A 57,671-nucleotide genomic window follows, 5' to 3' on the forward strand; every position below is an offset into this window, starting at 1 on the left:
AAGCATGACTTTGGATAAGGCAGGCGTCGAAGAGTTCCGCAACACTCACTTTATCTTTAATATTGTTTACGCACATCTGCGCCCGGAAGATATACGGGCGGTACACAAAGAGAATGTCTCCATCATATGGACACGATTCCCCATAGACCGCGCCCACCTCTATCTCTACCTCAATGCGTACAGCTATACGGGGAAGAAAGAAGGGCTCAACATTCTGCTTCTCAGCGAACCGGTCATCGTACTCCCTGGTCAGTATGATCCCCACCTCTGGGCCCATTTTGATCACGTGATCACCCTGTACAATTCCCTGATAGAGAGCTATCCGGAATTCAGCAAATTTTTCTATCCGCGGTTGGAACGCCACACCCTGGGTCTTGACCCGGACACAGCTGTTACAGAAGATCAAGGGGACCGCAACCGTCTCTATCCGACAGAAGGAAGAATAAACGGCATATGCATGATTAACGGCAATAAACAGTCGATCGTCCCGGGGGAACTCTACTCGAAGAGAATCGAAGCGGCACTCTGGTTTTCGCGCAACTCCAACCTTCCCTTTGATGTGTACGGCACCCCTGGCTTTTTCCTCTCCAACTACAAAGGCTCCGTTGCAGTCGGAAGCCGTCTTGCAACGGTCTCTCGGTACAAATACTACCTTTGTTTTGAAAACACTGACCATCCGGAGCTGGCCATAGGCTATGTGGAAAAAATCCTTGACTGTCTCGAAGCACGAACTGTGCCCATTTATCTGGGCGCGCCCGACATAGAGAGATACATCCCCCAGGGCTGTTTTATCGATTTCAGAAAATTCAAAGATCTGAGAGAGCTTGACACATTTCTTACTACCATGACGGACCGCGAATATGAGGAATATATCCGTCAGATCGATCTTTTTGTGACCACGGGCGGATTAAGGCGATATTCCTGGGACACACTTTATGACCGTCTTGTCAGACTCTTCCTCAAGAGAACAAAAGGAACCGACGAAGACACTTCATGGGAGGAGTCACGCGATTGGGCCCGGGGCACATCGCACCTGTATGACAACAGTCCCCTGTCCGAGGTGCCATCGGAGCCTTTATGGACGTTCTCGGAATTGGCTTACGGCCGATCACCGCTTGTGCGCTATGACGAACAAAAGCCCACATTCGGCGGCGCTCTCTCGCAAGATGAGCGGATTGAGGCAATTACAGAATTGCAGCGGGAGGGCCGATACGAGGAGGCCATAGACGCGTTCGGGTACGTGGGTGGAGGCGGAAATCAAGAACTGCATTACCTGTTTGCTCAGCTTCTTATGCTGGCCGGGCACTACGACGCCGCACAAATCCATCTGCATTCGGTCCTTTCCGCGAACAAAGGCCATACAAAGGCCTATAACGACCTGGGTGCGATCAGTCTCATGAAAGGGGACTTTAAGGAGGCCGTCGAACTTTTTCACAAAGCAATCTCCTGCGACAACAAGAATTATGACGCTCTGGACAATCTCATGAATACCTTGACAAGACTCAATCTCAACGAGTACGCGGCCAATTTCATGACAGACGCGATCAAGGGATCGCCTTTCGATGACGAGTTGAGGACCATTGCCAAACGTTATGGGATTTCCACACATGGGACGGCCGGCAAGGCCGATTCCACCGGCTCCCGGAGTATTCAAGGGACGGCGGATAGGACCTTGCGAGCAGAGCCTAAGCTTAACGACGACGTTATGATCATTGCCGCCCTTGAGCGGGATGGAGAGTATAAGAAGGCCATAGAGACTTTGAAACCGATCCTCGCGGGCGACCAAGATAACGCAGATCTCCATTACCTCCACGCGCGGCTTTTGAACGCTATGGGCCACCAGGAAGCATGGGTAGAGGAGCTTTTGAAGACTGTCGCTTTGAACCCAAATCACTCCAGCGCTTATAATGATCTGGGCTGCTATCATTTCGGTCGTGGCGATCATGAGCAGGCCTATGGGAATTTGAGAACCGCCGTCTTTATGGATCCGCACAATTACGGAGCGCTCAATAACCTCATTCAGTTTCTCCTCTACTTAAGATCGCAGGGAGTAGCGATTGATCCCGTGGGCGTGGTAAAGAGTTTGTTCCCCAAGGGCATAACCGATATCGGTTTGCAGACGTTGCCCCCGGATGCCAAGCGGGCACTGGTCATCCATTGTGAGGAGGCCATACCCTGGTTTCTTTCGGGTATGCTCGATCACTTCCCTTATCTTAAAGGCCACAGCATGTGGTGGGAATCAGTCGAAATGGTGCGACTCCTCAACAAGGGCGGATACATTGTGGATTACGTGGGAGCGTCAAGCCAGGACACCCTCAACGGTAATACGGGCTGGAGCCGGTACCAACTGGTCATAGATGGCGGGACAAACAATCTGGCCAAGTTCGTCCCGGTCAATGGGCAGAAGAGAATCTTCTATTCTACCGGCAAGCACTGGCTGCCTGCCAGTCTCGCGGAAATCCGTCGCGCATCCATGTTTTTCAAACGCCACAACATGCACATGCCCGTAGAGAGGCGCCAGCAGAACAATTTTTCCGATGAATACGCCGACTACCTCACCTACTTCGGCAACCCTTCGCAGCTCGAAGGATACAGCCCCGTTTGCAAAAAAGTGCCTCTCGATATCAGCAGCGTGCATATACCGGCTCCTCGTGAGAGAGACATAAAGACTGCCAGAAACAATTTCATCTGGCTCGGAGGTCACGGGGTAGTCCACAAGGGACTTGACCTCGCTGTGGAGGCCTTCGGTCTCATGCCTGAGATGCAACTTCACGTCTGCGCGAATCTGGACATAGAGACGCGTTTCTTAAGCTGGCTCACTGCCTTTATGAAAACCCACCCCAATATCCTTTATCACGGGGCACAGGACGTGGGTTCTATGCCATTTGAAGAACTGGCGTGGGGCTCAATCGGGACCGTCTACGTGAGCGCAGCGGAGGGCGGACCAGGATCTGTGGCACAACTCCTCCAGTTCGGTATCATTCCTATAGTTACGAGGACAAGCAATGTGAGGGCCGAGAACTTGGGCTACACCATCGAAGAGGTCGAGGACGCCGAGATTATACAGGGGATCGTACGATCCGTCAGGGACATAGGGACAACATCCGATGAAGAACTGCGTAAGCGTTCGCAGGCCGTGCGAGAATTCGCCCTTCTTCATCATACCCGGGAATCTTATTCAAAGAGCTTTGAGAACTTGCTTCTCGAGATCAACGGATAATCATACAAAGGAGATCACTATGAATATAGGTATCATCGGTTACGGCTACTGGGGCCCCAACCTCGTCCGCAATTTCTCGCTTGAACAGGATTGCACGGTTTCCTGCATCGCGGACAGCCGTGCTGAAAGGTTGAAAATAGCAGAGAGGCTATACCCATCGATGAAAACCACCACGAGACCGGAAGATATCCTCATGGATAACGCTATCGAGGCCGTTATTATAGCCACCCCGGTACATACCCATTATCAGCTCGCCAGATCGGCCATGGAGAGAAAGAAACATGTACTTGTCGAAAAACCCATGACCATGTCTCACGCCGAGGCCAAAGAGCTTGTGCAACTGGCCCAAGAACAGGGGATCACTTTGATGGTAGACCATACTTTTCTTTACACCGGAGCCGTGAAAAAGATGAAAGAGATCATCGGACGCGGCGACCTTGGCAACATTCAATACTATGACTCCACGAGGATCAATCTCGGGCTCTTTCAGCACGATATCAACGTGCTTTGGGATCTCGCCCCGCACGATATCGCCATCCTGTTGCACCTGATCGACGAAAAGCCTACGAGCGTCCAGGCAATAGGCGTCACGCACACGAATAACGGTATCGAGAACATAGCCTATCTCACCCTCTATTATCAGAGCGGTATGATAGCCCACTGCAGTTGTTCCTGGTCATCGCCTGTAAAGGTACGCACGACCTACATCGGTGGCACGCAAAAGATGATCGTCTATGACGACATGGAGGGCACCGAAAAGGTGAAGGTCTACGATACGGGCTTTGAAATAAAGACAGACGAAGAGAAGCACAGAACCCTTGTAGATTACCGAACAGGCGACATTTATACGCCTAAGATCGATACCAAAGAAGCCCTGGCCGAGATGGCCCACGACTTCGTTATGGCCGTCAAGCATGAAAAGGAGCCTATTTCAAGCTGGAAAGTAGGTTATGACGTGGTCAACATCCTTGAATCAGCGCAGATATCTATCAAAAGCAACGGCAGCAAGATCACCCTGCTCAACGGTCTCGGAGGCAGGGCGTGAAGGTCATTACCGTTGAGACCGAAAGGCAGTCTATCATCAATGTCTCAGTTGGCAACAATGTAAGGCTCTTTAATTTCGTCAACGCGTACCATTGCTCAATCGACGATAATTCGAAGATAGGCGCCTTCGTGGAGATCCAGAAAAACGCCACGATCGGAAAGAACTGCAAGATATCAAGTCACAGCTTTATATGCGAAGGCGTCCGTATCGACGACAATGTCTTTGTGGGGCACAATGTAACCTTTATCAACGACAAATATCCGAGCGCGGTCAATGACGACGGTACCATGCAGACCGACAACGATTGGGGCGTCATAGGAACTCACGTAAAAAAAGGCGCATCGATCGGGTCTTCGGCCACTATCATATGCGGGGTCGTTATCGGTGAAGATGCGATCGTCGGGGCGGGATCTGTGGTCACAAAGGATGTGGCTCCGAGAACTGTGGTAGCAGGCAATCCAGCGAGATTCATAAGAAGTGTAGACTTAAAACACGCAGCTCATATATAGCTCAGGAGGAACTCGAATGGCCGACAAAATCTCCTTTCTCGATTTGAAACGACAGTACGAAACCATCAAGGACGAAGTGGCTTCAGCCCTTCTTGATGTCTGTTCACGGACAGCCTTCTCCGGAGGGCCCTTCGTAGAAGGCTTTGAAAAACAGTTTGCTGAGTACTGCGGGGCACGGTTCGGGATCGCTGTCAACAGCGGCACCTCCGCGCTTCACCTTGCCATGATCGCACTCGGCATCGGTCCGGGCGACGAGGTTATCGTTCCGGCCGACACCTTTATTGCCACCGCATGGGCGCCATCGTATGTGGGTGCGACGCCGGTCTTTGTGGATTGCACTGCAGACACCTGGAACATCGATCCCGCAAGAATAGAGAAGGCTATCACACCCCGGACAAGGGCGATCATCGGTGTCCACCTCTACGGACAACCCTTCGATATAGACGCAGTACAATCAATAGCCTCAGAGCGTAACCTCTTTCTCATCGAAGATGCAGCTCAGGCGCACGGCGCCCGGTACAAAACAAAACCCGTTGGAACCTTCGGAGAGGTGGCCGGGTTCAGCTGTTACCCGGGAAAGAATCTCGGCGGTTACGGCGAGGGCGGCATCATCACGACTAACAGCTCGGCCTACGCAGAGCATATCCAACGTCTCAGAAACCACGGCAGTTCTGTCCGTTACTATCATGATGAATTGGGCTTCAACATGCGCATGGATGGCTTCCAGGGCGCTGTCCTGAGCGTCAAGCTGAAATATCTCGACAGCTGGAATGCACGCAGGAAAGAGATAGCGAATAAGTACTTTTCAGGGATCACTAATCCGGCTGTGAAGATGCAGTCTCAGCCGGCATGGTCAGACTCCATCTACCATCTTTTTGTGATTACGGCTGAAGACCGGGAGGCCATGATCGGTCATCTGGAAAGAAACGGCATCTTCCCCGGGCTCCACTATCCGGTACCATGTCACCTGCAAAAAGCGTATGCGCATCTTGACTACAAGAAAGGCGATTGCCCCAACGCGGAATATCTTGCTGATCATTGTATCTCCCTTCCCATGTTCGCCGAACTCACAAATGGTGAGGTTGACCGAGTCATTGAGACCGTTAACGCATTCCGTCCATAGAGCGACTCCATCGAGCCGCCTCTAACTATTCTTCATGATGACCAAGGAAGATCTTCTGATTTTTCCCCGTAACGGCAATGGCCTTGAGGCCCTCCACTGCGTAGGCCCCAGACTCCACTTAATCGGTTTTATTGACGACGATGAAAAGAAGCAAGGAACCGACCCCTTGGGTCATAGGGTGCTCACCAGGGACGCCCTCGACGTATATCCCCGGGCCGGAGTTCTTGCAGTCCCGGGAAGTCCCGATTCATACAGGGCGCGCATGGATATTATCCATGGTCTTTGTCCAGATGATCGCCGATTTGTCTCGATAATTCACCCATCCGCGCAGGTTTCTCCGTTTGCTCAAGTCGGCTTTAACACTCTTATCATGGCCGGTGTAGCAATCACCGGCAACGCAGTCATCGGCAATCACGTCATCATCCTTCCTAACACGGTGATACACCACGACTCAGAGATCTCCGACTGGTCAATCATAGGCTCCGGCGTCACCATCGCCGGCTCAGTCACCATCGGTGAAAACTGTTATATCGGGAGTGGAAGCCATATCATGCATGGTCTATCTATCGGCGACAGGACGCTCATCGGTCTCGGTTCCACCGTGATCCGAACAGTCGAGGCAGATCTTAAGGCCGCGGGAAACCCGGCGCGAATAATCGGTTCAACGAATAATGGTCAAGAGAGAGGATTATGAACGATATCGAAAACAGCGTAATATTTGTAACAGGCGGTGCCGGCTTCGTGGGTTCTCACTTGGTTGAGGAACTTCTGCCCTATAAGCCGGCGAAGATCATCATCGTAGATAATCTCTTCCGCGGTTCCATAGACAATATGAACCGCTTTCTCAATGATCCCCGCGTTCAATTCATTGAGGGAGATATCCGTGATACGCGGCTCATGGAGCGTTGTATACCGGGGACCGACTATATATTTCACCTGGCTGCCTTACGGATCAACGCCTGTGCGGCTAACCCTGCAGAAGGCTTCGAAGTCATGGCCGATGCAAGCTTTAAAATCATCGAGGCCGCCCGTAAACACGGCGTCAAGAAGCTCGTCTATTCGTCGAGCGCATCCGTCTACGGCCTGGCCCAGCATTTCCCTACGCCGGAGAGCGACAATCCCTATGACAATAGGACCTTTTATGGCGCGGCCAAGCTCTTCGGCGAGCAGATACTGAGAAGCTATGCCTTTATGTACGGACTGAAATACGTGGCGCTCCGCTATTTTAACGTGTATGGACCGCGAATGGATACTGACGGAAAATATACGGAAGTGATGATCAAGTGGCTTGACTGTATACGGGAAAACAGAAATCCACTCATTTTCGGAGACGGCTCAACAAGCATGGACTTCGTCTATGTAAAGGACGTGGCAAAGGCAAACGTTGCGGCCCTTGTCTCCCAGGTCTTCGACGAGACCTTCAATATCGGATACGGACGTGAGACGAGCCTCAAGCAACTCCTCGAAATCCTCTTGAAAGTGAACAACTCATCCCTTAGGCCTGAGTTCCGCGATGAAAGCACCGTTAATCCCGTGAGCAGGCGCATCGCCGATATTACAAAAGCACGAAGCACCCTCGGTTTTAGCCCTGAGACTGCCCTCGAACCCGGCCTGAAACTCCTCTCGGATTGGTACTTCGAAAGACGCAACGGAGCCAGAGCAGCATGATCCCTGTAGCTAAACCATATTTGACTTCCGATGATGCGCAAAGCGCCTACGATACGATCCTTACCGGCTGGGTGACGCAGGGGCCGAAGGTACAAGAGTTCGAGGAACATTTTGCTGCCTACGTGGGTTCTCGCTACGCCGTCGCCGTTTCGAGCTGTACCACAGCTCTGCATCTAGCTATGCTCGTTGTCGGTGTCGGTCCTGGCGATGAGGTGATCTGTCCATCGTTGAGCTACATAGCGACAAGCAATTCTATTCTTTACACCGGGGCGCGACCCGTATTTGCCGAAGTACTTCCTGTCACGTACAACATAGATGCAGGTTACGCAGAGTCTCTGATTACGTCTCGAACCAAAGCGATTCTCATTGTTCACCAGATGGGTATGCCCGCAGATATCGATGCTTTCAAACGACTCTGTGAAACGTACAAACTCCATCTCGTCGAGGATGCAGCCTGCGCTGTCGGCTCCACTTACAAGGGAAGAAAGATCGGCTGTCATTCGGACCTCGTCTGTTTCTCTTTTCACCCGCGGAAGGTCATCACCACCGGAGACGGGGGTATGATTACAACGTCGCGCAGAGATTATGCGGAACGCTTGCGACGGCTGAGACAACACGGTATGTCAGTGAGCGATCGCGAGCGCCACGCCGCCAATAAGGTGGTCTTTGAGCAGCATCTGGAAGTCGGCTACAACTACCGTATGACCGATATCCAGGCAGCCGTGGGGATAAAACAGCTCGAGAAGCTCGATTGGATAATCACGCAAAGAAGGAGAATAGCCGACCGTTACAACGAGGCCTTTGCAGAGATTGATTGCCTTACGGTCCCGAAGGAAGAGCCCGGCTTATTGAGCAACTATCAGTCCTATTGTCTCTACGTAAAAGAGACCGCCCCTATTTCTCGGAATGATCTTATGGCCTCTCTACTGGAAAAAGGTATTTCCACAAGACGCGGCATTATGACCTCCCATCGGGAACGGGCATATAAGGATATTTGCGCCGGTCTGAGACTTCCCGCTTCAGAAGGCCTGTCCGACCGGAGCATCATCCTGCCCCTCTATGTCGGTATGACAGATGCCGATATCGATCAGGTGGTTCACTCTATCGGGCAGATTATGAAAGGGCACTGTCTACCTACAGAGGCGACCCCAGCTCCTCGCCTAACCCATGAGGGCCACCAGGGTTCGATCCCGAATTGAGCATACCGCGTCAGCCGTAGACAAAAATATCATACACAAAATGCATAAAAAATCATGAATGTGCCTGTTTGCCGTGAGTATCACACTACGAGCAGGTATTGAGAGGACCGATGAAGATACTCTATTGTTTTCCCGAAGCATCAAATCCCAACCATTACGCATATATCAACATTCGCTCTTCGCTGATTGAACAGGGCCATTCCACGGTGGATTTCGATTTTCTCGCCGCAACCGAAACCCTGGGCCAGCAGGGCATGGTCAAGGAATTACGCGCCGTCATCGAACAAGAAAGACCGGACATCTTTCTTCACGGGATCGTGAGCGACGAGCTGCCCGTCTATTTTCTCGACGAGCTGCGCGACCGGGACGATATCCTAAGCATCGCATTTTTCTCGGACGACGACTGGAGAATTTACAATCATTCACTTCACTGGGTCGGCCATTACAACTTTGCAACCACGAACGATATCAATGCGCTGGAAATCTACCGCCGGTTCGGCTTTCATCATGTTTTTCATATGCAGTATGCCGCAAATCCTCGGATATACTATCCGAGAAAGGTGCCAAAGATATATGACGTGACGTTCGTGGGACAGGCGTATCTCGGCAGGCCGCATATTGTCTATGAGCTCATGTCGCAGGGGATTGATGTGCGGGTGTGGGGTGCGGGCTGGGAGAAAATCCCCGAGCTCCAATCCGTAGCAGGCCCCTCCCTCCCCACGGACAAAATGATCGAAACATTCTGCGCCTCTAAGATTGTTCTCGGATTCGCCTGGTGCTCAGTTCCCACCGCAACCGGGCAACTCATGCCTCAGATAAAGGGGCGGACGTTCGAATATCCGGCCTGTGAAGCGTTTCAGATTACTTATGAAGATGACCGTCTCAAGAACTACTTCAATTTGGGAACAGAAATAGCGACCTTCAGAGATGCAAACGACCTTGCCACAAAAATAAGATACTACCTTGACCACGACCAAGAGCGTCAAGATATGGCCCATGCAGCATACAAACGAGTCCTCAAGGATCATACGTGGAAGCAGCGCTGGGACGCCTGCCTGCCCCTCATGGCCAAAGACAACCAGGACCTGCGGAGGGGCAAGACCTGGACCGTACCCGCGCAGTTGCAGCATGTGGAGAGCCCCGAGCGAAAGGACCCCCTCGTTTCCATAGTCTGTTACGTATATAACCGCGAGCGGTTCATTGCAGAGACCATCGAATCGGTGCTCAGTCAGACATACAGAAACATCGAATTTATCATACTCAACGATGGGTCCACGGACAATACGGAACGCATTATCAAAAGATATCTTTCCGATCCAAGAATCAAATATCACTATCAGGAAAACATAGGAAAATCCCTGCTGAAATTTCATGAATTATTCAATCGTTCAGTCGGATTGTCTTCCGGCGCATATGTCTGCGCCATTGGAGCCGACGATATATATCTGCCGGACAGAATAGAAAAACAAGTTCAAGAATTTCGGCGCCACCCGGAACTCGATATCAGCTTTTGTAACGCCCAGATCATCGACCATGCGGGCAATCCGACAGGGAACAATTTCCGTCATCCCAAAGCACTTACATTCAACAGATTCAATCTCCTCCGCCGTCTCTTCACCACGAATTTCATTGCTCATCCGGCGGTTATGATCCGCCGACAGGCCCTCGACGAACACAATGGTTTTGAGACGGGCTATTGTTCCGATTTCCATTTCTGGCTCAAAACCGCGCAGCATTTGAATTTCAAATACATGGATGAGGTGCTCTGGCGCTATAGGGTGCACGATGATGCGGGCACAGCAACGAAAAACAACGATCTCTGCGCCGACCAGACGTATCAAGTCCTCGAGTTCTTCTATAACAAGTACTCTATCGAGGACTTTTACCCGGAAATCTCGGCCTGTTCCCAAAAATCAGAAGCCCTCTTCAGCGCCCATCTTGATCTCGGCATTGATGCGCTTACCGCGCCCTTCGTCTATGCTCATCGTTTCGCCATACGGGAATTTCAAAAAGCCCTGTCAATACGGGAAGACTCCGTGGAGGCGCAAAATAACCTTGCCATAGCAATGGTGGTTGCAGGCGACAGACGTGAGGCCGCGGGCCTCTTCCGCGCCCTCGGTCATGGCGGTGACAATGGATCGGTACGGCACAACATAGATGTATTCGAGGCATCAAGCGCTGAGAACCCCCGCCTTCAAGACTACTGGATACTGGCGGAAGACACAAATAGTTCCGAGCTGAAACGCAATATCCTGCGCTTCGAACTGCGTGACGACCTCTTACCTGGATCAACCCTCACGATATCTGAGAGACCCGATGATACGGCCTCTATGCACCGCCCGACCGTCAAAGGCCTCACATCCATCATCATAGCCACAACCGACCACGCAGACCCTCTCGAAGTTTGTCTTGATGCCCTTGAAAAGCATACCCGCGAGTCGCACGAGATTATCATAGTAGGAAACACGCCGTTCATAGAGTCGATTCGCAGTATGGAAAGACCAGACGACCCGGTGAAAAATCTTATTCTCCTCAGGAGCGAGAACCCCAATTACGTAGGCCTTATAAATCAGGGTATCGGCCGCTCAACAGGCGAGACAATAGTTGTCCTCAGAGCCGGAACCATTGTAACCGATGGCTGGCTCACCGGTATGCTCCACTGCCTCCATCACACATCAAAGCCTGGTCTTGTCGGTCCCCTGACGAATTTTGGATCGCCGCCGCAGCTCGTGCCGCATGCCTGCATGCAAGCTCAGGAGGATGCGTCCCGCTTCGCTTCGGAATTCAAGGGGCGTAACGAACACCGGCGCTCAAGGGTCGGAAATCTGTCCGGCTTCTGTCTCTCTTTCAGAAGGGACCTGATTTCTTCGATCGGCCTTCCCGACGATTCCTTAAGCGAGGGATCTTCCTGGGCCACAGACTACTGCCTGGCCGCCTCCGTTGCCGGATACACAAATATGTTAGCAGCCGACACCTACGTTCATCAAGAGACAAACCACGATACGGGAACAAGCAAAGCCGACCTCGGCAGGAAATGGACAAAAGAGGCTATGCGACCGGACACGAACAAACGCCTCGGGGCGCTGAATGCAATAGAAGAAGCTCGCAAACTTTATGCAAGGGACAGGCTGAAAGACGCGGTGGATGCACTCATGGAAGGGTTAAAACTCTCTTTTCAAGACAAGGATATCTATTTCTGCCTCGCCCGGATGCTGATCGATGCAGGATTGCACGGGGACGCCATTCAGGCTCTCGAATCCATGGCCAAAGAACATAAAGAAGACATCGAGTATCTCGAGCTATTTGGCTATGCCGCCGAAGCGATAGATCGCGACGAGGATGCGGAGGCGTGTGCGAGCAAAATGCTCTCAAAAGATGCAGCCTTAAGCCGGGCCATCAATCTTCAGGGCCTGATCGCGTACAAGAGAAGTCAAAAAAAGGACGCGGAAAACTTTTTCAGGCGAGCTGCGCAAGTCGACCCTGGCAACGGCGATCCATACAGGAACAGGGGGCTCTCCCAATGGTCCGAAGGCGAAAAGGAAGAAGGCTTATCCCTCATGGAAAAAGCATTCATTCTCGCGCCCGACAGCACGGACAACCGGAACTCCTACTATGCCGCCGTGTGCGATACGGGTTCCTATGGCAGGGCCGAGCCCGTTTTCATGGAAGCACAGGCGCTCTATCCTGAGAGCCGCGCAATCACGTTTCTTCTTATCGATTCCCTGGTCAAACAGGAGAAGTTCGGCGAGGCTATAGGCCAAATCGAGGCCGCCATCGTTCGTTTCGGCGCTGAGCAGGGACTCATTTCCGCCGGCCACGAAATCCGAAGGGTCTTAGGCCCTCTCGTCATCAACCCTGAGGACAAAGAGGCGCGAACCCTTTCCGTGTGCATGATCGCAAAGAATGAAGAAGACCACATGGCCCGATGCCTTGAAAGCCTGAAAGGCGTTGCCGGCGAAATCATTGTGGTCGACACCGGTTCCACAGATGAGACGAAACAGATCGCCCAAGTTTTCGGTGCACAGGTCTTCGATGTACCCTGGACAAATGACTTCTCGGAAGCCCGCAACGTCTCCCTGTCTAAAGCAAAAGGACGGTGGATACTCGTGCATGATGCCGACGAAGTCATCTCAACCCAGGACTACAGCAAGCTTTTAGCCATCGTCGACCCGAAGGCGGAAAAGCCTGCGGCATACACGCTCATCACGAGGAACTATACGACAAACTCCTCGCTTCAGGGTTGGACGGCTAACAAAGGGGACTACCCCGACGAAGAAGCCGGCACCGGGTGGTTTCCGAGTCCAAAGGTAAGGCTCTTCACGAATGACCGCCGGGTTCGGTTTGAAAATCCCGTGCATGAGATCCTCGAACCTTCATTACAAAGGGCCGGCGTCAAGATAAAGCCCTGTGATATAGCCGTACATCACTACGGCAGGCTCAATGAAGAGAAGACCATGGCCAAGGCAGAGACCTACTATTTCCTCGGAAAAAAGAAACTCGACGCGACGGGCGGCGACCCGTCAGCCCTCAGGGAGCTCGCCATCCAGGCCGGGGAACTAGGAAGGCATGATGAGGCCTTAGAGCTCTGGAATCGCTACATTGCGTTTCAACCCGAGAGCCACGTGGCTCACTTCAACATGTCCACATGCTATTTCGAAACGGGACGGTTCAAAGAGGCTCTCGATAGCGCCATTAAGGCGCTCACCCTTGACCCTCTGTCCAAGGAGTCCGTCCTCTGCTATGCCTCGGCGTCGCTTTGTGCAGGCTCCATTAAAGACGCAATCTCATCTTTAGAGAAACTTATGGAGAGGATTCCCGATTACCCCCCGGCCAAAGTGGTCCTTGCTGCAGCCTACTGTATGGGTGGTACACAAAGCGAGGGTCAAGACCATCTCAAGGAGATGAGGATGAGAGGATACGACTGTTCCACCGCTCTGTATTCCTTGTCGAAGAAGCTTATCTCGGCGGATAGGATGGAATCTGCCGTCAACCTGCTTGAGAACATGACTCAAGCGGGACAGTCACATCCGCGTACGGCGGAGCTTCTTAATACCTGCCGCTCTCTGGCCGACCTAACAGCGGCGGAGCATCATATGGCAGCGCAGACAAATGTGCGGGGTTGAGCTATGGTGAATGTTGACAGGCCTCTCTGTAAAACCGAATCGGCGCCCGAAGGGCATTCGGCAGGTGCGAAAACCCGGGAAACTGCCGGTTGCGTGGACGAAGCCGAAGATCTCTTCAAGAAGTCCCTTGAGGCCGATCCTACGTCTGTCCCGCTCACACTCGATCTGGGGGATTTCTTCCTCAGACACGGGCGTCTCGATGAAGCCGAGCTCGTCTACCGTTACGCCCTTTCACTCGACCATAGGTCGTGCGCGGTATTGAATAATCTCGGAAATACTATGAAGCAGAAAGGCGATCACGCCGAAGCGGAACGCTTCTACCGCGAGGCACTTACCGTGAATCCCCATCTTCTTGAAACACTCACTAACCTCGGTATCCTCTTTCTCAATCAAAAAAGGTTTGATGAGGCCGAGACATATTTGCGCCGCGCCACTGCGCTCAACCCTCGTTTCGGTTACGCCGCGCGTGAGTTGGGAAACCTTTCCATGGAGCAAGGTCGATACACTGAGGCTGAGGCCCTCTACCGATATGTCTTATCGGTTAACCCCGGGGACCATGACGCCGCCTTCAATCTCTCGTATGTTCTCCTTTTGCACGGCAAATATGAAGAGGGCTGGGACAGATATGAACTGCGTCTCAAAAGGGCCGATTTTCAATACCTTTGTGTTGACGGCAAGCGCCGGTTCGATCCCTCTTCAGCGAGCCAAACCGTGCTCGTCAGGGCTGAACAGGGGCTCGGCGATACCATACAATTCGTCAGGTTCTTATCCGAACTCAAGGGAAACGGCAGACGAATCATCTTCGAGTGCCAGCCACAGCTTGTGGACCTCTTAGGAAGCGTACAAGGGGTCGATACTATTGTCCCGAGAACGGTCGGGCTCAAAGCACCCGACATTGCCTTTGATGAGTACATTCCGCTTCTCAGCCTGCCGGGCGTTTTCAAGATCACGGCCGAAACGATCCCGGCTCACGTGCCTTACGTCGCGGTCGATCAGGGCTTAATAGAGAAATGGAAAATGGCGCTCGGCTCTGAGGCGGGTCGTGAGAGGTTCAAAGTCGGCGTGGCCTGGGCGGGTAATCCCAAGAACACAGGCGACAAATTTCGCTCCCTCACGCTCAAGAGCCTGACGCCTCTCTTCGGGGTAGATGGCGCCATCTTCTACAGCTTGCAGTATGGTATTGCCGTAGCGGAGATTGAAGCGCTTCCGACTTTTGCCAATTTGGTGGACTTTTCCCGGGACTTAAAAGCCTTCGCGGATACGGCCGCCTTTATTATGAACCTCGATCTTGTAATCACCGTGGACAGCGTCATAGCCCATCTGGCTGGTGCGCTGGGTAAGCCGTGCTGGAATCTCATTCCTTATGTACCCGACTGGCGCTGGCTTATAGATCGGTCAGACAGCCCCTGGTATCCTACCATGCGCCTCATCCGACAGAAGAGCCTTAATGACTGGGAAGAAACTTTGCAGGAAGTTACCTCTGAACTTGCTCATATCGTGCTTCGGAATAGACCCGTTACATCTTTCGCCACATCTGAGAGACCAAACACCCCCAAAGAACAATCACCCCTTTTTCATACCCCGCAACACTCCCCTTCATTCTATCCAGACATGCCCGTCCAGGCATAGAATCCCTGATTTATTTCAGCTATTCCACTATTTGACTGGTTGCGCGATCTTTACGCCGGCGAGCCTCTGAGCCCGGCAGCAAGGTTGAGGTTTATGTTGATGACCGCGTTGAGCTTTTCGGGGGTGGGATCTTGCATGATCTCAACTATTCGTTTGTCAATAAAAATGCTCAGGCTCAAAATGTCGGCCTTGAGCTTAACCGGCAAAGGATTGTCCTCTTTGATCAGTTCACTCTGAAACACGGTCCACAGGCGCTGATTAAATGTGAGCGCAGCGTCAAGCCGTCTAAACCGATCCTTCTCGTTCCAGTGAAGTTGACAATCCTTGAGCAGGTGAGCCCCGTTCGTCAGGACCGACGCCTCAAGTTCCCTGCCTGAAGTTGTTGTGGTCTGTATCTTTCTATATGCATTGAGCCCTGGTCCTGGCATGCTCCATTACCTCCTCTTCGTACTCGATGAGTTTTTTTGCCAGCTTGAGGGCTGTGTAGTATCTGCTATACAGGATGTGTTCGCTGATCTCCCCCAGTATGGCCGCTGTACTCGGCGCCGCCTGTACCACATCTTTTACGAGTGACCAGTAGAGATTGTGTTTCTCCACAAGGTCCCTGTCATCGACGTACATAAGTTGAATCATGAAATAGATCCTTTTGCACGGCGTGACCGCGTCCCTCTCGCGGAGAATATCTTTATCTCGCAATACGGGAACGTTGTTCTCTATAATCAAGTCGGCTTTTGAGCCGCCGTTTGCCACTACTGCCCCCCCTATAATGGTCCGTTCCTGGGGCTTTAAGCTGATCTTTAGCGCCATAGCTTCTCTGTCCTCACTTCCTCAACTTGTATATGCCCTGTGTCTCGCCTATGGGAAAGAAAGGCGGAGAGTAAATTTTCGTCGCGTCCTGCGCCTTGTCTGTCTCTCCGAGGGACACGCTGTCTGCGCCATATGTCTGCGTCCCACTCGATTGCCGCTTTTTCACATCCCCGGTTATGCTCATGACCGCGGACTTATCCAGGTTCCCAACCATTTCGATTACCATCTTTCCACCCCCTTTGAGGCAACCGGGGAAGGGGAACTATCCCCTCCCCCGTTATTCATTCTGCCTGCTACTGGAACAATTTCAAAACTGACTGGTTCGACTGGGATGCCAGACTCAATGCAGACGTACTCAGAGACTGCCTGGTCTGGAGGGCCAGCATGTTCGCGCCCTCTTCGTTTGTATCAGCGTTGACCAGAGAGTCAGCGCCCGTCTGGAGGGTGTTGGACACATCGGAAATCCACTGGTTACGAGCGTTCACGATGGCCAGGTTGCTGGACAGGCTCGAAGAGTTGACCCTCAAGCTTGTAAGGGCGTTGTTCATATTGTCGATATCCGCCTGAATCGTTGTCTCCGATGTCCAGGTTGCCGTTGCATTGAGACCAAGTCCCGAAGCCGAGGAGTCAAAACCCACGACTGACAGGGTATGGCTGTTGCCGAAACGAACCGTCATGGTCTCGCTGTTCAACAGGTTCTTCCCGTTGTAGAACGCATCGGACTTCATGGTATTGAGCTGTGCCATCATCGTGTTATACTGGCTGACCTTAGATGCGAGCTCTACACCGCTTCCGATGGATGAAGCTGTTAAGTTGCTGGACAGTGCGGCCGCAAAACCGAGGTCAGTTGCCACCATGGTCATACCCGCCGTGGTCGGGTTGATGGTGATGGTGCTGTTCTGAACTGTAGCGGTCATCTTTGTCCTTGTCTCGGTCGTGAGGTTAATGGCCTGAGCAAGGGATATAGCTGCATCCGATGTGGCGCCGCCAATGTAGAAGTTCGTGGCGCTTGCCGATGCAGCCGTGGTAACTGCCGTAAAGATTGAGTTGCCGATGGCGATGGTCTGACCGCTCGTCATACCGGTAAGGTTGTTGATCGTCAGTGTCTGGTTGTATGCCGCAGAACCAAGTTTACTCATGGCGTCCTGGGCAACACCGATGGCGGAGTTGATCATCGTGGTGATGCTTGTAATTGCGTTATCGGCAGCCTTAATGGTCTGGATCGACTGGGATATGGCGTCTTTGTAATTGAGGAGGTCTGACGAGCGGCTCGTCAGCGACTGGGCTGTAAAATAGCTCACCGCGTTGTCGAGAGCTGAGTTCACTTTCTTGCCATTTGCCAATCTTTCCTGCGTTCTACCCATCAGGGTAACTGTTGACTGGAGGGCCAGAAGGTTCGCCCTCATGCTTGATGTTAAGGTAATATCTGATGACATGGTATCTCTCCTTTTCTAGGGATTTTTTCTCCCGGCGATCTCGCCGGGGGTACTACAATACGCGCTCGCCCACTCTAACGGTTGTTGCTTCACCTCCTTCGTGAGCATCAATTTTATCTTCATGAAGGTATTATCGATCAATGGGCCGAAAACTTAAGAAGAATGGGTAAGCCATGCGTAACCGTAGCGCACATACAAACCGCGCACCGAAGGTCTACCTGGAATCACTTTACCCTTGCATACCGCTTTCACTCCTCAAGGTTTTCCTTGAGTAAAGCGTCATTTCATGACACAATTAGCTCATGGGAAAACTGAAATCCACCCCATCTTTACAACGTATGCTCGATGAAGGGATAAAGCGTCACCAGGCCGGGCGGCTTCAAGACGCGCAAGAGATATATCGGAGCATACTGAACAAACAGCCCGGCCAGCCCGACGCACTTCATCTCATGGGGGTCATCGCGCATCAGATCGGGCGGCACAGGGTTGCGGTAAACCTTATCGGAGAAGCCATTAAATCAAATCCGCAGGCGGCCCCCTTTCACAACAACATCGCTGAGGCCTTCAAGGCACTGGGAAGCCTTGATGAGGCAAGGCTTCATTACGAGAAGGCAATCGCCCTCAAGAAAGATTATTTCGAAGCTTACAACAACCTCGGCGTGGCCCTCCAGGAGAACGGCCATGTAATTGATGCCCTGCCCTATTATGAGAAAGCCCTCGCCTTGAATCCACGGTACGCCGAAGCGCATAACAACCTCGGCGTGTCGCTCAAAGAGCTCGGAAGATTCGACGAGGCTCTTACACATTTCCGCAACGCCGTTGAAATCAATCCTCGTTACGCCGAGGCGTATAATAATATGGGGATTACACTACTGGCAGCCGGTCTCACTGACCAGGCTATCGATCTTTTCAAGAAGGCCATTGAGCTTAAAGCGGACTACGTCGACGCGTACAATAATATGGGTATCGCCATGAAAGACAAGGGACTGTTTGAAGAAGAACTTGACTTGTATCAGAAGGCGCTCTCCATAAAACCCGATTATGCCGATGCGCATTATAATCTCGGCTGCGCTTTGCAGGAACACGGCTATATGGATGAGGCCCTGAAGGCTTTTGAAAACGCTTACACGCTCAAGCCACAGGACACGATCAAGGTAAAGATTGCCACCATGCTCCCGGTAATCCCGAGATCATCGCAGGAAATCATCGAATCGACAAAGCAATTCGGAGATAATATAGATGCCCTTCTGAAAGCCCCTGTCAGCCTCGCTCATCCGGAACAGGAAACGGAAAATACGAACTTCTACCTTGCTTATAACGGTCTTAACGTCAAAGACCTCCAGATCAAGCTTGCGTCCTTCTATGAGCGGGCATGCCCGTCTCTTTTCTACACGGCGCCGCACTGTTCTGCCCGCATGAGGCCACATCATGGCAGGATCAAAATCGGGTTGATCTCACGGTTCTTCAAGAACCACACGGTAGGTCAATACATGATGGGCATTATAGCGGAACTCTCCAGGAAGGATTTTGAGGTCGTGCTCTTTACATTTGCGCACAAACCCGACAGGATCTCTCAATATATGGAGGAAAAAGCAGACAAAGTCATTAAGCTCACCACGAACCTTAACACAGCCCGCGGCCAGATCGCTGACGAGACCCTCGATCTGCTCCTGTATGCCGATATCGGCATGGAACCCTTCACGTATTTTCTCGCTTTTTCCCGGCTTGCCACCGTACAATATGCCTTCTACGGCCATCCGGTCACAACCGGCATCAGAAATGTCGATTACTTTATCTCGCATGAAGACTGCGAGACAGAAGAAAGCGAGAGATACTACAGCGAGAAGCTTCTCCGGCTCACGAGTTCGGTAACATACACGTGCTATCACAGAGCGGAGTTTTCCCTTCCGCTTAAATCCCGCGCTGCTTTTGGTCTTGATGAAACTCACCATATCTATATCTGCCCGCAATCGCTTTTTAAGTTCCATCCCGACTTCGACCTCACTCTCGGTAATATCCTCCGCAATGACCCTGAAGGTATTCTCCTCATCTTTCAGGGGAAAAGTCCTCATTGGACTGAGCTTCTCATTGAGCGTATGCAAAGGACCGCACCTGATGCGGCCGATCGTATCCTTGTCTCTCAACGCAGGCCTTACGACGAGTTCTTGAGCCTTATCGCCCTGGCCGATGTCATGCTCGATACGTTTCACTTTAGCGGCGGCAGCACCACCTTTGACGGCCTCGCCGTGGGCACACCGATCGTGACCCTGCCCGGACAATTCATGAGGGGACGCCAGACGTATAGCCTCTACAAACGAATGGGTGTGATGGACTGCGTTGCGGTCGACCCGGATGACTATACGCGCATCGCCGTGAAACTCGCCACGAACCCAGACTTTCGTGGAGCAATCAAGGAAAAGATTCTCGCACAGAGCCCACTCGTCTTTGATGATGTGACCATGGTCAGGGAGTTAGAGCGGCTGCTCCACACTACCGCTACTTAAGATAGTTGAGGATGTTGACGGAAAGGACCTTGGACATAGTGGCAAGCAGGGCCTGATAGGTATTCATCAGCACGTTGAGTTGCACGGCGAGCTCGTTTTCGTCGGCGCCCGTCAGACTGGTCTGCATGGTTTCAATATTGGCGTCCTTGGTTTTATTGTTGGTGGTCATGGTGGTTGCCTGGGTACCCTGAAACGCTATGACGGCCGCATTCTTGGTGGTCAATGCCCGCGCGCTCTCCACGTTTTGAATGTTTTTTGAAATCCAGGTGGTATCTCCCGCGCTAAAGGCGTCTTTGAAGTTCTTAAGCAGCTCGAAAATATTCAGGTCCTTCACCTGGAACGTATCAGCGGTTGTCAGTGTGTCTGTGCTCGCCGTGGAGAAGGCAAACTTTATACGGTTGTTCGTGGCATTTGCCACCCCCGAACCGTCTACGAACATACCCGCGTCGTAATCGCTCGTATCCGACGACCCGTTGCCCACAACAGAATCTGCCGTGTCAAAGCCAAGAACACCTGCCGCCGTGGAAAGCGGATTGGACCAGTTGAGGGTGACCACGCTGCCGGTGTTGTTTGTAATGGAGAACTTCCGTGTGGTGCTATCGTAATTTACCGAGTAACCCGCGCCGAGCTGACTCGCGATCTGGGTGGCAAGACCCGCTCCGGTGTAAGTGCCATTGGCGAGTGTGACGGCCACTCCGTTACGGTAGAAGGTGTGATTCGTATTATCGATGGTAATATCACCCGCCGTGGTGTCCGCACCCCCGGTGCTCACGGCAATGTCGGCCGACCATGTGGATCCTCCGTCTATGGAATACTCGTATGTGGCTCTCGCGGCCACGGAGCCCGTGGTCGGACCGTCATTTGTGATTTTGATGAGAAAGGACTTTCTCCCTGTATCGAGGTCGCTCACTGCGGTTTGGCTAGATGCGACAACTGCGTTTACGTTATTAAAACCGAGCGTGCTCGCCGAGTTAGCGGTAGACCAGTTGAAGGTAGCATCACTCCCTGTATTGTTGGTTATGGCAAACTTCCTCGTCGTAGTATCAAAACCCACAGAATAATTCGCCCCGAGCTGCGTCTGAATTTGCTGAGCGAGACCACTTCCCGTATATACCCCGGATGCGAGCGTAAGGGTCACGCCGTTTACAACCAGGGCATTGTTCGTACCGTCGATAACGTAGGCGAACTTGTCCGTATCCGAATAGACGTCTCCTGTATAAGCATTTCCAACGCTGCCATAGGCAATCTTCGAGCTGCCATAGAATGCAGATCTTCCCGAAATCCCATACTGCGTTTTCTCTGACTTGTCTACGTAAATCTGCGTCACGTCTTCCGCGCTCTCAGGCGTATTGAAGCTCACAGAGTAGTCGTTATTCAATTGAAACGGCGCCACGTCGGACTGTTTTCCGCCGAAAATGTAGGCCCCGCCGAGTTTAGTATTGCCCACGGTGACGAGCTGTTCGATGATGCCCTTGACCTCTTCGCTCGCGGACTGTCGGACGCTCGCATCGGAAGACTCATAATTGTTTGCAAGCTGTTCCAGGTTGGACAACTGATCGCCGATACTCGAAAAGCATGTGCCGTACATGTTAACCACGAGCGTCTGGCTCTGCAGGTTGGTGGTGAACTGGCCTACGAGACTCCTCTCGGCATCGAGTTGCACATTGGTCGCAAATTTCGTGGGGTCGTCCGACGGTGTGTTCACATTCTTCTGTGAGGAGACCTTTATCTCAAGATCGTTAAGTTGTTTACTGATCCTGGCTATACTTTGTTCGAGCCCCGCATACCTCATGCTGTCAGATATCCTGATCATGCCGCTGTGTTACCTCCGATAGCCAACAGAGTTGAAAACAGTGAGTCTGCGGTGTTCAAGAGCCGGGCCGCGGCCTGGTATGCATACTGGAATTTTATGAGGTTCGTCATCTCTTCATTGATGGAAACCCCTGACAGGCTGTCTCGCTGCGATTGTACGGCACTCAGAATGTTTTGATGGTACTGGTAAAGGTCCTGGGCGTTCTTGGAGAGGTTACCGACGGTGCTCCCGATCGACGCAGCGTAATCCGTGTAGGTCGTATTCTGTCCGCTGATCGTCACTGAAGCGCTCCCCAGGTTGGCAAGCGCCAGCGCAATATCGTTACCTGATGTATTCGACGTCGACGAGGTGGCCGCTATATTTCCCACGTCTGTCTTCACCTCATCGCTGATATCGATGTTACATGCATAATCCGATGTGAGATTCTTGAAGAAATTGATGCCGGTGGTGCCGTTCGCCGTATAGCCCGTGCTGTGGATATTGTTCACCTCGGTCATAAGCGATTGGGCAAGGTCGTTGATTGTGCCGATAAATCCTGCGATCTGGTTGTCTCTCAAGTCGATGTAACTCTTTAGCGAGCCGCCCTGGATATTATTGGTGATGTCAATACTCACCCCGCTCCCACTGTTCCAGACCACGCTGTAGAAGCCGCTCGCACCGGATGCCTGCGCCGAGAGCTCATTAACGTTTCCTCTGTCCACAAGAATCTTGCCGTTCGACGTCATAACGCTCATTCCGCCGTCCTTATCCTCGAAGGACTGGATATTCATTATTCCGGAAAGGTCCTTGATCAACTTGGTTCTCTGGCTTATGAGCGACGCATCATCCTTACCGCCGGCGCCTTCCTCATACATCTTGGTGTTAACCTCGGCCAGGGAATGCAGAATCCCGTTTATGCTCGTGACCTGCTGCGCCACGTTGCTGTTTGCCTCTGCCTGAATGCTTTTCAGCTCACTATACACATTACGAATGCTGCTGCACATATTCGTGCCTTGCATTGCCACATTCGTCCGCGAAGTGGTGTTCAATGGGTCGGTAGACAGCGATTGCCACGAATTAAAGAAACTGGTAATGTTCGAAGTGAGGTTCGTATTGCTGTCGCTCAAGATGCTTTCCAGGCGACTGAAATACTGCTCATAGGTCTTCTGTTCTTCCGTAGCGGCATTTTCCTTCGACAGCGACGACTCAAGGTATTTATCATACTGGGCCATTACTTTCTCTATACTCACACCGTTTCCCATCATGCCAAAATCGGTTTGCACCGAGGGCGCCTCATTGAATACGGCCTCCTCTCGCATGTAGCCGTCCGTGCTGGCGTTGGCTACGTTATTGGAGACCACCTGCATTGCAGTCTGTTGCGCAAAAAGGGCGTTTTGTGCGACGTTTAAGATCGAGGTTATACCCATTTAGATAACCTTTGAGAAAAGTACGGGTCTTTGTTCCGGTTTTTTGCCATACGCAGGAGCAGTATTCAAAAAACCGATAATATGTTCTATGGATGACCGAACATGATCGATTGAAAAGGAAAGCAGTTTCATGTTCTTCTGAAGGGCAATCTTTATTTCCTTCATGGTGTGATGCATTTCTTTTGTCAATGCTTGCCAGGTCTGGCTATCCAATATTTCTTCTTTATCACTCAAGGATTCGAAGAGTTTTTCCTTTTCCATCTTCAGGTATTCGAGTTTTCTTAATATCTCTTCTTTCCTGTTGTTTTCCTGGATGATGCCTTCAAGGGAGAAGGAAATGATCGCATCCCTCTCTCCCTGAAGAACTTTCAAGAACTCTTTCAGGGCTTTCTGCTCTTTCCGTGCAAGTTCTATGACGGGTTTGTCATTCATTACAGCAACTCATCCAAAAGCTGACTTTTCAGCATGCTCTTTGCAACCAGTTCGCCTTTCACATTGTACGTCTGGTTCTGGATCGCCTCTTTCATAGCGTCCACTTTGTCCTGCCTCGCTGCGGGCTCAGCCTTTACCCGTTCTTTCAACTCACTGATTTCCTGTTTCCCGGAGGACAGCTCAACTTTGTCGAAAGCGCCTTGGTTGCCCTTCTTTTCCGTTGCCGGTTCCTTTTGCAGCTTACTCTGTGTAGACTTTACGAGACTATCCAGAAGACCGGTTTGCTTATCATTCTCTATCTTCATAACAGTCCACCTCCTTTTTTACTTACCTGTATTATCGCCGCTTTGTTTTGAAACTTTAGTGTTTTCCTGAGAATTTTCCCTACTATTTCCCCGGTCCGCATAGCGCATAAGCATATCTTTGATGCCGATCCCTTTATCGGCGAGAAAATCAGCCACTTTTTGGTACACGATGGACATATACGTCTCTTCCATGTACCCCTTCTTCTTTGAAAGCTCCGTGGTCTTTTGCAACTCCTTTAGCATAGTAAGCATAAAATACGACTCGAAGCCTTTGCAGACCTTTTCTTTATCCCCCCCGTTTGCGCCGTTACGGGTCACGCCCGATTCACTGAGAACGGAGGCCATCGTAGCATTAATAGTTCGCTTTATTGAGATTTCGCTCATGCCGGCCCCTTCATCATATCACTTCCAGCTCAGCCTGCAAAGCCCCGGAGGCTTTGATCGTTTGCAAAATCGTGATCACATCCCGGGAAGATACCCCGGTGGCATTGAGCGCATTGACCAGCTCCCTGATCGTCACACCGCTCTCCATGAGATAGAATTTCCCTTTCTCTTCTTCGACCTTCATTGTCGTATCCGGAGTGACAACCGTCTGACCTTGCGTGAATGGCAAGGGCTGACTCACCTTCTCGCTCTCCTTAATTTGAACGCTAAGATTACCATGTGCGATAGCCACCGTCGATATCTTCACGTTTTCACCGATAACAACCGTGCCCGTCTTCTCGTCAACGATGATTTTTGCCGCGACATCAGGCGCCACTTCGAGATTTTCAACCGCCGAAAGAAATTTAACCGGATTCGCCTTAAGACTCTGTGGCGTTTCGACAGTCACCGTACCGCCATCCTTAGCAAAAGCCGCTTCTGCAAACACCTCATTGATACGGTCAGCAACCCTCTTTGCGGTGGTAAAGTCGGGCATTTTCAGGGAAAGTGTGGTTGAATCCATTTTGAAATTGCCGTATTCGACCTCCCGTTCTATGGTTGCCCCATTGGCTATTCGTCCTACGGTGGGGTGATTCTTTTGTACTGTCGCCCCCTGACCGCTCGCCAGAAAACCGCCGACAACTACTGGTCCCTGGGCCACTCCATATACCTCTCCGTCAGCCCCTTTGAGCTGGGTGATCAAAAGGACTCCGCCTTCAATGCTCCGCGCGTCGCCGATAGAAGAGACCGTAACGTCTATCCTGTTTCCGATCTTCGCGAAGGGCGGCAGGTTGGCCGTCACGACCACGGCGGCGATATTGTTGACCTTTATTGCCGTGGGGTCAACTCTTACCCCCATATTCTCCAGCATGTTGGCAAGAGATTGGGTCGTAAATATCGTGTTCGCTTTGTCCCCTGTGCCGCGAAGGCCCGTGACCAGACCGTAACCCACAAGCTGATTGGTCCTGACCCCATTTACATATGCAAGGTCCTTTATCCGTGCAGCATATGGGGTGGCCGCCAGGCACACGAGGTAAATACATACAAGAGCGAAAACATGGAATACACGCGCAATAATCCTCGATTTTGTCGCTGCATCGAGGACCAACGTACCGGTCGCACGCTGTGGCTTCCGTTCTTCTGTTCCCCTGGTCTTGAGCCCTGCCTTGGTTTCACAATCGTGAGACACAACCGGGCAAAGCGATCCATCGCCCTCGACAATTATATCTTTGTCCTCTTCGCATTTCCATTCTTCGCTTCCATTCTCACCGGCAGATGTTTCTTTCCCGCTTCGCGCTCCGTAAACGGTGTCGGCTATCGGTCTTCTCTCTTCGCTGTTCCATTCGTTATGTTTCATAGCTCACCTCACCATCAGAACGGCCAGAACATATCAAAAATCCTTGCAAGGAATCCGGGCCTCTGCTTTTCTCCGACAATCCCGATACCCGTATAGATCACTTTCGCATCTGCGATCTGAGTGGAAAGCACAGAATTGTCGTAGGCAATATCTTTCTGTCTCACGATACCCTGCAGCAGGATCTCTTTTTTCTCATTGTTGACGACGATTTCCCTCTTGCCTTCAATCGCCAGGTTTCCACTGGGTAGTACATCGACAACCCTCGCTGTGATCGTCGCGCTCAGCGATCCGGTCCTTGTGGTGGCGCCCGAGCCGGAAAAATCGTTCTGTGTGTTGGCATCGATGAATTTTGAGGGGTTGATGCTCGAGGGAAAGTTATTTGATTCCAATCCCAGGAAATTGTTGATTCCGGCGGTTGTCTGGGAGGTTCTTTTGGTATCAGTGGTCGCCGATTCCGAAGCCTGGGAGACCTCGACAATCTTTACGGTGATGATATCTCCCACGGCCCTTGCCCTGAGATCTCCAAAAATAGTGTTCGTGGTGCTCGCACCTCTCCAGATAGTCCCAGGGGCCTGAGCAGCCGCGGGCTTGGTCTGTTTATAGGTGTTGTCGATCACGAAAGGTTCATCTTTGATCCGTGACTCATGCGGGATATCGCATGCGATCAGTCCGTGGCAAGTCGCAGTCAAGATAAGTATCATTGCGGTTGTCTTCATCATAGTGATCCTCTAAAATTCCACCGTAACGGTGTTGTTTGCCGTCACTCTGCCCTGGACTTCTTTGCCGGATGTTACGTTCTGCACGCGGATGAGATCACCCATCTTGCCTTTGGCCATGGTCTTGCCTTTGGTCTGAACGAGGATGTCTCTGTTCTCAGCAATAAGGTTCACGATCTCGCCCCGCTGGATTATTACAGGATCTTCGAGGAGCTGCGAGGTGATGACCGTATTCATGGATGCATCCTTCTTCAAAGCTCTCCCTATCACATCATCGATTAAAGAGGGATACTCCGTGCCTTTTCCGCTTAAGTATGTTTCCTTCACGGTAATATCGTTCTTCCCGATGATTTCGCCCATCTTTCCATCCTGCTTCAATACGAAAAGTTTTCTTTTGATAAGTACTCTAAAGGGGACATGGAGGCTTCTCAACTTTCCACCCGCGCCTTCGATCTCAACGGCGCAAATACCCTGGCCCTCTGCATCGGGCACTTTGAGAAAACTCATGTTTCCGACTTTCTCTCGGTCTTTCAATTGATTGGCGATACTGACGTTATTGAGTCTTATCTCCACATCCGCATCTTCACCATATAACTGTGCGACAAATTGGACGATCTTCGTCTCAAGCAGCGAATACTCCCGCGCGTGCGCAATCGCAAAAAACAACAAGGATGCGATGAAAAGAAGACCCATAACGTATATCCAGGTTAATCCGTCTGTACGGCCAAATCCATCCTCCAAAACAGCGGGCACCCTATTCGCTATCTTTGAGTTGCGATCCTCTGTCTCCATGCTATTCTATCTCCTCAGATTGTTAGCCATCTGGAGCATCTCGTCCGCAGCCTGGATCGCCTTGGAATTGACTTCATATGCCCTCTGTCCTATGATGAGGTTTATCATTTCCTGCATAATATTTACGTTGGACATTTCAAGATATCCTTGAAGCAGCGTGCCAACCCCATTTTGGCCGGGCACACTTGTCGTCGGGGTACCGCTTGCATCCGTTTCCTGAAACAGGTTCTTTCCAATGGCTTTGAGTCCTGCCGGATTGGCAAAAATGGCAAGCTGGATGTTGCCGATCTGCTGGGGTTGTGTTTGACCCTGGATCTGCGCCGAAACAGTACCGTCCGCTTCAATAGATGTTGTCAGGGTCTTAGCCGGTATGGTGATGTTGGGTACGATGGGGTAGCCGTCGCTTGTGACAATCCGCCCTGTAGAGTCACTCTTCAACGCGCCCGCTCTGGTGTAAGCCGTATCACCTGACGGTAGCGTCACCTGGAGAAATCCGTTTCCCTGAATGGCGACGTCAAGCTCATTTTGAGTATTCTGATAATCACCCTGCTGGAATGCTTTCTGGACGGAAGCCAGCATAGCCCCAAGTCCAATCTGAATACCCGTGGGCACCTGGTTTCCACCTTCTGTTTGTGCCCCCTGGAGTCGCAAGGTCTGATATATGAGGTCCTGAAAATCAGCCCTGCTCCTCTTATAGCCGTTCGTGTTCACGTTGGCAATGTTGTTGGCGATAACGTCAAGGTTTGTCTGTTGAACGTTCATTCCCGTGCCAGCTGTCCATAACGCCCGTATCATTCTTGCCTCCTAAAACTTGCCCAGATCGGTAAGCTTTGTATTCTCATCGTAAACCATCTGGTCTATTTTGGTATAGCACTCGTAAGCCCGCATGGTCTGGATCATCTCGACCATCTCGTGGAAAACGTTGACATTGGAGCTCTCATACGAGCCCTGCCGTATAGAATACCAGTCAGGGGTTGTCTCAGCCGCGTTCTTGTCTGTGTTGACGTACAGGCTTTTGCCCACGGGCTGAAGCGCGTTCTGATTCTTAAAATCCACGACCTTCAGAGTATCTACTTTGTCTTTTCCGAGATAGATTGTCCCGTCCTGACCGATGAGGATGTCTTTGCCGTCCTTGATCGTGATGGTGATCTCTCCGTTCGTGCCCATCACCGGGTCCCCGTTCATCGTCACCAACCTGCCGTCACCTCCCACGGTGAACTGGCCGTTACGGGTGTACGCCGGACCGTCCTGACCCTGGACGACAAAAAACCCTTTGCCGATAATGGCAACGTCGAAAGGCGCTCCGGTGTCAACGAGGGGAGCGTCAGAAAAATCAGTATAGGTGTCATAAAGACTGACATAAGAGTTTTTTAAGGGCTTGGACTCACCCGAGGCACCGGTGGTGGAGACCATATTGAATACCGGCTTAATGGCCTTAAACCCAGCCGTCAGAGAGTTTGCAAGGTTATTTGCAATAATGTCGAGTCTTCTTTCATTGACGTATTTGCCGGCTACGGTCGTATAAAAACTCATGCTATAAGAAGATGCAATCCTCGTGCCATGACGCTACTTGTGGATGTTCCGGCGTTTTCAGCTAATTTAGGCTCTGTGGATGGTTGAAATGTCTCTTAAGAAGCGGAAAAAATTTCCTACGTAGGCAAAATTTTCATATGGTAATATCTATTCTGCTCTCCTGTTCCTTATTCTCCGGAGGGTCCTTGTCGTAATCATTGCGTCTCTCTTCAGCATAGGGTGAGCGAGAACCGTATCCTGCCCTGCCTTTCTTCTTGTTGTCCCTGGCCTGTTTCCTCTTCAATCCCACCGAGTCCTTTGAAACCGAAGATTTGCCATCAGGCGCCCGGACATTTCTCAATAACCCGACCTCGTAGGCTTCGCTCATAGACGTCCCCTCCTTGTAAGTCTAATTCGAGTCGATGTTCTCGATATCCTTCTTCTCCGGCGATGAAAATATCTTCTTGAGCTCAAGCAGAATAAGTAGTCTGTCATCAAGCTTGCCCACGCCTTCAATATACTCGGATTCTATGCCGGCCACCATGGATGGAGGCGGCTCTATGGTATTATCGGGTATGCGTAAAACCTCGGACACGGAATCGACGATGAAACCGAGCACGAGTCCGTCGAGTTCAACCACGATGATCCTTGTTGACTTGTCGTAGGCCTTGTCTTTGAAACCGAGTCTTTTCCGCAAATCCACGATAGGAATTATCTTTCCCCTAAGGTTTATTACCCCTTCGATAAAGGCCGGGGCATTCGGTATCTTGGTGATGCTCATCATCTTATTGATTTCCTGGACTTTGAGAATGTCCACCCCGAATTCCTCGCTACCGAGTTTGAATGTGACGAGCTGCAAAATTCTCCCTTCGTTCATAGATCTTCCTCCTTCAGAAGATTAATCGGAAAATCTTTACGATACTTAAACCCATTCTTGCATAATTATTCCCTTAATTTGTTTCAATGTCAATCCGATAAAGTTAATGGTGCACATGCGAACAACATATCAGGTGATCTATGCTTGAGCATACGGCAACCCGGCAGACAAATGCTTGCCTTGCCGGTGATGACGATGAGAAGAATAAGATATTTGTCGGCAGACAGCCTATACTCAACCGGCAGAAGAAGACCTTTGGGTATGAACTACTGTTCAGAAGAAGTCTGGTTCAGTGCGCCAACGTGACCGACAATGTGAAAGCGACCGCCAATGTCATGGTAAACGCCTTGAACAACATCGGCGTCTCTAAATTGATCGGAAGCAAGAAAGGATTCATCAATGTAGATGCCAGTCTCCTCACGAGCGGCGTAGCCGATCTCTTGCCGAAGAAGATAACGGTCTTTGAAATCCTCGAAACCGTTAAGATCGATCAGACGATACTTGATCTGTGCAAGAACCTGAAGAAGGATGGATACGAAATTGCCCTTGATGATTACGTCCATAACGACGTCTCCGACATACTGAACATCGTCGATTACGTAAAGATAGATGTGATGGCTACGAAACGTGAGACTGTAGCGGAAATGAGTAAGATACTCAAGAAATACAAAATCAAACTCGTGGCCGAGAAGGTCGAAACCAGAGAGGATTTCGAATATTGTTATGACCTCGGTTACGACTATTTTCAGGGATACTTCTTTGCCAAGCCTTCCATCATATCTGCAAAATCAATATCTCCGACTCAGGTGGTGCTTCTCGACCTTTCGAGGCTTTTGGCAAAAGAGGCTGAGTTCTTTGTCCTGGAGAAGATATTCCGCCAGAACCCTGAGCTCCATATCAAGCTCCTTCAGTTCATCAACTCCGCTGCGTTCTACACCCCTCAGAAGATCACTTCCATCCGCCAGTCTATCGCTTTGCTCGGTTATCGCAATCTCCAGAAGTGGGTAACACTCCTTCTTTTTGCGGGCGAAGGATATGATATAACATCAACGCCGCTCTTCGAGAGGGCGGTGCTCAGAGGCAGAATCATGGAGCTCCTTACCGGCGAGATTACTCATGATACGGCGAGTGCTGACAGGGCGTTTATGACTGGAGTGATGTCTCTCATCGATACCCTCCTGCAAACCCCCCTTGAGAACATCCTGAAAGAGCTGAACCTCTCCGAAGAGATAAACGACGCTCTACTCCAGAAAGAGGGATTGCTGGGTAGACTTATAACAATTATCGAGAACCTTGAACAGGAGCACTACGACGAGGTCAAGGATGCCCTGTCGGCTGTGAACATCGATATAGATGAGCTTTTCCGTATTGAAAATAACGCAATCGTTGAATATGAAAACATGGACAAGGGCAATTCGTAACCGGAAAGAAAAAAATATCGACCAGCCACAATCCTCACAACAGCTACAATACTATAGCACAGCGCGGGGGCTTGCTGGCCTCTCTTTGACTTTTGCCCAAGACGCGGCATAACCCCCAGACCGGGGTATTACACCCGTATGCCGACTTACGTCAGTTCATTGCGCTCGCCGCTGATCCGGCAACACTGTGAAGATGACCGTATGCCTTCTTCTGATTATTGTGATAGAGAATCACAGAAGGTATGTCCAGGATAAGGATTACCTTCCCGTCGCCCCTGATCGTGGCGCCGCTTATGCCTTTGATGTTTTTCAGGAATTCCCCGAGCGGTTTTATCACCACTTCTTCCTGTCCCACCACCGAGTGCACCTTAATGCCAATGGTTTTTTCGCCCATGTTGCATATTACCACGTACCCGTCTGTGCTCTCTTCGGCCTGCGTGCTAAAGGTCTTGAGAAGGTCGAGTAGCGGGATAACCGCATTTCTCAAAACCATCACCTCGTTCTTATCGACGGTCTTCACGAGACCCTCTTTCAGCTTCACCAGTTCCGTGACCGTGTTCAACGGGATGGCAAAGAGTTCATTATCTACCTTGACGATCAGCGCTCTCATGATGGCGAGCGTAAGTGGGAGCTTTATGGTGAGTTTGGTCCACTGGCCTTCTTCGGAGTCGATGTAGCACTGACCATTCATCTTCTCGATGTTCGTCTTGACTACATCCATCCCCACGCCTCTTCCCGAGACGGCGCTCACCTTCTGCGCAGTGCTCAGGCCGGGGATGAAAACCAGATTCATCGCCTCTTTAGCCGAAAGGCTTGCGAGTTCAGCTTCGGTCATGAGCCCCTTTTCCTTTACCTTGTCCTTGACCGCCTGAAGATTGATTCCCTTGCCGTCATCGTAAACATCTATGATGACATGGTTGCCTTCGTTATATGCTCTCACCGAAAGTAGGCCTTTTTTGTTCTTGCCTTTCTTCTCGCGTTCATCCGGTACTTCGATACCATGGTCCACGGAATTTCTGATTATGTGTACCATAGGATCAACGAGCGCCTCTATCAGCGATCTATCCAGTTCGGTCTCTTCACCTTCCACTTTCAAATCGATATCTTTCTTGAATTCCGCGCAAAGGTCGCGCACCATCCTCGGGATCTTGTTAAAGACCTTACTGATAGGCACGAGCCTGGCCCTCATGACGGAGAGCTGGAGTTCGTTTGTGATGACCTCGATATAGTTGGTGACATCTCCCAAATTATCGAAAACGGTCTCGCCCGCATCCTCCTTCTTCGCCAGGCTGTTGACGAGGATCAGCCTGTTTTTGCCGAGAACGAGCTCACCGACAAGATTCATCAGCTCATCAAGTTTCTTCACGTCGATGCGGATGGTCTGCTCTTCTTTGCTCGCCGTCTTCTGCTTCGAGAGGATGTTCTTCATCTGCCCCTCGGTAACGAGCTTTTCCTCTACAACGATTTCGCCAATCTTTTTTTCCTTGTCCTTCTCCTGCTTTTTGAGCACACCTTCGAGCTCAGTCTTCGTGAGGATCTTCTCTTCCACGAGGATCTCGCCTAGCATCTTCTTCTCTTCCGGGGGCGCTTCCGCCGTCTTCTTGTTGCCGCTTAGGAGTCCGGCAAGCTTTTCTATGACGCTAGATGCCTTGTGGTTTTCCGATCCATGCGTGCGAATATCTTCGATCATGAGTTTCATCAGGTCGAAGGCTTCAAGCAGTATATCGGCGGTTTCTTGATCGATCTTCATTTCTCCCTTTCGGATCGTCCCGAGTACGTCTTCCCCCTTGTGGGCAAGCTCGGAGAGAAAGTTGAAACCGAGGAAACTCGATGTGCCCTTTATCGTGTGCACCGCACGAAATATGCCATTGATCGTCTCTTCGTCCTGGCTCTGTTCAATGGCAACGATGTCCTGAATGACGTTGTCCATCAACTCGCTTGATTCGACGATGAACTCATCGACAATCTCCTGCATCTCATCTCTTTGCAAAGCCTGATCATCCATGATCTTCCTCCTCGCTCAGAAGGCTTTCAACCTTGTAGAGCAAAAAATTCGGCTGGACCGGTTTGTTGAGAAACATATTCACGCCTGCGTCGAAGGCATCTTTCTTCAACTTGTCATCCTTCGTCGTAGTAAGCATAATCACGGGGGTATCCATATAGTAGTAATTATCTCTTAAATTCTTCACAAATTCAATCCCATCCATATTCGGCATATTGAGGTCAACAATGATGAGATCCACCTGTACGTGGCCGAGCTTCTCCATGGCATCCATTCCGTCTTCAGCCTCAGCAATGATGAAATTCTTCTTTTTCAAGATGTATGCCAACAGTTTTCTTATGGTCGCAGAGTCATCGACGATCAAAATTGTTTTCATAGGCTATCCTTTCTGATAGGCAATAGTCCCCGGAAATACAAGGGGTTTGAAAGCTCGCGAAATATTGTGGAGTGATTCCGCATGGCCGATCGTGAGAAATCCCTTGGGCCTTAATGATTCGTAGAGGTGCTCGATAACCTTCTTCTTAACCTTTTCGTCGAAATAGATGAGGACATTCCGGCAAAATATAATATCCATTTGCTTGTATACCCGATAGGCGTCACTCTCCATCAAGTTCATGAAATCTATCTTCACGTTTCTTTTTACATGTTCATGCAACTTGTACATGCTATTTTCTTCTGCGAAGTATTTCTTTCTGAGTGACTCATCCGTATTGCGTATGCTGTACTGGCTGAAAACAGCGCGCTTCGCGGACTCAAGCACTTTCTGGCTGATATCCGTCGCATAAATCATGTAGGGTATATTCTGTCTTATCGTCTGCATGAGTTCTTCCAGAATAATGGCGAGCGTATACGGTTCTTCCCCGGTCGAGCACGCTGCGCTCCATATCCTGATAGGGTTCAATCCATTTCCATTCAGGTAATTCTTCTGAACAACGATCTTGAAGGCATCGAGCTGAGGTGGGTTCCGGAAGAAGCTCGTTTCGTTCGTCGTTACTACGTCAAAGAGATTGGCTATCTCGTTCTTGGCCTTGTCGCTGCCATACTTGAGACAATAATAGTAGTCTTCGAAAGAGCTTAATCCCAGTTCCCCCAGCCTGTTGGTAAGTCTGCTCTCGAGAAGATAGGCCTTGTTTTCTGCGAAAAATATGCCTGTCTTTTCATACACAAAATCTCGGAGGGTGAAAAATTCTTCCTTCGTCATCATGGTGTGTCTCTAATTGCCCTCGAGTCTTTGCAGCACCGACTCCGCGTTTGATTTTACGTCTTCATTCGAACTCGTTGCAAATGGTCTAATATACTCTATGGCCTTCCTGTCATCCAGGTCGGCCAGAGCTCTTATACACCCTATAGTGATGAGGCCGTTCTCGTCTTTGAGTCCATTAGCGAATACATCGAAGAGTGAGCCATCTTCGAACGCCCCAAGGGCGGAAAGTGCATAATATCTTGTCCACAGGCCTTTGGCCGCGTCGGCGAAAACTTCGACCAGCCGGTCTTTGAACATGCTGAGCTTCTTATCTTTGATGACCTTGAGCACTTCATGGGGTATGTTTTCGTCCATGAGAATCGTTTTCAGAAGGGTCAGGTAATGCCCGTTATCAAGAAAATTGCCGAGGATTCCAATCGCAGCCCTTCTCACGCCTTCGTCGGCGTCCGACGCGAGTTTTTCGATAAAAGGAAAATTCTTCTCGCTGTCTATCAGGCTTGTGGCTGAGAGATATGTTCTCTTGTCTTCGTTCGAGCCATCATAGACGAAGGTTTTAATAAGGTCCATAGCCCGACCGGTGTCAAGACTCAAAAGGGCCTTCAGCGCTTTGGTCCTCACATCGGCAAAACCTCTTTGCGCAATATCTATTATTTCATTCTTCAATTCCTTAAGCGACAGCGCGCCCACCACGTCCACGGCGGACCCTTTTATATGCCCGTCTGTATCCTTTATCGCCTCTCTGATAATCGAGGCACCGTTTCCGACAGAGAGCCCCGGGACACCGGTAACGATTTCTCTTTTCACGTCTGCGGGAGACGACAGAAAAATGTCCAGCAAAAGCGGTTCTTCGAGCTTGATACCGGCGATCTTGCAGGCCTTGACCAGGGGAAAAAGGTACTTCTCGTCCCTTTTCATATAATCAGAAATTGAGTCGGCCCAGACATCGCTCATGGAAACAAAGAGCTCGAGTATGGACCCGAATTCATCGCCGTCGCGTTCCATGCCGCTCAGCACGTCGAGAATGGCTTCACAGGTCTCCGCTTGCCTGAAGTGGGTGAGCATCCGTATGACTTCGAGGGAATATTGCTTCTCGTAACGAACACTGTTCAGCAAGTGTTCGTTCAACTCGTCCCCGATTTTCTCCTTCAGTTTTTCAAAAATTTCTTCGTTCCCCTTTTCGAGGATGATCTTGAGGTATGTGTTTCTCTTCTGTCTGTCCCAGCCCTTCAGCGTCTCAAAGATTTCGTTGAGAATCTCATCGTCGCCGTATTCAAGAAGCACTTCGCAAGCCGCGATGGACAACTCCTCCCCGCTCGTCTTGAAAAACTCGACAAGCTGCGGGATGGCGCTTCTGCTTTTTGTTCTTCCGATACTGTATATGGCTGAGAAAGCAATCCACTCCACGTCCTTCAGGGCCTCGACAAGCGCGGCCACCGCTTCGTCGTCGTCGAAATCGCCAAGCGCCATACAGGCCGCATTCCTTACGTTATCGTCTTCTTCATGGAGCGATCTAATAAGGCTCGGAACAGCGCGCCTGTCTTTGAGGAAGCTGAGGACTTCACAGCCGTAGACCCTGATATCCTCGTTCTCATCATCGAGCATGCCGAGAACACTCTCAAGAGAGACGCTACCTATCTTCTTCAACACGTCGAGAACCGCCATCCTCGTGACTGTGTTCTTTTGTTGGAGGAGCGGGATAATGCCCTCTACCGCTTCTTTACTCGGGGAGGCGATCAAGGCGTTGATGGCCTTCTCTTTCTCGAAATTGTCGCCGTCTCGGATAAGATCAATAAAGCGTGTGAGTTCCTTTTTGCTCATTTTCTTTTTCGGCGTCCCTCGTCCCTCACCCTTCTTTGTTTTCATAACACCCTCATTATCTCTTCAGATATTCTATCTATGGGAAGGACCACGTCGGCGAGATTCGCGCCGATAACCGCCTTGGGCATCCCAAAGACAACACACGTCTCCTCATCCTGAGCGATAATATAGCCGTGTTTTAGTTTCATCTCCTTCATGCCGATCAGGCCGTCGTTACCCATGCCGGTAAGGATGACACCGATGGCCTGTTGTTCGTAGACTGTCGCCGTGGACGACATGAGCAGGTCGACTGAGGGCCGATAGATATACTGCGACCCGTTTACAAACTCTACAACGATCTCTTTTCCTCTTCTTTTGAGAGCAACATGCGTATTGCCGGGCGCTATCAGGGCAACCCCTGGTCTGAGCGGCTCATTTTCCTCAGCTTCCTTAACGTGGATCTGCGAAACGGCGTCAAGCCTCTGCGAAAAAGATTGCGTGAAAAGTTTCGGCATATGCTGGGCGATCACAATAGGAACCGGAAAGTTTTTGTGCAGGCTGGTCAGGATATGCTGGAGAGCCGGCGGTCCCCCTGTAGACGCACCAATAGATAGAACCTCATGCTTTATCTTCTGGTCAGGACTCACGTCCACGGGCTTTTTGGTAATGTCGAGTTTCTTGAGCAAGAATCTTACTTTGTTCCTGGCCACGTTCTTGACCTTAGATACGAGTTCGACTTGTTTTGCCTCGATAGAACTGGACACATTGGCAAAATCCTTGGTGACAAAATCACAGGCGCCGATGGTCAGCGCTTCCATGGTTACCTCGGCCCCCTCTTTTGTCAGCGCGCTCATCATAATGACCGGGATCGGCTCTTTTGACATGATGCGCCTCAAAGCTTCCAGGCCGTCCATCACAGGCATCTCTATGTCAAGAGTGACGACATCAGGCTTTAGGGATTCTATTTTTTCCAGGGCATCGAGACCATCAACGCCGGTGCCGACAACCTCAATATGCGGGTCTTTTGACAACATACGGCTTATAGTTTTTCGCATGACAAGGGAATCGTCAACAACAAGGACTCTGATCATGGTCCTCCTCTGACATCCCTTCGAAAAAACCCTTGGCGGCTTTTGATTGAGTAAAGAGACGTTCAAAAAATCTCAATTTTTCTGTTGGCGTCAATTCTATCCTAAAATCTTGAGTCATATCCATCAAATCCTTGTATTTATTCATAAACTCATCAAAGCTTGAGAGATTATCTCCTAAATCAATCCGTTTTGCAAACTTATTTCCCATGTAAATCACTCGCGCATAGTCGGGATTATCCCGCGCATCATCAGGGTTATGGTGATACATAACACCGTCACTTATCGTCTTGGGGATATTCCACATCTCAAGCGCCATGGCGCCCAAGACACCGTGATGAACCGACAACACCTCGGTCTCCGCCTGCAGACGGCTAAGCCCGCCAGAGGATGCCAGCGTACAGATCTTCTCCCACTCATCATGAAAATAGCGATACATGATAATGGAACCGATATCATGTAAAAGCCCGCTGATATAAACTTCATCAGGTTCCGCTCTTTCAAAGCTTATGCTGATGGTCTTCGCCATAAGCGCGGACAGAATCGAATGCCTTACGAATTTGTCACGGTCAAACCCGGAGTGCCCTTTTATCATGGATACAAACGGCATATGGAGAACGATATTGGAGAGATGTTCAAGGCCCACGATTGCTATGGCATGTTCGATGGAAGTGATATGTCTGAAGTTGCGGGTGCCAAAATAGGCGGTATTGGCCACCCTCAGGACCTCGCCGGCCATTGATGGATCCATAGTCTTCGCCAGGTCAACTGCGGAACTCATTGGGTCCTCGATAATATTGATAACTTCCCCTACAATTCCGGGGAACGTTGGCAGTATCTCTACTTTTCTGAGTTTGCTGAGTATATACTCATGCTCCATACTGTCCTAAATATGTTATCGGATTCCCGTAAGGCAAACTTAACCTCTCAGGTATTTCTTCATGGAAACGCGCAAATTGAGAATAGCCTGGGAATGAATCTGACATATTCTTGCCTCGGTAATATTGAGCACCTTGGCAATTTCTTTCATGTTCATGTCCTCGTGGTAGTAGAGACTTAATACAAACCTTTGCCGTTCCGGTAATTTGTCGAATTCTTTTGCGAGAAGCTTTTCCAGTTCGTATATCTCGGCGCATTTTTCAGGATCATCGCTTTCCTCCATAACGTAGCGGATCACCCTTTCCTTGTCCTCCCCGAGGAGTTCATGAAGATCCTCGATGCTCAGCACTGACAGGTTCCCGTAGTCTTTGATCATCGCAAAATACTCTTCAAGGTCCATGCCGAGCGCTTCGGCCACTTCCTCTTCTCCAGGGAGCCTGCCGAATTTGTTCTCAAGCTTTCTAATGACCTCATTGATCTTTTTGGATTTAGAACGGGCGCTTCTGGGGAACCAATCTCTGGCCCTCAATTCGTCGATCATGGCGCCCCGTATCCTCAAATACGCAAAGGTATTGAGCTTGATCCCCTTCTGCACGTCGAATTTCTCCATGGCCTCGAGAAGCCCCACAACACCCGCAGAGATGAGGTCTTCGATGATATCGTCGTCCTCACACCGTTTCGAGACTTTATACGCAAGGTGTCTGATGATAGGTACAAACTCATCGATTATCTTGTCCCGTTCATCTACGTATGATTTTGCATATGCTCTCTTCCACATCACGTCACCAGCCTATTACATATTTGAGCAAGGGCCTGTGTAGCATCCGTGTCAGGAAAATGCTCGGCCCAGAGCTTCTGTCTTCTCGTCGCGATCGATATATTTCTGTCTAACGGTATAAAACCGAAATAATCAAGGTACACATCAAGAAATTTGTCCGTTACATTGAGAATGTTTCTGTATATCTCCAGGGCCTCCTTCTCGTCCCTGACCATGTTGACTACGATGTTGAAGTCCTTCCTGCCCGTCTTTTTGTGGAGGACCTTTATCACTGCATATGAATCGGTCATACTCGCCGGATCAGGTGTAATGACCACAAAGACGGCCTCACTCATGGTGTTAAAATAGACTACGTTGGAGGAGATTCCAGCCGATGTATCAACGATGAGAAAATCATGTGCCGGCAGTGCTTTGATAGATGTGAAGAGTATATTCCTCTCATGATCCGAAAGGTGCGAAAATTCGCTAATGCCGGAGGTGGCCGGGATGATCTTGATGCCGCAGGGGCCTTCCGTAATGATTTCTTCGATGTTTCGCGTGCCCTCCATGAGGTCCTTCACATTGAATTTAGGGACCACCCCGAACATGATGTCGATGTTCCCGAGCGATAGATCAGCGTCAAGAACGAACGTCGATTTGTTCATATTGCCCAAAACGTATGCCATATTGGAAACGATTGAGGATTTGCCCACACCGCCTTTTCCACTTGTTACGGTGATCGTCCTCGGCCCGCTCTTTGCCATCATAGAGTTCCCTCAATTAGTATTTTGCTGAACGTTTCCTTGTCCGGAAACACAACGTCGTTAAGATGTGTGCCTTTTGTCATAAAAGATACGGGCCGGTTAAGCCTGAGCGCGTTATAGCAGAAGTTGCCCAGTCTGTCTTCCTCGTCGAGCTTCGAGAAGACCACACCGGCTACAGCTGAATCCTCGAAAGCGGTCAGATACTGATCCATTTTCTCGTCCCGAGCACCCGCCGGGAGCACGACTACCTTCTTGAACTCTTTGAGCGTGTCCACCGCCATTTTCTGAATCTCTATCTGACCCGTAAGGTCGATGAGCGCTTTGCCGGTCACGTGGCTCGCTTTTCTCAGCAGGTCTTCAGGACTCGTGGTAAACTGTGAAGGAATGCCGGTACTGTCTGAAAAGGCAAGAAGGTCATCGTAGCTCGACTTCTTGACCGGATCGAAAGCGAGAATCGCAACGGGTATGCCCTTATCGAAAACCATCTTCGAGAGCTTCTTGACGGTCTCGGTTTTGCCCGCGCCCGAGGGGCCCAGGATCACGATGGGCTCCTGCGAGTCGGTGAGGCCATAGGTCTTGACCCTTCTGGCTATCGCTGTCTTCAGGAAGAAGAGCGCCTTTGTGGAATTCTCGGCCAGGGGGCCTATCTCGGCGTACACCTCTGAGACGAGCTCCAGGGCCAGGTGGGCATTAAGACCGCCTTTTGCGATCTTTTCAAAAAGTATCTTCAAAGGCAGAGGATAAGTCTTCATTCTGTCCCGTATCATCTCCGATTCTATGAGAATAAGCCTTTCGCTCAGGTATCTCGTCGTGTATTGCCAGACGGCCTCTGTGCCGCGCCTCAACTCCAGCAGGTAGTCTTCCTCGGGAGTTTGCGGCTCACTATCCACGGCAATTGAAATCTCGCAGCCCTTCTTGGACCATCCGTATCCATTCAGATCATTCTGTTTGATATCCATGATGATCGTATCAGGACCATACTGCTCCTTGATAGATTCCATTCCCTTTCTTATGTCTTCAAAGCTATATGTCTTAACTTTCATTGAGTCTTATTACCCCCACTGACTGTATCTTGATCTGCGGTGGAATCTCATTATGGGAAATCACCGTAATACCCTGGATATAGCGCTCTAAGAACCTTCTCAATTTGCTTCTCAAGACGGGATGTACGAGGATCACAGGTTGCATGTTGGCAAGCATGGTCCTCTTCGCCTCATTGCCGATCTTTTCGATGAGACGCTGGCTGAAAGAGATGTCGAGGATGAGCATTGCGCCTTGCTCCACGGGCTGTATGCTGCTTATCAGTTTCTCCTCCAACGATTTCTCAAGAATCTGGATGTTGAGAATACCATCGATAAGATATGGCTTGAGGATGCTCCTGGCCATGCGCTGCCTCACGTATTCAGTGATCAGTTCAGGGTCCTTAACTGAGGTCGACGCATCGGCGATCGATTCAAGGACTGTTATGAGGTCACGTATGGAAACCTGCTCTCGGAGCAGATTCTGCAATACCTTCTGAACCATACCCATGCCGACCTGGTTCTGGGTAATCTCTTCAACGACTTTGGGATGAGAGGCAGCAATCGTATCGATCAGTTTTTGGGTCTCCTGTCTCGTCATCAGCTCGTGGGCGTTGTTTCGAATTAATTCCGTGAGATGCGTAGCGATGACAGTCGGATGATCTACCACGGTGAAGCCCTCGGCAATGTATTTGTCCCTATCCTTTTCGTTGATCCAGTAAGCGTCGAGATTGAACACAGGTTCCTTCGTGGGTATTCCGTCGAGCATTCTTTGTTTCTCTTCTGGACCCATGGCCAGAAGGTTGCTCTGCATGAGGTTCCCTCTTCCCATTTCGACCCCTTTGAGAAGAACTACATACTCGAAGGCCTTGAGTTGCAGATTGTCTCTCAATTTCATGGGGGGGACCATGATACCAAGCTCAACGGCAATCTGTTTCCTGATAGCCCTTATTTTATCGAGAAGTTCACCGCTCTGTCCCGCATCGACAAGAGGAATAAGCCCGTAGCCGATTTCCACCTCCAGGATCTCGAGGGGTTGAATCAGCTCAGCCTTTTCTTTCTCCTGCGGACTTTCCTCCGGGAGACCCACAATCTCTTCCTGTTTCTCGGGCTTCATGAAATGGCTCGCCCCATAGGTGACAGAGGAAAGAATCAAGAAGGGGATGAGCGGGATGCCCGGAACCATGCCTATGGAGAGAATAACCACAGAGGCGAGCATCAGCGCCTTGGGCTGTGTAAAAAGTTGGCTGACCAGATCGCTTCCCAGGTTGGATTCGCTTGCAGCCCTCGTGACAATAATACCGGCTGCAGTGGAGGTCAGTAGCGCCGGTATCTGGGTGACGAGTCCCTCGCCGATTGTCAGTATGGTGTACACGGATAGGGCTTCGTTCATGGGCATGCCCTTCTGGACGATACCGATGACTAAACCACCTATTATATTGACAAAGATAATGATGATGCCGGCAACCGCATCGCCCCTCACGAACTTGCTGGCGCCATCCATGGCGCCGTAAAAGTCCGCCTCGAGTTCCACCTTCTCCCTTCGCCTTCGTGCGCCCACATCATCGATAAGACCCGCGTTGAGGTCCGCATCGATGCTCATCTGTTTGCCGGGCATGGCATCGAGGGTGAATCGTGCGGCCACTTCGGCGACACGCCCCGCGCCTTTGGTAATGACCACGAAGTTAATGATCATGAGGATAAGAAAGACCACGGCGCCCACGACATAGTTCCCGCCCACGATGAAGGTCCCGAACCCGCGAATGATCAGACCTGCCGCCTGAGATCCTTCATCTCCGTGCACGAGGATGAGCCTTGTGGAGGCTATGTTCAGTGAGAGCCTGAAAAGCGTGACGATGAGGAGCACCGATGGGAAGACGGAGAAATCCAGAGGTTTCTTTATATACATGGCTATGAAGAGAATGAGAAGGGAAAGAGAGATGCTGACGCTAAAAAAAATGTCAATAAAGAAATTGTTGAGCGGGACAATCATGATGAGAATGACAAAGACGACGCTCACAGCGATGAGAACATCGCTTCTCTCTTTGATTTTTGCTCCGATCTGGTTCATGTCGATCGTATCCTGCCCTTTCGCCGGTAAACTTCCGCCAATAACTCAGCAACGATGAGATAGAATTTTTCCGGTATGTAGTCCCCGATATTCACCGCGTAAAACAGGCCCTGCGCCAGGGGTTTATTCTCGATAATCGGCACCCTGAAGCGGAATGCCACTTCCTTGATCTTGGCGGCCACGAAGCCGGCCCCTTTTGCAGCTACTCTCGGCGCAGGCATCTTGCCCGGGGTGTAGGAAAGGGCGATTGCGAAGTGGGTCGGGTTTGTCACTACCACGTCGGCTGTTTTTACATCTTCAATCATCCTTCTCCTCGCCATTTCCCTTTGTATGCTTCTTATCCGAGATTTGACCAGAGGATTACCTTCCCGCTCCTTGGATTCCTCCTTGACTTCCTGCTGAGTCATCATGAGGTCTTTCTTGTGCTGATACTTTTGAAATAGATAGTCGAGACCCGCCATGAAGAGGAAGATCACGCCAACCTTTAAGGCGAGCCGGAACGAGGTACTCCCGAGATAGACGATGATGGATCGAATGTCCTGATCCGCCAGGGCGGATATGGCGGGCAATTCGTTCACAATCAGGTTATAAACGATGTAACCCAAAAGCACCATCTTGAGAATCGATTTCAGAAGCTCGACGGCGGACCGCTTGGTAAACATGTTCTTTATGCCCTTTACGGGATTGATGACGCCAGGGTTAAACTTCATCGATTCCATGCTCCAGTTGAATCCGGATTGAAGGACGCTTCCCCCCACGCTTATTGCAAGGAGCATGGCAAAAATAGGGGCGACGAGACCCATCCACTTGAAGATGCTGGATGAGAGGATACCGTACGCCGTAGACGTGTTAAGATCAAAGTTAATATTCCTTACGGAGCTCACATAGACTTTGAAAAGCTCGTTGAAAACCCGGGTGATGGTGAAAGAGAGAAAAATGGTAGAGAAGAGGATGGCCATACTGGAAGGCAACTCCCGAGATTGAGCGATCTGCCCCTTTTTCTTGGCATCTTCAAGCCTTTTATCAGTTGGTTGCTCTGTCTTTTCCTGGAAGTTCTCAGCCATTTTCTATGCCATTAATCGGATGATGTTTAAGAAGTCTCTGTCCGTGCCTCGGAAAAGTCCCGCTATGACCGGGGCCATGATGCTCAGCGAAAAAGTGAGCAGGACAACTACGATGAGTATCTTGATAGGGACCCCCTCGATGAACACGTTCACCTGGGGAATCATCCTCGCAAGCATGCCGAAGGCCAATTCAACGAGAAAGAGAGCGACAATAATAGGAGCACCGATCTTAAAGCCAAGCGAAAAGACCCTCGCCGTGGCGCCGATAATATAGTTGAGGAGAGGCTCCTTCAGGGTAGCGCCTCCGAGGGGTAGCACTTTGAGACTCGTGGAAAGCGCCTGAAGAAGAATATAATGTGCATCGATCGCGAAGAAGATCATGATGGCGAGAAGATTCTTGATCTGCTCCAGCACGGAGACCTGTGTCATGGTAAAGGGGTCCATGAACCGCGCAAAAGCAAAGCCCGTTTGCAGGGCGATAATATCACCGGCAAGAGACACGGATACGAAGATGATTCTCACGATGAAACTGATCGTTATGCCGATGAAGACCTCTCTTCCAGCCATAAGAAGAAACGAATACGGATTCCTTAAGACATCGACAGGGACGCCAGGGCTCACCGAGCCGGAGAGCAAAAAGGCGACCGCCAGCGCAAATCCTGCCTTGAAGATGACTGACACATACTGAGACGAAAGAAGCGGCACAAGCCAGAGCACGGATAGTACCCTGAAGAACACGAGTATGAATTTTTGCGCTTCTATTCCGATCTCTGTCATATCTATTTCACGTATGTTGGTATGTTGGTCAGGAGATTCGCAGTATACGAGATTGCAAAGTTCATCATCCAGGGGAAAAGGACCATAAGGCACAGGGTGATGACGAGAATCTTCGGCACGAATACGAGCGTCATCTCATGGATCTGGGTCGCCGCCTGAAAGATGCTGACAAGCATGCCCACCACGATGGAGGCGATGAGCATGGGCGCCATGAGGATCAAAGTCGATTTCAGCAATTCCCGAAATAGTTGCACAACGAGGTCCTGACTCATAGAGAAACACTCCTTAATAGAATCCTTTTATGATGGAACCTACGAGAAGGTTCCACCCGTCCACGAGCACAAAAAGCATGAGTTTAAAAGGTAAGGATATGAAGATAGGAGGCAGCATCATCATACCGGCCGACAGAAGTACGCTGGCGACAACCATGTCGATCATGAGAAAGGGTATGTAGAGCAGAAAACCTATCTGAAAGGCCCGTTTCAGCTCGCTTATGGCGAAGGCAGGCACCACCACACGAATCGGTATTTCCTCCGGCGTGGCTGGCCTCTTCAGGGACGCGATATTCATAAACAGGGCCAAATCCTTCTCTTTGGTATACTTGAGCATGAAGCTGTTCATCTCTTTAGAGCCTCTATCCAGGAATTCTTCGAAGCCGATCTTATTCTCCATATACGGCGTGAGGGCGTTGACATGTATCTTTTCGTAGGTAGGGGCCATGATGAAGATCGTGAGAAAAAGAGAGAGACCGATAATAATCTGGTTTGGCGGTAGCTGCGGTATGCCCATGGCCTGTCGCAAAAAAGAGAGCACAATGACAATCCGGGTAAAGGCACTCATGAGCAGGAGTATGGCAGGCGCGAAGGCGAGGACCGTCAGAACGAGCACGATGTTCATGAGGCTCCTGCCTGATTCCCCACCCGCAAAAGACAATATGAAGTTGCCGCCCTGGGTTTGCGGCTTTTCTTTAAGAGCCGCCTTGGCGTTGAGCGCCGAGGGTACGATAAGTAGGGAAAGCGCAATAAGACCTATAAGCACGTATTTCATTCTGTTTTGTCCTCATTCTTCCACTTGGCAAGAAGCGTTATCTCCTTGTCTCCCCCGCCGATGACCAGAACATAATCCTTCACTTCCACGACAGAGATGAATTTTTTGTATCCCAGATACAGGGAACCGGCCTTTTTCAAACCATAGCCCTGGTTCTGAGAAGTAAGCGCAGGAAATTTGAACTTTCCTGAGTATCGGACAAGGAGTATGACGCCAGCCCCTAAACCGAGCATAACGAGAACAACTTTAATGATTCCGGTATAGATATCGATCATCCCAGTTCCTGTACCCTTTCCTTCGGTGTAAGAATCTCGATGACCCTCACTCCAAGGCGTTCGTTGACGAGTACGATTTCACCTTTGCCGAGGAGCTTGTCGTTGACGAAAATATCCACGGATTCACCGGCAGCCCTGTTCAATTCTACGATGGATCCTTTTGAAAGAGACAGCAGCTCTCCGATAGTCAGTTTGGTCCTTCCGATTTCCACAGAGATTTCTACAGAGACATCCAGGAGGCTATCGATATTTACCTCAAACTTCTTTCCACCTGCTGCGCTCTGAGAGTCGGCTACGAATTCTTCCATTGTACCTCCCTACCTCACGGTATCTTCGATCTTTATCGCCTTGTTGCCCTTGTAAATACCCATTCTTCCCTTGAACTTCATTTTCTCAAAGATTGCGACATCGATCGGATCGTTGACAAATCGATCAACCATAATAATGTTATCCTCGACGAGCTTCATAAATTCCTGGATGGGCATTCTCTTCTTTCCGAGCACCGCCCGTATCTCGATAGGTACCTCCATGGTTCTCTGTCTTAAGTTTGCAAACCATTTTTCTCGCATTTCCATGTCCTCGCGGGAAGGTGTGGAGATGAGGTAAGATTTTATTGTCTCCAGAACTCCGTAAGGCATACAAACTTTCATCCAGCTTGTGATATCGCCGATCTCGATAGAAAACTCGCACAGGCTCACGTTTTCCTCGGGAGCCACCATGGTAATGTAGTTGGGGTTTATCTCTGAACGGGAATATTTACAACGGATGCTGTAGACCGGGGCCCAGGCCTTTTCCATCTCCAGCGAGACGAGATCGATCAGTTTCTTTATCACGTTGAACTCTATCTTGGTAAATTCCCTTCCCTCTATCTTGGGCGCGGAAATAGAAGCACTGCCGAAGATGGTTTCGAGCACGGAGAAGATCATTTTTGCGTCGAAGATGATGATGAAGAAACCCTTAAGATTCTCTGTAACCACGATATTCATATTCGTCGGCAGGGGGAGTGTCTTTATGAACTCGGCATATTCCACATACTGGATAGGTTTGACGTTGACCTCTATCTCCTTTTCCATGAAAAGCGAGAGCGCCGATCTGAACGATTTGGAAAAGCGATCATAGATGAACTCCAGGGCTGGTAGCTTTTCTTTCTTGCCCTTGGTATATCTTATGAAATCGACACTCTTTACTTCCTTTTTGACTTCTGCGGGCGCAGCGGCTTGCTCAGGCGCCTCTGTTTCTATGACGCCATCGGAAATCCCCCCGAGGAGCGCATCGATTTCAGCCTGTGATAATACCTGATCCATTACGATTGCCTCACTGTAGGATGATGTCGGTGATGTAAACGGCTTTCAAGTCTTCGCCATCTTTGAATAACGATTTCAGGCTTTTCAGAATCTCGCCCTTAGTGGCATTTCTCTGAGTCACGTCCATAAGGCCTTCAGGAGACTTTGTGCCGAGTATGGACAATATCTTGTCGCGGATCACCGGGATCATCTTTTTTGTCTCTTCCTGGACTTTGGGGTCTTTGACCTCTAATCCGAGGGTGACCTTGGCATACTTGGATTGATTGCCCGACATATTGAATACAAAAGGATCCAGGGACAAGATGGGGCCAAGGGCCTCTTTTTTCTTCTCCTGTTGTGACTCGCCCGCCTGCTCTGACGCCCCTGATTGCTGGTCAGATGAGCTCTGCTCTGTGGACGACGATTGCTCGTCGGTACGCTGTTCGTTCGCCGCCGGAGGCTTCTTACCAAAAAGGCCCTGCACCGTCTGTTTACCGGAAGATATGATCTTGTTTCCGAAGAAGTAATATCCCGCTCCGAGCCCCCCACAGATAAGAACGATGATTGCAGCGAGAAACAGCATGCCTTTCAATTTTCCCTTGTTCTTTTGTTTCTCCTGGGAATCATCAGGGCCTTCGTGCACCTCTTTTGACTTCTTAGGTTTCCTTGGTTCCTGAGTTTCCTTAGGTTCTTTTACTTCTCTTTCCTCTTCCACCATATTGGCCGTCCTCCGTAGGCATAACAAAGCAATAAGTATGCCATATAATAAGAGGCAATTATTCTGGCCAGTTAGCCTTCTTGCCAACACGGCGAACCACCTGCGTGTGCTATTTTCGTCATCAATTTGACAGAAAAAAGCAGACTCTCTCACTTGTGGCGTGTCCCGATATCCGTAGGCAATCCCATAATTCTTTACGAGATGCCGCCGGAAACAACAGAGGCGTGATCGAACATCGCAAACCACCGGAATGACCCTTGCACAAGAGGGGTCACTCAAGACATTGATGCTTGCGGATACCCTCTTGCGCACTTATGGGGTGGAGAAGTTTTTCAGGTGGTCTCCCTGCAAGCGGATCACCCTTGCGGATCGCCGCAAGGGTGATTGATTATTGGGAGGGTGTTATGAAGGCTAATTTATCGTTTCAAGTTCATCAGTTCCTGGAGCACTTCGTCAGTCGTGGTGATGACTTTTGAGTTTGCCTGGAATCCTCTTTCGGAGATGATCATTTTGACAAATTCCGTTGCCAGGTCCACGTTGGACTGTTCCAGGGAGTTGGGGCTGATCTTTCCCAAGCCTCCCTCACCGGGATTATTTGTATAGTGAACTCCGGACGCGAGGGTCTCCGAATAAAGGTTGCTGCCTTCCTTGTACAGCCCGTTGGGGTTATTGAAATTAGCGAGAGTCAACTGATAGAGCTTGAGGATTTGGCCATTTGAGTACGTCCCGGAGATGATCCCCTCAGAGCTTACTGATGTGCTCTGCAGCACGCCGGGAGGGTAGCCGTCCTGGGTCTGGAAGCTCGTCGTGGAAGAGATAGGGTATTGGGTGGTCGTGCCGCCACCGGTAGCCTGACCGAGAACAATTTCGATATTCTGATTCTGGGTCACTCCGCCGGAGAAGTTGAAGGGCACTCCCTGAGGGGTACCGCCAGACTGCAGATTGCCGTTGCTGTTAAAGGTCAGGGTGCCCCAGCCTTCCATGGTGTTTACACCCGGTTGGGCATCGGCCGCGTCAAGCTCAGCGATCCATTCCCAGACACTCTGCCCTGTCGTCACATCCTCACTCGTTTTTCTGAAGTATATGTTTGCCGTATGGGCCTGCCCCATGGAGTCATACACGGTAACCGACGAAGAATAGTTGGATGTTGTTGAAGGGTTTTTAGTGGCGCTTACATAGGCTGTTGAGAACCCTGTCAAGGGTAATGTCTGCGTGCCGCCCGCAGTATATGTTGCGCCTGTAGCGGTAGTTATATCAAGTCCAGATCCCTGCCAGTTTGTGTAGCTCGTTCCCGCAGCAACGGTCCCGGTGTAGGTTATGAGAGGGCCTGAGTTGGTGCCATCGGGATTAAGGGGCTGGACCGTCATGGTTAATGTATTGCCCACAAGACTGATATTGTGCGTTCCCACGCGGGGATATCCTCCGCTCGTGAGTGTGGCCGCACTGAGAGGGGAACCGGTGCCCGCGGTAAGTGTTCCGATATTACCCGCCCAGGTGGAATCCGACTGGAGGTTCACGTTCATATCTATCTGTTGGGTGGCCTTGGGCTGACTCGTGGCCTGCGAGATGATTATGTCCGTATCAACGCCGGCCGGGGCGTCGGTAGTCTGGTCCCATATCCTTCCCTGCAGTACGTTGCCGTTCGGGTCCGTGAGGTTGCCCGCGCTATCAAATCTGAATTCGCCTGCCCTTGTATAGTAGATGTTCTGTGACGCAGGAGATTTCACGATGAAGAAACCCTTGCCGCCGATGGCGAGATCAGTGCCCTGGGTAGTCGTTTCCAGAGACCCCGCCGAGAAATTGGTGTCCACTGAGCTAAGCGCCGTTCCACGGCCCACCTGACTCGTGCCTGATGCACCGTTTATGGACTGATAGAGCACATCTTCAAAACTCGCGGTGCTGGCTTTGTACCCTATGGTATTGACGTTGGCAATATTGTTACTCACAACGTTGATCGCGTTACTATTTGCCAATAATCCGCTGATCCCTGAGAAAAATGAACTTAACATAACCTACCTCCGTCTAATTTTTTATCTCTGTCACCGAGCTCAATGGGTATTGATCGCCGTTGCTCGCGATGGCGATGAGCCCGCTGCTTCCGCTCTGTACGCTCTGCACCAGCCGGTACACACTGTTCGTACAACTCACGACCGAGCTACCCTTCAGCGCATAAGACGACAGGGTCACAGGGTTTGAGCCCGTGTACGTATACGTAAGGGCATCGCCCTTGTTGAACGTCTGTTGTGTGACGGTTCCGTCGCTTGCGGTCAGGTTCAGTACCACCTTATCGTAATCCGCCGCGGGCGTGATATTCACCTGGTCTCCCGTAGACAAAGTCGTGCTCGTCACCCCGATCTTTTTGCCGATCACACTGAGCCATTGATTAATGCTGCTCGCGCTATTCGAGCTTGCAATAGAGTCGAGGGTCGACGAGATGTTGGTCAACTGTTCCACCTGACTGATCTGGGCAAGCTGACTCAAGAACTGGTTCGTATCCGTGGGGTTTAACGGGTCCTGGTACTTGAGCTGGGTCATAAGAATATTGAGAAATGCCTCTTTGCTGATCATGTTGCTCGTCGAGCTTTTTGATGTGGTGCTTGTACTGTTCGCTGCTGAGCTTACCGGATCGGTAGACATAAATGCCCTCCTTTATGCCGCTGACTCTAAAAAGACATCGAAGTCCTGCTTCGCTTTCTCGTCGGCGCCCTTGTCCTTCTGCTGCCGATTTTGTTCCCGCTTCTGATAGCCTTCGTTGTTCACATCCACATAGATGTTAGCGTAGATATTCTTTCCTTCAAGCTGCTTTGTGATTTCTTCCTTTTGTGACTGGAGAAATGAGCCCATGCCTTGGCTCGTTGTCTTGACCTCAACGGTCACCCGCTGTCCCTGATCCTTTAAACCAACGAGCAATGTCTCTTTGTCGTCGACTTTAAGCCGTACGACCATGTCCATGGAGCTATTCTTATTCGCATACTGCTCCACGATTTTTTCAATCTTGTCCGTCATGAGCGATGCAAACGGCGTTTTTTCCATTGTCTTGGAGTTCGCTTTATCGGTGTGCTGTGTCATCCTTGCATAGTCGTCGTTCTGCATCATGAGCTGACTCTGATCCTTACCGGTCGTATCAGCGGTCCCCTTATCGGCGGTTTTTGAGATAGCATTCTCAGACTCACCACTATCGGTAATGAGCACTTTCTCGGCTTTGCCTGCCAGAGGAGAACTTCCAGCGGCTTCTTTGCCCGATGGGGCAGGGCTATTACTTTTCGCCTCATCGTCTTGTGTCGATGCTCGTCCGTACGAGACCACCTGAAACATATCTTGCTTACCATCAATCTTTTTGACTTCGATCTTTTGTAAAGACTTAACCGATGCGTCCGATAGCTGCACAACCTCGCTGTTTTCCTTGCCGGAGACAATCGGTATGTATGTCTTGCTATTCGGGGGTGCCTGTTTATCCGTGGCTTGATCCGCCTCGCCTGTATTGCCGCCCGTCTTTTCTGTGCTTCTCACAACCTGCACAGTGTTTTCGCCCTGGCTTGATGCTTCCGGGGCAGCCTTCTGATCCATCATAGATGCGAGGTAGCTCACCAGGGTGGCAAGGTTCATGATGGTCTCAGGCGTAAGAGACTCACCGTTCGCTTCATCGGTTCCGCTTTTTTGTTCGCTTTTGGACCCCTGTGACGCAGGAGTCGTTGCGCTCGTTGTTTCTGTCGTTAATTGCACACTCTCGCCATCGCCCAGAAGGTCGAAGATGTTCTTCAAGAAGCTCTCTAGATTGATTAATCGATTGGTATCAAGTCCGGCAGTCTGCGCATCATTCACATTCATACAACTTTGAAGGAGTGCAAAAAGACCCTGCGTATCCGATGAATCTTTGGCCGATTCCTTCTCACCCGCACCCTCAGTCGTCGTGTCGTTTGCTTCCTTTGATGTGGCAGTGCCGGCAAGGTCTTGAGCGGACGCGACGCCTACGCCCATCTTGCCGCTGAAAAGACTTAAGAAACTGAGCGTTCCAGCTCCATCCTGTCCGTTCGCCGCCTCCGACTGTGATGTCAATCCCTTTGCCAGGGTCGCACAATTCGCAAATAAAAGGTTTATGAGTAGATTGTCCATGCCTGTCTGTATAAACAATTTGCGTGCCAGAGAAGCTCATTCAATTATTTCAATAAGTTATGAAATCTGAGGTCCTTGTGGCGCCGCATGCTCGCGGAAATAATTTCCCTCATGGGAAACTTTTTCCCATCAGCCCTTAAGGAATATGAGCGTGTAGATGGAGGGATGTGGCCTTACGCGCGTGGAAGCCGGGCGGTCTCGCTATATTTTCTTTTCGTCTATTCTCAGGGCGATATCATCGAGGAGCTTCTGCTCCCGTCTGTTTGAGGATTTCTTGAGGGCATTGAGAACTTTAGTCCGGAGAGTACCGAGCATCTTGAGCTCTTTCAGGAGTTCTACGAGCTCGTCCTTGAGCAGTGATACCTTTTCCTCTATGGATTCTTTCTCGCGCTTAAGGGCGTTCTTCGAATTGTCCAGATATTCGATAAAATCCCTGATCACGGTGAAATCATTCCCCTTCAACGGCTTTGCTGTGATCTTTTGGTATGCCTCATCGATATCCGCATCGACCATTTGGATCTCCCGGCTGACCGCGTCAAGTTGCGCTTTCTCCGCTTCAATCTCGCGTTCCTTGTCTTCCATCATTTTTTCTTTTATCTCAATGATGCGCTCAAGGCGGTTCTTCAGCATATGAATCCTTGTTTTTGCTCCGTGAGCTTATCGTGGCCGGCTTTGCGCTCGCCATTCATTGTCTCAAACCCCCATCGCGGCAGACGCGCGCGCTACCGACGATCTCTCAGCCATAAGCCCACAGGTTTGATCATACATAGAAGAGTATTTTCATGCTGTTGCAGGTTTCATCGAGGGTTACCCGATCGTCCACTTCCTGGACCAGAAAAGTCTTGACCTTGTCGATCATGGACACGGCGTAGTCGACTTTCTGATTGTTTCCCGGCGTGTAAGCGCCAATATTGATCAAATCCTCGGCCCTCTCGTATTCCGACAGTATCTCGATAATTTTACCCGCATATTCTATCTGTTCCCTGGGCGCAATGTCCTTCATGAGCCTGCTCACGCTTCTTAAAACATCCACGGGCGGGTAATGGTTCTGATCGGCGAGTTTCCTCGAAAGGACGATATGTCCGTCAAGAATGGACCTGGCTGAATCTGCGATGGGATCATCCAGGTCATCCCCTTCGACCAATACGGTATATATAGCCGTCATGGTTCCCTGTCCTTCTCCGTTGCCTGCTCTTTCAAGCAACTTCGTCAAAAAGGAGAAGACGCTTGGCGTATAGCCCTTTGAAGTGGGCGGTTCTCCGATCGCCAGACCGATTTCCCGCTGGGCCATGCTGAAACGTGTCAGGGAATCCATGAGCAAGAGCACGTCACTTCCTGCATCACGGAAATATTCTGCGATAGCGATGGTGAGGAAGGCGCCGCGGACCCTGATGAGCGGCGGTTGGTCCGACGTTGCGACGATAACCACGGAATGTTTAAGGCCATCACCTAAGTCCCTTTCGATGAACTCCCGCACTTCCCTTCCCCGCTCACCGATAAGACCGATCACATTGACGTTGGCCTCGGTGTGGCGGGCTACCATACCGAGCAATACGCTCTTTCCCACGCCGGAGCCTGCAAAAATGCCTATTCTCTGCCCTTTTCCACAGGTGAGAAGTCCGTTAATACCGCGGAGTCCGAGGTCGAGAGGTTCATGGATTCTTTTCTTTTTCATCGGATTGACTGTATCGCGGTAGATCGGGATCGATTCGCTGCTCTGGATGGGACCTTTTCCATCCATCGGGTTTCCCAACCCGTCTATAACCCTGCCGAGCAGGCCCTCGCCCACGATCGCATCCACTGTCTTTCTCTTCGACAGGATCCGAGAGCCGATACCCACGCCTCTCAAGTCGCCTAAGGGCATAAGCAGGGTTTTGCCATCCTTGAATCCAACGACCTCTGCATCTATGGGCGCGCCTGAGTCGACGGGATAAATAAGCGCCGCATCGCCGACCGAAGAAATAGGGCCCTTACCTTCTATGACCAGGCCCACAACCTGGTTAACCTTACCATAGACCCGATAAGGATAGAACTGGGAAAGAACTCTCTTCGTTGCGGATACGTGCGGATCAATCGATCTTTGCATGGGTCAATTCTTTTCTCAGTTCATCGAGCTGAATGGAGATTCTTCCATCGATATCGCCGAAATTGGTCTCGATAATAAAACCAGGTTCTTTCAACGTATCGTCCTTTATGATCTTGAGGTGACTTGTCTCGTCCGGGGCAATGAGTTCGGCGTCTTCTTTTCTCAGTCTGATTTGTATATCACTTCTCTCCTCGCAAAGCTCCATGGCTTTTTTTACCATCCTCATGACCGTATCTCTTTTGTCTTCACACTCTCTTAAGATGATAGCCTCGGCAAAAACAAGGGCCAGATCCGTGGCCAAATTTCTCGAACGTTCCAGCAGATCCTCTTTAAAGAAAGTCAGCTCCGAAATATAACTATTCAACCTTTTGATAATCGGATCGACTTTCTTCATGCCCAGCTCGCGTCCGGCTTTTTCTCCCTCGGCAAAGGCGTCTTCAAAGATTGACCGCGTCCGTTCCTCTATAGTCATTGAACGGTTCGCCGAGATCTCACGGGAGGCATTTTCCTCAAAGTAGGCAGTGAATTCGTTCTTGCTTTCCGGTTGGAAATCGTCGTTCAGATTATTGAAGATAAAGGGTTTCATTTCTTCCCGGTGTGCTATGGCTACACAAATTTCTCGTTGCCTCTGGAGAGGATAATTTTGCCTTCCCCTTCAAGCTTTTTCGCCACCATTGCGATCTTCACCTGCGCCTTTTCCACGTCAGAGAGCCTCACCGGACCCATGGCTTCCAGGTCTTCTTTTAGCATGGCGGCAGCCCTCTCGGACATATTGGCATATATCTTGTCCTTCATGGCATCAGAGGCCCCCTTCAAAGCGAGACCGATATCCTCGGAAGAGACTTCTTTGAGAAGGACCTGAATGCTCTTGTCGTCAAGCTGGACTAAATCTTCGAAGGTGAACATGAGCTGCCGTATCTTCTCCGCCAGATCTGGGCTTGACTCCTCAAGCCTTCCCAAAAGCTCGGATTCGAGGGTTCTGTCCATCTGGTTGAGAATCGTGGCCACAACCTCGACGCCTCCGAGTTGCTTGCCCTCAGCGCCGCCGATGTTCTCGAGTTGATCCTTGATCACACCTTCTACTTCCCCGAGTATTACCAGATCAACCTTCTGCAGGCTGGCCATGCGCATGATCACCTCGGCCTGCGCTCTCTCGGGAAGTGCGGAAATGGCGTCTCCCGCCTTCTTTGGTCCAAGAGTCGAAAGCACGAGCGCAATGGTCTGCGGATGTTCGCCTCGTAACACATTTGCCAGTAGTTTCGGGTCGCAACGCCGAAGGAATTCGCCGGGCATGCCTCTTTTCGTCTCGAGATTGCCTAAAAACGTCTCGGCCTTCTCGTCACCAAAACTCTTTTTAATGAGCATCTTGAATTTTTGTTCGCCACCCACGATCTGCCGGCTTCTCTTACCCAGTTTCGTGGTGAACTCTTCCTGGACTTTGGTTACTACATGGTCGGGGATCAATTTCAGTTTGGTTATTTCCTGGCCGATGGCATCGATCTCCTCTTCCTCGAGGTCCTTCATAATCTCCTTGGTCACCTCGTCATCAATGGTGAGAAGGAGTATGGCCGCCTTCTTTACGCCCGAAATTGAATCGTTATCCATTAGCTACCTTCTCGCACCCATTCTTTGATAATCGAACCAACCACGACCTTGTCCTTCATGGCGTCAGCAAGCGCTGACTGGGCCTTGTTTTCAATGGGGGTCACCTCCGGACCGGCGGTACCTCTCAGATAGACATCCTTGATCGGGCTTAAGGGTGCTCTTTCCACCCTGGACCTCAAGATATTGAGGAGCGGCTTCACCAAAAAGAGGAAAACGGCAAAAAAGATGGCTGCGTAGAAAGCATATTTTCCTACGCTATACATGACCTCTGTCTTTTCGGCGCTGTCAAGGGCCCCTTTCTCGTCGGCCAGTTTTTCAGCTTCGAAGGGCACATTGAGGATCTCGATTTTGTCCCCTCTCTGTTCATCTAATCCAACGGCCCTGGCCACGATGCCCTTGATATCGGACAATTCTTTCTGTGACCGCGGGCTGTACCTCAGTTCTTCTCCTTTTTGCACTTTTACCTTTTCGTATTTACCATCGACCACGATGGCAAGCGATACGCGTTTAATGTCGCCGTATGGTTCCACGATCTTTCTGACCGTCTTACTCACATCATAAGAAACCTGTGATTCCTCTCTCTCCGACTCGTTCGTACGTTCAGCGCCCGTCTCCACCTTTGGAGTCGTTCTGCCGGCCACGTTCGGAACGTTTGAGGCCACACCTGGAACGCCTCCAGGTCCTGCGGTTCTGTTCACGGTCTTTTCCTTGCTTTTCTTCTCTGAGGTAATGACGCTCTTGTTCGGCTGTACCTCTTCCTCAACCTTCTCCACCTTTCTAAGATTCAATTCAACATTTGCCCGCACGATAGATTTGTTGGAGGGTATGAATCTATCGAGCATAGATTGCACCGAGTCTTCAAGCGTTCTTTCTACGCTTTGTTGTAATTCGAACTGCTGGCCGGAAAGCACAACCGCCGAGGCAGGCCCACTCCCGCCGTTCTTGTAAAGGATCTTCCCGGATGAGTCTACCACGGTGATGTTTTCCGGCTTGAGACCCTCAACACTGCCGGCCACCAGTTGAACTATGCCGCTTACCTGATCCTTGGACAGGTCCTTGCCCGGCTTTATTTTCAGAAAGACTGACGCGGTAACGTCCTTTTCTTTTTCAGTAAAAAGTGTTTTTTCAGGGATGGCGATATGGACTCTAGACGCCTTTATCTCCGGCATCTGGTTGATCGTCCTTGAAAGTTCCCCCTGGATTGCCCTCTTATAATTCACGTTCTGCATAAACTCGGTCATACCGTAATTTGTCTTATCAAAGAGCTCGAAGCCCATTCCCGCACCACCGGGCAATGCATTCTGTCCGGCAAGCATGAGCCGGATATCATAGACCCGATCTTTGGGTACATAGATGGCTGACCCCCCGAGGCCGAGCTTATAGGGCACTTTGAGTTCTTTGAGTTTGGCTACGACCATGGAGGCGTCTTCGGTGGAAAGACCGGCAAAGAGCGTGCTGTAGTTTTCCTTCTGCAACAAAGACAGGCCGAGGATGGACCCACCAACAACCACAATCAAGAGGAATAGATACGTATAGAGTTTGTTCTTGGGCGTGGTCTTCAGGTAATTTCTCGCGTTGTTAAGGACGTCGTCGGATCCAGCCATGGCTTACACCTGTATCCTCATGATTTCTTCATAGGCGCTGATGATCTTGTTCCTGACCTGCATCATCATCTGGAAGGTCAGATCGGCCTTTTCAAGGGCTATCATCGTACTGTGGATGTCCTGCGTCTCCATATTTACAAGTTTTTCTACCTCCTGGTTGGTTTCCTTCTCGATTTCACCCACTTTCTTGATGGAATCTTT

General features: G+C 50.5%; 54 protein-coding genes (1 of these 54 running past the window's edge). 11 read left to right on the top strand and 43 right to left on the bottom strand.

Features of this window, described 5'->3' with window-relative positions:
- The 9 genes from VMT62_17050 to VMT62_17090 form a co-directional block, all read left to right on the top strand.
- A partial coding sequence (locus VMT62_17050) for a glycosyltransferase family 10 (GenBank protein HVN98136.1) occupies nucleotides 1-3,220 on the top strand: 3,220 nt, incomplete at its 5' end.
- 19 nt (nucleotides 3,221-3,239) lie between these two features.
- The gene (locus tag VMT62_17055; GenBank protein HVN98137.1) at nucleotides 3,240-4,265 is read left to right on the top strand and encodes a Gfo/Idh/MocA family oxidoreductase; all 1,026 of its coding nucleotides are present in this window, start codon (nucleotides 3,240-3,242) and stop codon (nucleotides 4,263-4,265) included.
- A complete protein-coding gene (locus VMT62_17060) occupies nucleotides 4,262-4,774 on the top strand; it encodes an acyltransferase (protein HVN98138.1) in 513 nt (170 codons plus the stop codon). The genes VMT62_17055 and VMT62_17060 overlap by 4 nt, the downstream gene beginning before the upstream one ends.
- Nucleotides 4,775-4,790: 16 nt before the next feature.
- Entirely contained in the window at nucleotides 4,791-5,897 is a 1,107-nt protein-coding gene (locus VMT62_17065) for a DegT/DnrJ/EryC1/StrS family aminotransferase (GenBank protein HVN98139.1), read from the top strand.
- Between the two features lie 34 nt (nucleotides 5,898-5,931).
- On the top strand, nucleotides 5,932-6,591 hold the full coding sequence (locus tag VMT62_17070) for an acetyltransferase (GenBank protein ID HVN98140.1): 660 nt from the start codon (nucleotides 5,932-5,934) through the stop codon (nucleotides 6,589-6,591).
- A complete protein-coding gene (locus VMT62_17075) occupies nucleotides 6,588-7,565 on the top strand; it encodes an NAD-dependent epimerase/dehydratase family protein (protein HVN98141.1) in 978 nt (325 codons plus the stop codon). Before VMT62_17070 ends, VMT62_17075 begins: the two co-directional genes overlap by 4 nt.
- Nucleotides 7,562-8,764, top strand: coding sequence for a DegT/DnrJ/EryC1/StrS family aminotransferase (locus tag VMT62_17080; protein ID HVN98142.1), 1,203 nt, complete (start codon nucleotides 7,562-7,564; stop codon nucleotides 8,762-8,764). The genes VMT62_17075 and VMT62_17080 overlap by 4 nt, the downstream gene beginning before the upstream one ends.
- A gap of 110 nt (nucleotides 8,765-8,874) precedes the next feature.
- On the top strand, nucleotides 8,875-13,887 hold the full coding sequence (locus VMT62_17085; GenBank protein HVN98143.1) for a glycosyltransferase: 5,013 nt from the start codon (nucleotides 8,875-8,877) through the stop codon (nucleotides 13,885-13,887).
- 3 nt (nucleotides 13,888-13,890) lie between these two features.
- The gene (locus tag VMT62_17090; protein HVN98144.1) at nucleotides 13,891-15,516 is read left to right on the top strand and encodes a tetratricopeptide repeat protein; all 1,626 of its coding nucleotides are present in this window, start codon (nucleotides 13,891-13,893) and stop codon (nucleotides 15,514-15,516) included.
- A gap of 50 nt (nucleotides 15,517-15,566) precedes the next feature.
- Here the strand turns inward: VMT62_17090 and flaF are convergent, their stop codons facing one another.
- From flaF to VMT62_17110, 4 genes are all read right to left on the bottom strand, one after another.
- Nucleotides 15,567-15,944 (bottom strand): flagellar biosynthesis regulator FlaF, encoded by a 378-nt coding sequence (gene flaF / locus VMT62_17095; protein ID HVN98145.1) that lies wholly within the window; start codon nucleotides 15,942-15,944, stop codon nucleotides 15,567-15,569.
- Nucleotides 15,916-16,323 (bottom strand): flagellar biosynthesis repressor FlbT, encoded by a 408-nt coding sequence (locus tag VMT62_17100; GenBank protein HVN98146.1) that lies wholly within the window; start codon nucleotides 16,321-16,323, stop codon nucleotides 15,916-15,918. Before VMT62_17100 ends, flaF begins: the two co-directional genes overlap by 29 nt.
- A 13-nt stretch (nucleotides 16,324-16,336) precedes the next feature.
- Complete coding sequence (locus VMT62_17105) at nucleotides 16,337-16,549, bottom strand: hypothetical protein (GenBank protein HVN98147.1); 213 nt, start codon at nucleotides 16,547-16,549, stop codon at nucleotides 16,337-16,339.
- Nucleotides 16,550-16,616: 67 nt separating this feature from the next.
- A complete protein-coding gene (locus tag VMT62_17110) occupies nucleotides 16,617-17,759 on the bottom strand; it encodes a flagellin (protein HVN98148.1) in 1,143 nt (380 codons plus the stop codon).
- 302 nt (nucleotides 17,760-18,061) lie between these two features.
- Here VMT62_17110 and VMT62_17115 point away from each other — a divergent pair, with 302 nt between their 5' ends.
- Nucleotides 18,062-20,263 carry a tetratricopeptide repeat protein gene (locus VMT62_17115; GenBank protein ID HVN98149.1) on the top strand — a complete coding sequence of 734 codons (2,202 nt, stop codon included), beginning with the start codon at nucleotides 18,062-18,064 and terminating at the stop codon, nucleotides 20,261-20,263.
- On the opposite strand, the gene VMT62_17120 is transcribed toward VMT62_17115, so the two are convergent.
- From VMT62_17120 to VMT62_17175, 12 genes are all read right to left on the bottom strand, one after another.
- Nucleotides 20,256-22,076 (bottom strand): hypothetical protein, encoded by a 1,821-nt coding sequence (locus tag VMT62_17120; GenBank protein HVN98150.1) that lies wholly within the window; start codon nucleotides 22,074-22,076, stop codon nucleotides 20,256-20,258. The genes VMT62_17115 and VMT62_17120 overlap by 8 nt on opposite strands.
- On the bottom strand, nucleotides 22,073-23,482 hold the full coding sequence (gene flgK, locus VMT62_17125) for a flagellar hook-associated protein FlgK (GenBank protein HVN98151.1): 1,410 nt from the start codon (nucleotides 23,480-23,482) through the stop codon (nucleotides 22,073-22,075). Before flgK ends, VMT62_17120 begins: the two co-directional genes overlap by 4 nt.
- The gene (flgN, locus tag VMT62_17130; GenBank protein ID HVN98152.1) at nucleotides 23,483-23,914 is read right to left on the bottom strand and encodes a flagellar export chaperone FlgN; all 432 of its coding nucleotides are present in this window, start codon (nucleotides 23,912-23,914) and stop codon (nucleotides 23,483-23,485) included.
- Nucleotides 23,914-24,219, bottom strand: a complete 306-nt coding sequence (flgM, locus tag VMT62_17135; protein HVN98153.1) for a flagellar biosynthesis anti-sigma factor FlgM — start codon at nucleotides 24,217-24,219, stop codon at nucleotides 23,914-23,916. Before flgM ends, flgN begins: the two co-directional genes overlap by 1 nt.
- A gap of 18 nt (nucleotides 24,220-24,237) precedes the next feature.
- Nucleotides 24,238-24,603 (bottom strand): hypothetical protein, encoded by a 366-nt coding sequence (locus VMT62_17140; protein HVN98154.1) that lies wholly within the window; start codon nucleotides 24,601-24,603, stop codon nucleotides 24,238-24,240.
- A 13-nt stretch (nucleotides 24,604-24,616) separates the two neighbouring features.
- The gene (locus VMT62_17145; protein HVN98155.1) at nucleotides 24,617-25,999 is read right to left on the bottom strand and encodes a flagellar basal body P-ring protein FlgI; all 1,383 of its coding nucleotides are present in this window, start codon (nucleotides 25,997-25,999) and stop codon (nucleotides 24,617-24,619) included.
- 14 nt (nucleotides 26,000-26,013) lie between these two features.
- Nucleotides 26,014-26,718 carry a flagellar basal body L-ring protein FlgH gene (locus tag VMT62_17150; protein HVN98156.1) on the bottom strand — a complete coding sequence of 235 codons (705 nt, stop codon included), beginning with the start codon at nucleotides 26,716-26,718 and terminating at the stop codon, nucleotides 26,014-26,016.
- A 9-nt stretch (nucleotides 26,719-26,727) separates the two neighbouring features.
- Nucleotides 26,728-27,507 (bottom strand): flagellar basal body P-ring formation chaperone FlgA, encoded by a 780-nt coding sequence (gene flgA, locus VMT62_17155; GenBank protein HVN98157.1) that lies wholly within the window; start codon nucleotides 27,505-27,507, stop codon nucleotides 26,728-26,730.
- 6 nt (nucleotides 27,508-27,513) lie between these two features.
- A complete protein-coding gene (flgG, locus tag VMT62_17160; GenBank protein HVN98158.1) occupies nucleotides 27,514-28,302 on the bottom strand; it encodes a flagellar basal-body rod protein FlgG in 789 nt (262 codons plus the stop codon).
- 9 nt (nucleotides 28,303-28,311) lie between these two features.
- Nucleotides 28,312-29,040 carry a flagellar basal-body rod protein FlgF gene (gene flgF, locus VMT62_17165; GenBank protein ID HVN98159.1) on the bottom strand — a complete coding sequence of 243 codons (729 nt, stop codon included), beginning with the start codon at nucleotides 29,038-29,040 and terminating at the stop codon, nucleotides 28,312-28,314.
- A gap of 133 nt (nucleotides 29,041-29,173) precedes the next feature.
- Complete coding sequence (locus VMT62_17170) at nucleotides 29,174-29,407, bottom strand: hypothetical protein (GenBank protein HVN98160.1); 234 nt, start codon at nucleotides 29,405-29,407, stop codon at nucleotides 29,174-29,176.
- Between the two features lie 21 nt (nucleotides 29,408-29,428).
- Nucleotides 29,429-29,896, bottom strand: coding sequence for a chemotaxis protein CheW (locus VMT62_17175; protein ID HVN98161.1), 468 nt, complete (start codon nucleotides 29,894-29,896; stop codon nucleotides 29,429-29,431).
- A 140-nt stretch (nucleotides 29,897-30,036) separates the two neighbouring features.
- Between VMT62_17175 and VMT62_17180 the strand changes: the two genes are divergently transcribed.
- Complete coding sequence (locus tag VMT62_17180; GenBank protein ID HVN98162.1) at nucleotides 30,037-31,317, top strand: EAL domain-containing protein; 1,281 nt, start codon at nucleotides 30,037-30,039, stop codon at nucleotides 31,315-31,317.
- Between the two features lie 151 nt (nucleotides 31,318-31,468).
- Here VMT62_17180 and VMT62_17185 read toward each other — a convergent pair whose 3' ends face one another.
- The 27 genes from VMT62_17185 to fliE all read right to left on the bottom strand — a co-directional run.
- Nucleotides 31,469-33,322, bottom strand: coding sequence for a chemotaxis protein CheA (locus VMT62_17185; protein ID HVN98163.1), 1,854 nt, complete (start codon nucleotides 33,320-33,322; stop codon nucleotides 31,469-31,471).
- Nucleotides 33,315-33,695, bottom strand: a complete 381-nt coding sequence (locus VMT62_17190) for a response regulator (protein ID HVN98164.1) — start codon at nucleotides 33,693-33,695, stop codon at nucleotides 33,315-33,317. Before VMT62_17190 ends, VMT62_17185 begins: the two co-directional genes overlap by 8 nt.
- 3 nt (nucleotides 33,696-33,698) lie before the next feature.
- Nucleotides 33,699-34,523: a protein-glutamate O-methyltransferase CheR gene (locus tag VMT62_17195; GenBank protein ID HVN98165.1), complete on the bottom strand. Its 825-nt coding sequence runs from the start codon at nucleotides 34,521-34,523 to the stop codon at nucleotides 33,699-33,701.
- A 9-nt stretch (nucleotides 34,524-34,532) separates the two neighbouring features.
- Nucleotides 34,533-36,386 (bottom strand): HEAT repeat domain-containing protein, encoded by a 1,854-nt coding sequence (locus VMT62_17200; protein ID HVN98166.1) that lies wholly within the window; start codon nucleotides 36,384-36,386, stop codon nucleotides 34,533-34,535.
- Nucleotides 36,383-37,411, bottom strand: coding sequence for a chemotaxis response regulator protein-glutamate methylesterase (locus tag VMT62_17205; protein HVN98167.1), 1,029 nt, complete (start codon nucleotides 37,409-37,411; stop codon nucleotides 36,383-36,385). The genes VMT62_17200 and VMT62_17205 overlap by 4 nt, the downstream gene beginning before the upstream one ends.
- Nucleotides 37,389-38,288 carry an HDOD domain-containing protein gene (locus tag VMT62_17210; GenBank protein HVN98168.1) on the bottom strand — a complete coding sequence of 300 codons (900 nt, stop codon included), beginning with the start codon at nucleotides 38,286-38,288 and terminating at the stop codon, nucleotides 37,389-37,391. The genes VMT62_17205 and VMT62_17210 overlap by 23 nt, the downstream gene beginning before the upstream one ends.
- 39 nt (nucleotides 38,289-38,327) lie before the next feature.
- On the bottom strand, nucleotides 38,328-39,065 hold the full coding sequence (locus tag VMT62_17215) for a FliA/WhiG family RNA polymerase sigma factor (GenBank protein ID HVN98169.1): 738 nt from the start codon (nucleotides 39,063-39,065) through the stop codon (nucleotides 38,328-38,330).
- Nucleotides 39,065-39,811, bottom strand: coding sequence for a MinD/ParA family protein (locus VMT62_17220; protein ID HVN98170.1), 747 nt, complete (start codon nucleotides 39,809-39,811; stop codon nucleotides 39,065-39,067). Before VMT62_17220 ends, VMT62_17215 begins: the two co-directional genes overlap by 1 nt.
- Nucleotides 39,808-40,851 (bottom strand): hypothetical protein, encoded by a 1,044-nt coding sequence (locus VMT62_17225; GenBank protein HVN98171.1) that lies wholly within the window; start codon nucleotides 40,849-40,851, stop codon nucleotides 39,808-39,810. Before VMT62_17225 ends, VMT62_17220 begins: the two co-directional genes overlap by 4 nt.
- Nucleotides 40,841-42,898, bottom strand: a complete 2,058-nt coding sequence (flhA, locus tag VMT62_17230) for a flagellar biosynthesis protein FlhA (protein ID HVN98172.1) — start codon at nucleotides 42,896-42,898, stop codon at nucleotides 40,841-40,843. Before flhA ends, VMT62_17225 begins: the two co-directional genes overlap by 11 nt.
- Nucleotides 42,895-43,962 carry a flagellar biosynthesis protein FlhB gene (gene flhB, locus VMT62_17235; GenBank protein ID HVN98173.1) on the bottom strand — a complete coding sequence of 356 codons (1,068 nt, stop codon included), beginning with the start codon at nucleotides 43,960-43,962 and terminating at the stop codon, nucleotides 42,895-42,897. Before flhB ends, flhA begins: the two co-directional genes overlap by 4 nt.
- A 3-nt stretch (nucleotides 43,963-43,965) precedes the next feature.
- The gene (gene fliR / locus VMT62_17240; GenBank protein ID HVN98174.1) at nucleotides 43,966-44,739 is read right to left on the bottom strand and encodes a flagellar biosynthetic protein FliR; all 774 of its coding nucleotides are present in this window, start codon (nucleotides 44,737-44,739) and stop codon (nucleotides 43,966-43,968) included.
- A 2-nt stretch (nucleotides 44,740-44,741) separates the two neighbouring features.
- On the bottom strand, nucleotides 44,742-45,011 hold the full coding sequence (gene fliQ / locus VMT62_17245; protein ID HVN98175.1) for a flagellar biosynthesis protein FliQ: 270 nt from the start codon (nucleotides 45,009-45,011) through the stop codon (nucleotides 44,742-44,744).
- A 13-nt stretch (nucleotides 45,012-45,024) separates the two neighbouring features.
- Complete coding sequence (fliP, locus tag VMT62_17250; GenBank protein ID HVN98176.1) at nucleotides 45,025-45,786, bottom strand: flagellar type III secretion system pore protein FliP; 762 nt, start codon at nucleotides 45,784-45,786, stop codon at nucleotides 45,025-45,027.
- The gene (locus VMT62_17255; protein HVN98177.1) at nucleotides 45,783-46,061 is read right to left on the bottom strand and encodes a flagellar biosynthetic protein FliO; all 279 of its coding nucleotides are present in this window, start codon (nucleotides 46,059-46,061) and stop codon (nucleotides 45,783-45,785) included. The genes fliP and VMT62_17255 overlap by 4 nt, the downstream gene beginning before the upstream one ends.
- Nucleotides 46,058-46,369 (bottom strand): flagellar motor switch protein FliN, encoded by a 312-nt coding sequence (gene fliN, locus VMT62_17260; GenBank protein HVN98178.1) that lies wholly within the window; start codon nucleotides 46,367-46,369, stop codon nucleotides 46,058-46,060. Before fliN ends, VMT62_17255 begins: the two co-directional genes overlap by 4 nt.
- 9 nt (nucleotides 46,370-46,378) lie before the next feature.
- Entirely contained in the window at nucleotides 46,379-47,365 is a 987-nt protein-coding gene (gene fliM, locus VMT62_17265; GenBank protein HVN98179.1) for a flagellar motor switch protein FliM, read from the bottom strand.
- 10 nt (nucleotides 47,366-47,375) lie between these two features.
- Nucleotides 47,376-48,062: a flagellar basal body-associated FliL family protein gene (locus tag VMT62_17270; protein HVN98180.1), complete on the bottom strand. Its 687-nt coding sequence runs from the start codon at nucleotides 48,060-48,062 to the stop codon at nucleotides 47,376-47,378.
- Nucleotides 48,063-48,478: 416 nt separating this feature from the next.
- A complete protein-coding gene (locus VMT62_17275) occupies nucleotides 48,479-50,071 on the bottom strand; it encodes a flagellar hook protein FlgE (protein HVN98181.1) in 1,593 nt (530 codons plus the stop codon).
- Nucleotides 50,072-50,084: 13 nt separating this feature from the next.
- Nucleotides 50,085-50,699 (bottom strand): flagellar hook capping FlgD N-terminal domain-containing protein, encoded by a 615-nt coding sequence (locus VMT62_17280; protein ID HVN98182.1) that lies wholly within the window; start codon nucleotides 50,697-50,699, stop codon nucleotides 50,085-50,087.
- A 12-nt stretch (nucleotides 50,700-50,711) separates the two neighbouring features.
- The gene (locus tag VMT62_17285; GenBank protein HVN98183.1) at nucleotides 50,712-52,175 is read right to left on the bottom strand and encodes a hypothetical protein; all 1,464 of its coding nucleotides are present in this window, start codon (nucleotides 52,173-52,175) and stop codon (nucleotides 50,712-50,714) included.
- 201 nt (nucleotides 52,176-52,376) lie between these two features.
- A complete protein-coding gene (locus VMT62_17290; GenBank protein ID HVN98184.1) occupies nucleotides 52,377-52,805 on the bottom strand; it encodes a flagellar FliJ family protein in 429 nt (142 codons plus the stop codon).
- Nucleotides 52,806-52,935: 130 nt separating this feature from the next.
- A complete protein-coding gene (locus tag VMT62_17295) occupies nucleotides 52,936-54,261 on the bottom strand; it encodes a FliI/YscN family ATPase (protein ID HVN98185.1) in 1,326 nt (441 codons plus the stop codon).
- Nucleotides 54,245-54,847, bottom strand: coding sequence for a FliH/SctL family protein (locus VMT62_17300; protein HVN98186.1), 603 nt, complete (start codon nucleotides 54,845-54,847; stop codon nucleotides 54,245-54,247). Before VMT62_17300 ends, VMT62_17295 begins: the two co-directional genes overlap by 17 nt.
- 20 nt (nucleotides 54,848-54,867) lie before the next feature.
- The gene (gene fliG, locus VMT62_17305) at nucleotides 54,868-55,866 is read right to left on the bottom strand and encodes a flagellar motor switch protein FliG (protein HVN98187.1); all 999 of its coding nucleotides are present in this window, start codon (nucleotides 55,864-55,866) and stop codon (nucleotides 54,868-54,870) included.
- The gene (gene fliF / locus VMT62_17310) at nucleotides 55,866-57,470 is read right to left on the bottom strand and encodes a flagellar basal-body MS-ring/collar protein FliF (GenBank protein ID HVN98188.1); all 1,605 of its coding nucleotides are present in this window, start codon (nucleotides 57,468-57,470) and stop codon (nucleotides 55,866-55,868) included. Before fliF ends, fliG begins: the two co-directional genes overlap by 1 nt.
- Before the next feature lie 3 nt (nucleotides 57,471-57,473).
- Nucleotides 57,474-57,671, bottom strand: partial view of a flagellar hook-basal body complex protein FliE gene (gene fliE / locus VMT62_17315; protein HVN98189.1) — the 3' portion only. 102 nt of this gene lie beyond the right edge of the window; the window shows 198 of its 300 coding nt (coding positions 103-300); its start codon lies beyond the right edge, outside the window; its stop codon occupies nucleotides 57,474-57,476.

It is taken from the genome of Syntrophorhabdaceae bacterium (assembly GCA_035541755.1).
GTDB lineage: Bacteria > Desulfobacterota > Syntrophorhabdia > Syntrophorhabdales > Syntrophorhabdaceae > PNOF01.

Bases quoted from the DNA above. Each gene is read 5' to 3' on its own strand.
- fliQ (HVN98175.1), bottom strand. From the start codon at position 45,011: ATGAGTCAGGACCTCGTTGTGCAACTATTTCGGGAATTGCTGAAATCG.
- fliG (HVN98187.1), bottom strand. From the start codon at position 55,866: ATGGATAACGATTCAATTTCGGGCGTAAAGAAGGCGGCCATACTCCTT.
- VMT62_17205 (HVN98167.1), bottom strand. From the start codon at position 37,411: ATGATCAGAGTCCTTGTTGTTGACGATTCCCTTGTCATGCGAAAAACT.
- VMT62_17255 (HVN98177.1), bottom strand. From the start codon at position 46,061: ATGATCGATATCTATACCGGAATCATTAAAGTTGTTCTCGTTATGCTC.
- fliN (HVN98178.1), bottom strand. From the start codon at position 46,369: ATGGAAGAATTCGTAGCCGACTCTCAGAGCGCAGCAGGTGGAAAGAAG.
- VMT62_17225 (HVN98171.1), bottom strand. From the start codon at position 40,851: ATGAAAGTTAAGACATATAGCTTTGAAGACATAAGAAAGGGAATGGAA.
- flgF (HVN98159.1), bottom strand. From the start codon at position 29,040: ATGAGTTTTTATACGACCGTAGCCGGCAAATACGTCAATGAAAGAAGA.
- flgK (HVN98151.1), bottom strand. From the start codon at position 23,482: ATGGGTATAACCTCGATCTTAAACGTCGCACAAAACGCCCTTTTTGCG.
- fliP (HVN98176.1), bottom strand. From the start codon at position 45,786: ATGAAATACGTGCTTATAGGTCTTATTGCGCTTTCCCTACTTATCGTA.
- VMT62_17150 (HVN98156.1), bottom strand. From the start codon at position 26,718: ATGATGAAGACAACCGCAATGATACTTATCTTGACTGCGACTTGCCAC.
- VMT62_17170 (HVN98160.1), bottom strand. From the start codon at position 29,407: ATGAGCGAAGCCTACGAGGTCGGGTTATTGAGAAATGTCCGGGCGCCT.
- VMT62_17065 (HVN98139.1), top strand. From the start codon at position 4,791: ATGGCCGACAAAATCTCCTTTCTCGATTTGAAACGACAGTACGAAACC.
- VMT62_17190 (HVN98164.1), bottom strand. From the start codon at position 33,695: ATGAAAACAATTTTGATCGTCGATGACTCTGCGACCATAAGAAAACTG.
- VMT62_17220 (HVN98170.1), bottom strand. From the start codon at position 39,811: ATGATGGCAAAGAGCGGGCCGAGGACGATCACCGTAACAAGTGGAAAA.
- VMT62_17285 (HVN98183.1), bottom strand. From the start codon at position 52,175: ATGGACAATCTACTCATAAACCTTTTATTTGCGAATTGTGCGACCCTG.
- VMT62_17120 (HVN98150.1), bottom strand. From the start codon at position 22,076: ATGATCAGGATATCTGACAGCATGAGGTATGCGGGGCTCGAACAAAGT.
- VMT62_17110 (HVN98148.1), bottom strand. From the start codon at position 17,759: ATGTCATCAGATATTACCTTAACATCAAGCATGAGGGCGAACCTTCTG.
- VMT62_17105 (HVN98147.1), bottom strand. From the start codon at position 16,549: ATGGTAATCGAAATGGTTGGGAACCTGGATAAGTCCGCGGTCATGAGC.
- VMT62_17215 (HVN98169.1), bottom strand. From the start codon at position 39,065: ATGTGGAAGAGAGCATATGCAAAATCATACGTAGATGAACGGGACAAG.
- flhA (HVN98172.1), bottom strand. From the start codon at position 42,898: ATGAACCAGATCGGAGCAAAAATCAAAGAGAGAAGCGATGTTCTCATC.
- VMT62_17145 (HVN98155.1), bottom strand. From the start codon at position 25,999: ATGAAACATAACGAATGGAACAGCGAAGAGAGAAGACCGATAGCCGAC.
- VMT62_17180 (HVN98162.1), top strand. From the start codon at position 30,037: ATGCTTGAGCATACGGCAACCCGGCAGACAAATGCTTGCCTTGCCGGT.
- VMT62_17300 (HVN98186.1), bottom strand. From the start codon at position 54,847: ATGAAACCCTTTATCTTCAATAATCTGAACGACGATTTCCAACCGGAA.
- flgA (HVN98157.1), bottom strand. From the start codon at position 27,507: ATGGAGACAGAGGATCGCAACTCAAAGATAGCGAATAGGGTGCCCGCT.
- VMT62_17270 (HVN98180.1), bottom strand. From the start codon at position 48,062: ATGGTGGAAGAGGAAAGAGAAGTAAAAGAACCTAAGGAAACTCAGGAA.
- VMT62_17075 (HVN98141.1), top strand. From the start codon at position 6,588: ATGAACGATATCGAAAACAGCGTAATATTTGTAACAGGCGGTGCCGGC.
- VMT62_17275 (HVN98181.1), bottom strand. From the start codon at position 50,071: ATGTTAAGTTCATTTTTCTCAGGGATCAGCGGATTATTGGCAAATAGT.
- VMT62_17090 (HVN98144.1), top strand. From the start codon at position 13,891: ATGGTGAATGTTGACAGGCCTCTCTGTAAAACCGAATCGGCGCCCGAA.
- VMT62_17195 (HVN98165.1), bottom strand. From the start codon at position 34,523: ATGATGACGAAGGAAGAATTTTTCACCCTCCGAGATTTTGTGTATGAA.
- fliR (HVN98174.1), bottom strand. From the start codon at position 44,739: ATGACAGAGATCGGAATAGAAGCGCAAAAATTCATACTCGTGTTCTTC.
- VMT62_17280 (HVN98182.1), bottom strand. From the start codon at position 50,699: ATGTCTACCGATCCGGTAAGCTCAGCAGCGAACAGTACAAGCACCACA.
- VMT62_17080 (HVN98142.1), top strand. From the start codon at position 7,562: ATGATCCCTGTAGCTAAACCATATTTGACTTCCGATGATGCGCAAAGC.
- flgG (HVN98158.1), bottom strand. From the start codon at position 28,302: ATGATACGGGCGTTATGGACAGCTGGCACGGGAATGAACGTTCAACAG.
- VMT62_17100 (HVN98146.1), bottom strand. From the start codon at position 16,323: ATGGCGCTAAAGATCAGCTTAAAGCCCCAGGAACGGACCATTATAGGG.
- fliM (HVN98179.1), bottom strand. From the start codon at position 47,365: ATGGATCAGGTATTATCACAGGCTGAAATCGATGCGCTCCTCGGGGGG.
- VMT62_17290 (HVN98184.1), bottom strand. From the start codon at position 52,805: ATGCTGAAGAACCGCCTTGAGCGCATCATTGAGATAAAAGAAAAAATG.
- VMT62_17115 (HVN98149.1), top strand. From the start codon at position 18,062: ATGGGAAAACTGAAATCCACCCCATCTTTACAACGTATGCTCGATGAA.
- flaF (HVN98145.1), bottom strand. From the start codon at position 15,944: ATGCCAGGACCAGGGCTCAATGCATATAGAAAGATACAGACCACAACA.
- fliF (HVN98188.1), bottom strand. From the start codon at position 57,470: ATGGCTGGATCCGACGACGTCCTTAACAACGCGAGAAATTACCTGAAG.
- VMT62_17200 (HVN98166.1), bottom strand. From the start codon at position 36,386: ATGAAAACAAAGAAGGGTGAGGGACGAGGGACGCCGAAAAAGAAAATG.
- VMT62_17175 (HVN98161.1), bottom strand. From the start codon at position 29,896: ATGAACGAAGGGAGAATTTTGCAGCTCGTCACATTCAAACTCGGTAGC.
- VMT62_17185 (HVN98163.1), bottom strand. From the start codon at position 33,322: ATGGATGATCAGGCTTTGCAAAGAGATGAGATGCAGGAGATTGTCGAT.
- VMT62_17085 (HVN98143.1), top strand. From the start codon at position 8,875: ATGAAGATACTCTATTGTTTTCCCGAAGCATCAAATCCCAACCATTAC.
- VMT62_17140 (HVN98154.1), bottom strand. From the start codon at position 24,603: ATGAGCGAAATCTCAATAAAGCGAACTATTAATGCTACGATGGCCTCC.
- VMT62_17295 (HVN98185.1), bottom strand. From the start codon at position 54,261: ATGCAAAGATCGATTGATCCGCACGTATCCGCAACGAAGAGAGTTCTT.
- VMT62_17070 (HVN98140.1), top strand. From the start codon at position 5,932: ATGATGACCAAGGAAGATCTTCTGATTTTTCCCCGTAACGGCAATGGC.
- flgN (HVN98152.1), bottom strand. From the start codon at position 23,914: ATGAATGACAAACCCGTCATAGAACTTGCACGGAAAGAGCAGAAAGCC.
- VMT62_17210 (HVN98168.1), bottom strand. From the start codon at position 38,288: ATGGAGCATGAGTATATACTCAGCAAACTCAGAAAAGTAGAGATACTG.
- flgM (HVN98153.1), bottom strand. From the start codon at position 24,219: ATGAAGATAGAGAATGATAAGCAAACCGGTCTTCTGGATAGTCTCGTA.
- VMT62_17055 (HVN98137.1), top strand. From the start codon at position 3,240: ATGAATATAGGTATCATCGGTTACGGCTACTGGGGCCCCAACCTCGTC.
- flhB (HVN98173.1), bottom strand. From the start codon at position 43,962: ATGGCTGAGAACTTCCAGGAAAAGACAGAGCAACCAACTGATAAAAGG.